The sequence below is a fragment of the Gemmatimonadota bacterium genome (genome assembly GCA_041390125.1).
GTDB lineage: Bacteria > Gemmatimonadota > Gemmatimonadetes > Longimicrobiales > Gaopeijiaceae > JAGQIF01.
In genome coordinates this window covers 113722-171392 of the sequence record JAWKQN010000012.1, presented here as the reverse complement: position 1 = coordinate 171392, position 57671 = coordinate 113722, and the positions used below count along the sequence as shown (strand labels likewise).

The 57671-nt window shown below is 71.2% G+C and carries 52 protein-coding genes (1 of these 52 running past the window's edge); 23 read left to right on the top strand and 29 right to left on the bottom strand.

All coding sequences use genetic code 11. The annotated features are described in order from the left end of the window. Positions 1 to 488: the final stretch of a serine hydrolase gene (locus tag R3E98_14560; protein MEZ4424628.1), read on the top strand. It extends 982 nt beyond the left edge of the window; the window shows 488 of its 1470 coding nt (coding positions 983–1470); its start codon lies off the left edge, out of view; its stop codon occupies positions 486 to 488. Beyond that, entirely contained in the window at positions 488 to 841 is a 354-nt protein-coding gene (locus R3E98_14555; protein ID MEZ4424627.1) for a tRNA-binding protein, read from the top strand. Before R3E98_14560 ends, R3E98_14555 begins: the two co-directional genes overlap by 1 nt. Before the next feature lie 17 nt (positions 842 to 858). Here the strand turns inward: R3E98_14555 and R3E98_14550 are convergent, their stop codons facing one another. After that, entirely contained in the window at positions 859 to 2916 is a 2058-nt protein-coding gene (locus R3E98_14550) for a S9 family peptidase (GenBank protein MEZ4424626.1), read from the bottom strand. Positions 2917 to 3136: 220 nt separating this feature from the next. On the opposite strand from R3E98_14550, the gene R3E98_14545 reads away from it, so the two are divergent. Both R3E98_14545 and R3E98_14540 read left to right on the top strand, forming a co-directional pair. After that, positions 3137 to 3760 (top strand): lytic transglycosylase domain-containing protein, encoded by a 624-nt coding sequence (locus R3E98_14545; protein ID MEZ4424625.1) that lies wholly within the window; start codon positions 3137 to 3139, stop codon positions 3758 to 3760. Positions 3761 to 3831: 71 nt separating this feature from the next. Next, positions 3832 to 4269, top strand: a complete 438-nt coding sequence (locus R3E98_14540; protein MEZ4424624.1) for a DUF5658 family protein — start codon at positions 3832 to 3834, stop codon at positions 4267 to 4269. Between the two features lie 24 nt (positions 4270 to 4293). Here R3E98_14540 and R3E98_14535 read toward each other — a convergent pair whose 3' ends face one another. The 4 genes from R3E98_14535 to R3E98_14520 all read right to left on the bottom strand — a co-directional run bounded on the left by R3E98_14535 (position 4294) and on the right by R3E98_14520 (position 8431). Continuing rightward, positions 4294 to 5184: a M55 family metallopeptidase gene (locus R3E98_14535; GenBank protein MEZ4424623.1), complete on the bottom strand. Its 891-nt coding sequence runs from the start codon at positions 5182 to 5184 to the stop codon at positions 4294 to 4296. A gap of 121 nt (positions 5185 to 5305) precedes the next feature. Continuing rightward, on the bottom strand, positions 5306 to 6148 hold the full coding sequence (locus R3E98_14530) for a prolipoprotein diacylglyceryl transferase (protein ID MEZ4424622.1): 843 nt from the start codon (positions 6146 to 6148) through the stop codon (positions 5306 to 5308). A 21-nt stretch (positions 6149 to 6169) separates the two neighbouring features. After that, on the bottom strand, positions 6170 to 7150 hold the full coding sequence (locus tag R3E98_14525) for a DUF3187 family protein (protein ID MEZ4424621.1): 981 nt from the start codon (positions 7148 to 7150) through the stop codon (positions 6170 to 6172). Between the two features lie 108 nt (positions 7151 to 7258). Then, a complete protein-coding gene (locus R3E98_14520; protein ID MEZ4424620.1) occupies positions 7259 to 8431 on the bottom strand; it encodes a hypothetical protein in 1173 nt (390 codons plus the stop codon). A 200-nt stretch (positions 8432 to 8631) separates the two neighbouring features. Here R3E98_14520 and R3E98_14515 point away from each other — a divergent pair, with 200 nt between their 5' ends. Beyond that, a complete protein-coding gene (locus R3E98_14515) occupies positions 8632 to 10053 on the top strand; it encodes a glycosyltransferase family 4 protein (GenBank protein MEZ4424619.1) in 1422 nt (473 codons plus the stop codon). 23 nt (positions 10054 to 10076) lie between these two features. Here R3E98_14515 and R3E98_14510 read toward each other — a convergent pair whose 3' ends face one another. Further along, positions 10077 to 11138 carry a DUF1028 domain-containing protein gene (locus R3E98_14510; GenBank protein MEZ4424618.1) on the bottom strand — a complete coding sequence of 354 codons (1062 nt, stop codon included), beginning with the start codon at positions 11136 to 11138 and terminating at the stop codon, positions 10077 to 10079. A 168-nt stretch (positions 11139 to 11306) separates the two neighbouring features. Here R3E98_14510 and R3E98_14505 point away from each other — a divergent pair, with 168 nt between their 5' ends. Then, positions 11307 to 11849, top strand: coding sequence for a thioredoxin family protein (locus R3E98_14505; GenBank protein ID MEZ4424617.1), 543 nt, complete (start codon positions 11307 to 11309; stop codon positions 11847 to 11849). A 45-nt stretch (positions 11850 to 11894) separates the two neighbouring features. On the opposite strand, the gene R3E98_14500 is transcribed toward R3E98_14505, so the two are convergent. Then, on the bottom strand, positions 11895 to 13859 hold the full coding sequence (locus R3E98_14500; protein MEZ4424616.1) for a cation:proton antiporter: 1965 nt from the start codon (positions 13857 to 13859) through the stop codon (positions 11895 to 11897). A 146-nt stretch (positions 13860 to 14005) separates the two neighbouring features. After that, the gene (locus R3E98_14495; protein ID MEZ4424615.1) at positions 14006 to 17185 is read right to left on the bottom strand and encodes a glycosyl hydrolase; all 3180 of its coding nucleotides are present in this window, start codon (positions 17183 to 17185) and stop codon (positions 14006 to 14008) included. A 221-nt stretch (positions 17186 to 17406) separates the two neighbouring features. Here R3E98_14495 and R3E98_14490 point away from each other — a divergent pair, with 221 nt between their 5' ends. The 4 genes from R3E98_14490 to R3E98_14475 all read left to right on the top strand — a co-directional run bounded on the left by R3E98_14490 (position 17407) and on the right by R3E98_14475 (position 20711). Beyond that, positions 17407 to 18168: a hypothetical protein gene (locus R3E98_14490; GenBank protein MEZ4424614.1), complete on the top strand. Its 762-nt coding sequence runs from the start codon at positions 17407 to 17409 to the stop codon at positions 18166 to 18168. Between the two features lie 122 nt (positions 18169 to 18290). Next, on the top strand, positions 18291 to 18803 hold the full coding sequence (locus tag R3E98_14485) for a hypothetical protein (protein ID MEZ4424613.1): 513 nt from the start codon (positions 18291 to 18293) through the stop codon (positions 18801 to 18803). Between the two features lie 91 nt (positions 18804 to 18894). Then, positions 18895 to 19416 carry a hypothetical protein gene (locus R3E98_14480; GenBank protein ID MEZ4424612.1) on the top strand — a complete coding sequence of 174 codons (522 nt, stop codon included), beginning with the start codon at positions 18895 to 18897 and terminating at the stop codon, positions 19414 to 19416. Positions 19417 to 19646: 230 nt separating this feature from the next. Beyond that, positions 19647 to 20711: a hypothetical protein gene (locus R3E98_14475; GenBank protein MEZ4424611.1), complete on the top strand. Its 1065-nt coding sequence runs from the start codon at positions 19647 to 19649 to the stop codon at positions 20709 to 20711. Between the two features lie 23 nt (positions 20712 to 20734). Here R3E98_14475 and R3E98_14470 read toward each other — a convergent pair whose 3' ends face one another. From R3E98_14470 to R3E98_14460, 3 genes are all read right to left on the bottom strand, one after another. Then, a complete protein-coding gene (locus R3E98_14470; GenBank protein ID MEZ4424610.1) occupies positions 20735 to 21568 on the bottom strand; it encodes a DUF4111 domain-containing protein in 834 nt (277 codons plus the stop codon). A gap of 49 nt (positions 21569 to 21617) precedes the next feature. Next, complete coding sequence (locus tag R3E98_14465; protein MEZ4424609.1) at positions 21618 to 22796, bottom strand: glycosyl hydrolase family 28-related protein; 1179 nt, start codon at positions 22794 to 22796, stop codon at positions 21618 to 21620. A 63-nt stretch (positions 22797 to 22859) separates the two neighbouring features. Continuing rightward, the gene (locus R3E98_14460; protein ID MEZ4424608.1) at positions 22860 to 23243 is read right to left on the bottom strand and encodes a helix-turn-helix domain-containing protein; all 384 of its coding nucleotides are present in this window, start codon (positions 23241 to 23243) and stop codon (positions 22860 to 22862) included. Positions 23244 to 23355: 112 nt separating this feature from the next. Here R3E98_14460 and R3E98_14455 point away from each other — a divergent pair, with 112 nt between their 5' ends. Both R3E98_14455 and R3E98_14450 read left to right on the top strand, forming a co-directional pair. Then, the gene (locus R3E98_14455) at positions 23356 to 24093 is read left to right on the top strand and encodes a type 1 glutamine amidotransferase domain-containing protein (GenBank protein MEZ4424607.1); all 738 of its coding nucleotides are present in this window, start codon (positions 23356 to 23358) and stop codon (positions 24091 to 24093) included. Between the two features lie 77 nt (positions 24094 to 24170). Continuing rightward, positions 24171 to 24782, top strand: a complete 612-nt coding sequence (locus tag R3E98_14450; protein MEZ4424606.1) for an NAD(P)-binding domain-containing protein — start codon at positions 24171 to 24173, stop codon at positions 24780 to 24782. A gap of 53 nt (positions 24783 to 24835) precedes the next feature. Here R3E98_14450 and R3E98_14445 read toward each other — a convergent pair whose 3' ends face one another. From R3E98_14445 to R3E98_14420, 6 genes are all read right to left on the bottom strand, one after another. Next, positions 24836 to 25444, bottom strand: a complete 609-nt coding sequence (locus tag R3E98_14445; protein ID MEZ4424605.1) for an acyltransferase — start codon at positions 25442 to 25444, stop codon at positions 24836 to 24838. After that, entirely contained in the window at positions 25441 to 25674 is a 234-nt protein-coding gene (locus R3E98_14440; GenBank protein MEZ4424604.1) for an acyl carrier protein, read from the bottom strand. The genes R3E98_14445 and R3E98_14440 overlap by 4 nt, the downstream gene beginning before the upstream one ends. Beyond that, positions 25671 to 27488, bottom strand: coding sequence for an HAD-IIIC family phosphatase (locus R3E98_14435; GenBank protein MEZ4424603.1), 1818 nt, complete (start codon positions 27486 to 27488; stop codon positions 25671 to 25673). The genes R3E98_14440 and R3E98_14435 overlap by 4 nt, the downstream gene beginning before the upstream one ends. Positions 27489 to 27500: 12 nt before the next feature. Next, complete coding sequence (locus tag R3E98_14430) at positions 27501 to 28418, bottom strand: class I SAM-dependent methyltransferase (protein ID MEZ4424602.1); 918 nt, start codon at positions 28416 to 28418, stop codon at positions 27501 to 27503. 16 nt (positions 28419 to 28434) lie between these two features. Then, the gene (locus R3E98_14425) at positions 28435 to 28848 is read right to left on the bottom strand and encodes a MaoC/PaaZ C-terminal domain-containing protein (protein ID MEZ4424601.1); all 414 of its coding nucleotides are present in this window, start codon (positions 28846 to 28848) and stop codon (positions 28435 to 28437) included. Positions 28849 to 29107: 259 nt separating this feature from the next. Then, positions 29108 to 29938 carry a DUF2231 domain-containing protein gene (locus R3E98_14420; protein MEZ4424600.1) on the bottom strand — a complete coding sequence of 277 codons (831 nt, stop codon included), beginning with the start codon at positions 29936 to 29938 and terminating at the stop codon, positions 29108 to 29110. 249 nt (positions 29939 to 30187) lie between these two features. On the opposite strand from R3E98_14420, the gene R3E98_14415 reads away from it, so the two are divergent. The 8 genes from R3E98_14415 (at position 30188) to R3E98_14380 (ending at position 38154) form a co-directional block, all read left to right on the top strand. Beyond that, positions 30188 to 31675: a peptide MFS transporter gene (locus R3E98_14415; GenBank protein ID MEZ4424599.1), complete on the top strand. Its 1488-nt coding sequence runs from the start codon at positions 30188 to 30190 to the stop codon at positions 31673 to 31675. A 7-nt stretch (positions 31676 to 31682) separates the two neighbouring features. Continuing rightward, positions 31683 to 32141 carry a hypothetical protein gene (locus R3E98_14410; GenBank protein MEZ4424598.1) on the top strand — a complete coding sequence of 153 codons (459 nt, stop codon included), beginning with the start codon at positions 31683 to 31685 and terminating at the stop codon, positions 32139 to 32141. A 19-nt stretch (positions 32142 to 32160) separates the two neighbouring features. Next, a complete protein-coding gene (locus R3E98_14405) occupies positions 32161 to 32568 on the top strand; it encodes a DUF2177 family protein (protein MEZ4424597.1) in 408 nt (135 codons plus the stop codon). A 7-nt stretch (positions 32569 to 32575) separates the two neighbouring features. Next, positions 32576 to 33874, top strand: coding sequence for an APC family permease (locus tag R3E98_14400; protein ID MEZ4424596.1), 1299 nt, complete (start codon positions 32576 to 32578; stop codon positions 33872 to 33874). 118 nt (positions 33875 to 33992) lie between these two features. Next, entirely contained in the window at positions 33993 to 34700 is a 708-nt protein-coding gene (locus R3E98_14395; GenBank protein ID MEZ4424595.1) for a hypothetical protein, read from the top strand. A gap of 123 nt (positions 34701 to 34823) precedes the next feature. Next, positions 34824 to 36644, top strand: coding sequence for an ABC transporter ATP-binding protein (locus R3E98_14390; GenBank protein ID MEZ4424594.1), 1821 nt, complete (start codon positions 34824 to 34826; stop codon positions 36642 to 36644). Positions 36645 to 36763: 119 nt separating this feature from the next. Further along, positions 36764 to 36943 (top strand): hypothetical protein, encoded by a 180-nt coding sequence (locus R3E98_14385; GenBank protein ID MEZ4424593.1) that lies wholly within the window; start codon positions 36764 to 36766, stop codon positions 36941 to 36943. Continuing rightward, on the top strand, positions 36934 to 38154 hold the full coding sequence (locus R3E98_14380; GenBank protein MEZ4424592.1) for a hypothetical protein: 1221 nt from the start codon (positions 36934 to 36936) through the stop codon (positions 38152 to 38154). The genes R3E98_14385 and R3E98_14380 overlap by 10 nt, the downstream gene beginning before the upstream one ends. Here the strand turns inward: R3E98_14380 and R3E98_14375 are convergent. The 8 genes from R3E98_14375 to R3E98_14340 all read right to left on the bottom strand — a co-directional run bounded on the left by R3E98_14375 (position 38120) and on the right by R3E98_14340 (position 47570). Then, positions 38120 to 38836, bottom strand: a complete 717-nt coding sequence (locus R3E98_14375; protein ID MEZ4424591.1) for a YciI family protein — start codon at positions 38834 to 38836, stop codon at positions 38120 to 38122. The two genes, R3E98_14380 and R3E98_14375, sit on opposite strands and share 35 nt — an antisense overlap. Next, on the bottom strand, positions 38833 to 39396 hold the full coding sequence (locus tag R3E98_14370; GenBank protein ID MEZ4424590.1) for an RNA polymerase sigma factor: 564 nt from the start codon (positions 39394 to 39396) through the stop codon (positions 38833 to 38835). The genes R3E98_14375 and R3E98_14370 overlap by 4 nt, the downstream gene beginning before the upstream one ends. Beyond that, positions 39393 to 40040 carry a hypothetical protein gene (locus tag R3E98_14365; protein ID MEZ4424589.1) on the bottom strand — a complete coding sequence of 216 codons (648 nt, stop codon included), beginning with the start codon at positions 40038 to 40040 and terminating at the stop codon, positions 39393 to 39395. The genes R3E98_14370 and R3E98_14365 overlap by 4 nt, the downstream gene beginning before the upstream one ends. Positions 40041 to 40198: 158 nt before the next feature. Beyond that, the gene (locus R3E98_14360) at positions 40199 to 41548 is read right to left on the bottom strand and encodes a RagB/SusD family nutrient uptake outer membrane protein (protein ID MEZ4424588.1); all 1350 of its coding nucleotides are present in this window, start codon (positions 41546 to 41548) and stop codon (positions 40199 to 40201) included. Positions 41549 to 41574: 26 nt separating this feature from the next. After that, positions 41575 to 44640, bottom strand: a complete 3066-nt coding sequence (locus tag R3E98_14355) for a SusC/RagA family TonB-linked outer membrane protein (protein MEZ4424587.1) — start codon at positions 44638 to 44640, stop codon at positions 41575 to 41577. A gap of 363 nt (positions 44641 to 45003) precedes the next feature. Further along, on the bottom strand, positions 45004 to 46080 hold the full coding sequence (locus R3E98_14350; protein ID MEZ4424586.1) for a site-2 protease family protein: 1077 nt from the start codon (positions 46078 to 46080) through the stop codon (positions 45004 to 45006). A 138-nt stretch (positions 46081 to 46218) separates the two neighbouring features. Continuing rightward, positions 46219 to 47097, bottom strand: coding sequence for a DUF4350 domain-containing protein (locus R3E98_14345; protein ID MEZ4424585.1), 879 nt, complete (start codon positions 47095 to 47097; stop codon positions 46219 to 46221). Positions 47098 to 47174: 77 nt separating this feature from the next. After that, positions 47175 to 47570 (bottom strand): hypothetical protein, encoded by a 396-nt coding sequence (locus tag R3E98_14340; GenBank protein MEZ4424584.1) that lies wholly within the window; start codon positions 47568 to 47570, stop codon positions 47175 to 47177. A 228-nt stretch (positions 47571 to 47798) separates the two neighbouring features. Here R3E98_14340 and R3E98_14335 point away from each other — a divergent pair, with 228 nt between their 5' ends. Next, positions 47799 to 49094: an amidohydrolase family protein gene (locus tag R3E98_14335; GenBank protein MEZ4424583.1), complete on the top strand. Its 1296-nt coding sequence runs from the start codon at positions 47799 to 47801 to the stop codon at positions 49092 to 49094. A gap of 6 nt (positions 49095 to 49100) precedes the next feature. Here R3E98_14335 and R3E98_14330 read toward each other — a convergent pair whose 3' ends face one another. From R3E98_14330 to R3E98_14320, 3 genes are all read right to left on the bottom strand, one after another. After that, positions 49101 to 51542: an ABC transporter permease gene (locus R3E98_14330; protein MEZ4424582.1), complete on the bottom strand. Its 2442-nt coding sequence runs from the start codon at positions 51540 to 51542 to the stop codon at positions 49101 to 49103. A 153-nt stretch (positions 51543 to 51695) separates the two neighbouring features. Then, entirely contained in the window at positions 51696 to 53468 is a 1773-nt protein-coding gene (locus R3E98_14325; protein ID MEZ4424581.1) for a sulfatase, read from the bottom strand. A gap of 34 nt (positions 53469 to 53502) precedes the next feature. Continuing rightward, positions 53503 to 54279 carry a sulfotransferase family 2 domain-containing protein gene (locus tag R3E98_14320; protein MEZ4424580.1) on the bottom strand — a complete coding sequence of 259 codons (777 nt, stop codon included), beginning with the start codon at positions 54277 to 54279 and terminating at the stop codon, positions 53503 to 53505. Positions 54280 to 54565: 286 nt separating this feature from the next. Between R3E98_14320 and R3E98_14315 the strand changes: the two genes are divergently transcribed. Continuing rightward, positions 54566 to 55156: a hypothetical protein gene (locus R3E98_14315; GenBank protein MEZ4424579.1), complete on the top strand. Its 591-nt coding sequence runs from the start codon at positions 54566 to 54568 to the stop codon at positions 55154 to 55156. A gap of 189 nt (positions 55157 to 55345) precedes the next feature. Here R3E98_14315 and R3E98_14310 read toward each other — a convergent pair whose 3' ends face one another. Next, positions 55346 to 55999, bottom strand: coding sequence for a hypothetical protein (locus R3E98_14310; protein MEZ4424578.1), 654 nt, complete (start codon positions 55997 to 55999; stop codon positions 55346 to 55348). Between the two features lie 290 nt (positions 56000 to 56289). On the opposite strand from R3E98_14310, the gene R3E98_14305 reads away from it, so the two are divergent. Further along, positions 56290 to 57585: an amidohydrolase family protein gene (locus tag R3E98_14305; protein MEZ4424577.1), complete on the top strand. Its 1296-nt coding sequence runs from the start codon at positions 56290 to 56292 to the stop codon at positions 57583 to 57585. Positions 57586 to 57671: the final 86 nt, after the last annotated feature.

Sequence of the window (57671 nt, the reverse complement as noted above, 5' to 3'; positions counted from 1 at the left end):
AGCGCACGTTCGTCGGGCACGGGGGAAGCTGCCCCGGGTTCCGCAGCCAGCTCACCATGCAGAACGACGATCGCATCGCGACCGTGTTCATGGCGAACGCGATGGTGAACGCAGGGACCTACACCAACGGCATGTACGACCTGGTGGCCGAGGCGATCCGGACAGCGGCCGCGGGGGAAGGCGAGGAAGCACCGAGCGCCGAGTCGGAGCCGACGCTCGATCTGACGCCGTATGTCGGCACCTATTCGGCCCAGCCCTGGGGCTCGGAGACCGCCGTGGTGCGGTGGAAGGGCGGCCTGGCGTTCCTGTCCCTGCCGACCGACCAACCGCTGCGCGCGTTGACGCGCCTGCGCCACGACGCCGGCGACACGTTCTACCGGATCCGCGACGACGGCGAACGCGGGGAGGACGTGATCTTCCACCGCGACGGCCAGGGCCGCGTCACCCACTACACCGTGTTCGGCAACCGCTCCGCGAGGATCCGCTGATGCAACCCGCTCCCATCAAGCCGACGATCACGTTCGACGACTTCCAGAAGCTCGACATCCGCGTCGGCACCATCGCGGAGGTGACCGAGGTCGAGGGCTCCGCGAAGCTGCTCCGGCTCCGCGTGGACTTCGGGGATCACACCCGCATCATCCTCTCGGGGATGAAGAAGGAGCGTCCCGACCTCAAGGCGCTCGAAGGCGTCCAGACCCTGTTCGTGGTCAACCTCGAGCCCCGTCCCATGGCCGGGGAGGTCTCCGAGGGCATGCTGTTCGATCTCGGACACGCAGATGGCGTCACGCCGCGCTTCGCCGTCCCCGAAGGCCCCATCCCGGACGGGTCCCGCGCCGGCTGAGCCGGCGCGGGGACGGCTCATGCGTCCTGACCGTCCTCGCTCACCGCACGCGCGGGCGTAGGAACCTCCTCCCACGTGTAGTCGCGTTCGCGCACCCAACGCTCGAACCAGTCCAGCTCCACGTTCGCCTTGAACAGACGATGGCGGAGCTCCTGCCATCCGTGGCCTTCGCGGGGAGCCACGTACAGGTGCGTGGGCACATCGTTGCTCTTGAGGCCGCGGTACATCTCCACGGATTGGGGCATGGGCACGCGGGCATCCTCCTCCCCGACCAGGAACAGCGTCGGAGTGGTGACGTTGGCCACGTCCTTGAGCGGCGAATCCTCCCAGTAGCGCTCCACCGGCGCGTCCTTCTGCCAGGGCGTGCCACCGAACCACGGCGTCCGGTAGGTGCGGACGTCCGATTGCGCATACATGGACACCCAGTTCGCGGCACCCGCGCCGGAGGATGCGGCACGGAAGCGGTCGGTGACGGTGATGATCTTGTTGGTCATGTGGCCACCGGCGCTCCAACCCATCTTGGCCATGCGCTCGCCATCCACCAGACCCTCCGCGATGAGGTGGTCGACGCCCGCCATCACGTCCAGGTGGGCCTGGTCGAAGTAGTGCCCCACCATGTTGCGGAGGAAGTCGTCTCCGTATCCGGTGCTCCCGCGATAGTTGGGCTTGAAGACGAAGTAGCCGAGCGCGGTCAGCTTGTGTGTGTAGTTGTGCGCGTTGCCGAAGCCGAACTTGTCGGACGCGGCCGGCCCGCCGTGGGTCTGCACCACCAGGGGATAGCGCTGCCCCTCCCGCCACTCGAGCGGATAGAAGAGCAGCCCCTCCACCTCGACCCCGTCCTCGCCGGTCCAGGTGATGGCCTCCTGCCGTGGAAGGGCGAAGCGGGTGGCGAGATCGTCGAAGACGTGCGTGACCTGTCGAGGGGTCGGCGTCGCGCGCCCTCCGGTGTCCAGGACCCAGAGATCGCCGTTGTTCGTGGCGGTGTTCAGTCCGAACACGTGGCGGTCCACGGCCGGGGCGTAGTCCCACGACCCCAGGGTATGGTCACCCCTGGTGACCTGCGTCCAACGACCGTCGGAAACGCCGACGCGGAACAGCTCGGTGCGCACGCCGGTGTTGGCCACGAACCAGATGCTGGCCCCGTCCGCCGACCAGGTGGCGTCGGTGACCTCGTAGGGGAGGTCGGGCATCAGCACCCGGGGGGTGCCCCCCTGCGCCGGGACGAGGAAGATCTTGTCGTTGTAGTAGGTCTCGAGCCGCTCGTTGGAGTCGGACCGGAAGAGCACGGTTCTGCCGTCCGGCGACAGCTCCGCGCCCGCTTCGGTGACGTCGTTGTCGGTCAGGCGCGTCGAAGCGCCGCTGGCCACGTCCAACACCCACACGTCGGCTTCGTCGGCGTTGTCGTAGAGCGGCGAAGGCGCGCGATGCAGGACGACGCGCGACCCGTCGCGCGACAGCGCATACCCGATGATGGAGCCGTCCCCGTCGGTCATGCGCTCGGGGGCCCCGCCGTCCACCGGCACCCGCCACAGGTGCCGCTCCTCGTAGTTCTCGTCGTACGCGTAGACGTCGTCGAGCTCGTCCAGTCGCTCCTGCAGCTCGTCCGTGCGGGGATCGGGCGCCAGGAACCAGACCCAGCGGCCATCGGGCGACCAGCGGGGATCGGCCGGGGCCGTGGGATGATCCGTCAGCGGCCAGGCCTCGCCGCCGCGCGCGCCGATGAGCCAGATCTCCTGGCCCTCGCGCCCGGGGCGCTCGGCCAGGAAGGCGAGCGTAGCGCCGTCCGGCGACCAGCGCGGGCTCGTCTCGCCCTTCTCCCCGTTGGTGAGCTGTACGGCCTCGCCACCCGCGACGGGCACCCACCAGACGTGCTGCACCGTTTCGTTGCGCTCCCAGTCCGCCTCGCTGCGTACGAACGCGATCCGCGCTCCATCCGGCGCGAGATCCGCGTCGCCCAGGGAGGACAACTCGATCAGGTCCACGACGGTCATGGGTCGAGGCGCAGTCTGGGCCTGCAGGGCACCCGGAGCCGTGCCCAGCACGGCAGCGAGCAGGGAAACGGCGCGGCGGAGCATGGCGTGAACCTCTCTCGGGCGGGTCCGTGGAGCGTGCGGCGTCCGGGTGCAATAGAAGGCCCGCCGATCCGCCGCCGCCAGGGCTTCGCGCCGTTCCTACGGCATCGTGCGTCCGCATCTACGTCGTCCGGCCTGTCCGCCGCGGGCGGGCGACGTCGCCCTCCAGGATGGCAGGGAGGCGCCTCCGCCTCCGGCCCTACCCCGACGGGAGCGACCCCCCGTGCGCAACGCGACGCTTCTCCTGGTTCCGGCCCTGTTGCTCGCGGCGACCCGGCCCCCACCGGATGTCTCCCCTGCGGGAGCGCAGCCCGAACGCTCGGAGCTCCATGAGCGTGTGGAGCGTCTCCGATCCGGGATCGAGCGCGCGGACTCCGTCTATCGAGCCGAGGTGGAGCCGCTCACCACGATGCTCGCGACGTTCTCGGACGATTCCGCGTTCGTGCGCACGCTGGCGCTGGCCCTGGTGGGCGCCGGACGCGACGCCGGACTCGATCCCCGCCTCCTGACGGCCGTCCTGTTGGTGGAGAATCCGTGGTTGGACCCTGCCGCCCGGAGCCCGGTCGGGGCGGTCGGCCTGCTGCAGGTGATGCCGTTCCACGCCGGGCGCTGGGGCTGCCCGGGTTCCGATCTGGAGGACATCGCCACCAACCTGTGCCACGGCGCCCGCCTGCTGCGGACCCTCGTCGACCGCTCCGGCGGGGACATGGAGCGGGCGCTTCTGCGCTACAACGGATGTGTGCGCGGACGCAACACATCCGACTGCCACCTCTACCCCGCCAAGGTGTATGCCCGGGCAGGCGAAGTCCTTGTCCGACGGTGGTTGGACGTGTCATCCTCGCCCTGAGTCGGCTCCTGGCATACGCCCTGCCCATCGAGCCGGACCAGCATCCCGATCCGACCCGTCAGGAGAGGCCCATGGAGCGTCGACGCGCGGACCGCCGACAGGCCCACGTCCTGTTCTCCGATTGGCGTTGGGCGCTCAAAGGCCGACGCAGGAACGGGCGTCGCGTCGGCGACGCCGCCGCGACCGGTCTCGACTGGCACCATCCGTGGTTCCTGGTGGTGACGATCGTCGTGATGGCGCTCAGCACCCTGGACGCGATCTTCACGCTGGAGCTGATCGCCCGCGGTGTCGTGCGCGAGGCCAACCCCGTGATGCGCGCGCTCATGGAGCTCGACATCCAGCTCTTCGCGAACTTCAAGGTCCTGCTGACCGGGTTTGCGCTGCTCATCCTCGTGGCCTGCAACCAGAGCTCCGTGCTGCGCTTCGTGCCGGTGCGGGGCATCCTCCACGGGATCCTGCTGTTCTACACGGCGCTCATCGGCTACGAGGTCGCGCTCCTGTCGCTGTGACCCCAGCCTCCGGGACGTGCCCGCTCAGGGCGCCAGTCCCGGCTGGTAGTGCGAGATGAACTGCAGGAAGCGGGAGATCTCCACCATGGAGTCCGCCTGCATGCGGATGGTGTGCGCGTCGACCAGCTCCACGAAGGGCAGGTAGGCCAGCACCTGCGCCTGCTGGTAGTGCTTGAAGGCCACCTCCAGCTGGAGGGGACCCTCCAGCCGGTAGGCGCGCCGCGCAGCGTGGGCGCGCACCCCCGCTTCCACCGCCGCCCGGATGCGCTCGCGCCCGACCGCCGGCATGACGGTCACGGCCGAGTGGAAGCCGAGCGCCTGCTTGACGACGGCCCCGTCGATCGTGCCGAGCAGGCGCTCGGCTTCGGCCACGATGGCGTCGTCGCCGGAGATCGCCACGACGGGCACACCGAAGTGGCCGGCGACGGCGGCGTTCAGACCGGCCTCGGGCATCTCGATGCCGTTCAGCCGCACCGCCGTGAGGTTGGCGCTGGATAGCGTATGCGCCCTCACGCCTTCGGGATTGGTGGTGCTGGCGTGGTAGCCGATGAAGACCGCGGCGTCGAACGTCGAGTCGATGCCTTCCATCATGCCGAGCGGACGCGGCCAGGCGCGCACCAGCAGCACGTCCTCCGGCAACCGCTCGATGAGGAGGTTCTGGCCGTTGCCGTGGGAGTCCGCCACCACGATCTCGGTGGCGCCCGCGGCCCGCGCGCCCTCGATGGCGGCGTTGACCTCGTCCGTCATGAACTCGCGGAAGCGTCCGTACTCGAAGCCGCCGGGTCCGAGCTGCTCTCCCGTGACGACCCCCGTGATCCCCTCGAGGTCGGCGGAGATGTGGACCTTGAGGCCCTGGGCGGATACGGGGGCGGCGGCGAGCAGGAGTGCGGCCGCGGCCAGCGGGAGACGGATCATGGGGACGCTCCGGTGGAGGACGTGGATGCACCCGAGCATCCGGCGTGGGGGGAGCCGGCGCAACCCGGGGCGCGGCGGACCGGACCCGCCGCGGGCCGGGCCGTGTCGCCCGCCCGCCCGCTCAGCGTCGCGCCGGCGCGCCCCGGAGCCGTGTCACCATCCAGAGCGAGAGCGCGAGCAGCACCACCGAGATGACCTGCGCCTGCGAGAATACGCCGAACAGGAAGCGATCCCCCTTCAGCCGCACGATCTCGAGCAGGAAGCGATTGACGGCGTAGAGCCCCAGCCAGGCGCCGAAGACCCACCCCGGCTTGTGCGGGACGTGGCGCAGACGGAGCAGGACCAGCAGGATCAGGAAGGAGGTGCCGATCTCGTAGAGCTGCGTGGGATGCACCGGGATCACGTCGCCGAAGCGGGCGATCAGCTCCGGATCCACGTCGACGCCATAGCGGTCCCGCAACACGCCCACGGTGGTCGGAGGTGCACCTTCGGGGAACGCCACACCGACCCAGGAGCCGGTCGGGCGCCCGTAGTCGTCGCCCGCCATGAAGCACCCGAACCGACCCACCGCGATGCCGACGGGGAGGCCCAGCGCGATGGCGTCGAACGTCTTCCCCACGTCCATCCCGTGCCGGCGCATGTAGACCCACACCATCGCGCTGGCCAGGATGAAGCCGCCGTACCAGGTGAAGCCCGTCCCGGACAACAGCGCGCCGGCGCCCCCCGCCAGCATGCCCGGGTTGGTCAGCACGAAGTAGAGCTTGCCCCCCACGATCCCGCCGATGAGCGCCCAGAAGACCAGGTCGCTCATCCGTTCTCCATCCTCTCCCAGCCGATCCAGCTCGCGCCGCGCCACGATCCCCGCGGCGATGAAGGAGAGGAAGAGCAGGATGCCGAAGGACTGCACCTCGGCGCCGCCGATGAGCGGCAAACCGTCGGGAAAGCGGAACAACACGGGTCGCACGGAATCCTCCGGTGGCGGCGGCTACGGCCAGGCGCGCCAGAGCTGCAGGTGAACGGTGAAGTCCACGGATGGACCGTTGGGGGGCACGTCCTCCACGAATCCGAGCGCCCACCGCCACGCCCGGCGCTGTCCGGCGACGGCGACCGTGAGCAGCGACGGCAGGTCGTCCAGCTCGTCGATGCCCGTGTCTCCCAGATAGGGGGTCGACAGCGCCCACTGCGCCAGCAGCGAAGTGGGCCCGAACGTCCGCTCCGTCGCCAGCGCCAGGTACGTCGCGGCGCGGTGGGCCCAGGGACGCGCCCATTCCGGTGCGTTGACCGTGGTCACCCCCGCCATGCCGTGCAGGTGCCACCGGGTCCAGGAGCGCCGCGCCAGCACCTCGAGCGCCGCGTCCGCCCGGCCCGTGCCGGTACCGTCCTGACCGAGGGGCAGCTCGGTCGTGGCGCGCACCGACAGCGCTCCCCGGTCGCTGCGGCGCGCTCCCCATTTCACGAACACCTGCGGATCCTCGAACGAGATCGTGCGCCGGGGCGCGCGATAGACGAGATCGCCCCGACGGTCGCGCAGCTCCACGCCGTACTGGTTCTGTCGCACCCGTTCGCGATCGCCGTTGGGAAGGCCGAATGCGTCGTGGAGCCCCTCGACCAGCGGATCGAGGAACCCGCCCCATGACGCCTGCACGGACATGCGGCCGCCGATCTCCCAGGCCGACCCCAGGGCGTGCCGGAGGGTCCACGTGCTCGTCAGGCGTTCGAGATCGAAGTACTGCTCGGCCGCGTCGCTCTCGCCCCACTCGAAGATGTTCGAGTAGGCGTGGGTCACGTCCAGGCGCAGCGCCCCGGCCGGAAGCACGTCCGCCGTCTCGAGCACGGGGACATAGAAGAGCTCATAGAAGGGATTGCGCTCGCTCACGCCCAGGGGTCCGACGAACGGCTCCTGGGCCGCGAGGGGGACGGACCCCAGGAGCGGGGCCACGAGCGCGGCGACGGCGAGGCGGTGCACCCCACAAGATAGGGCGCACCGCCCCGCGGTCGAGACGCGTGGGTCCGGGCGGGCGGTGGACCTGCCCGCGGGTCGCGGACCGGTCGGCCCCCGCAGAGCGCGGACCGGCTACCCCTCGAGCCGGTAGCGCTCCAGGTACTGCAGGTCCATGTCGTCGACGTGCACCACGTAGGCCGTGCCGTCCCCGAACCCGATGAGTCGCCGGTCCGGCTCCAGCTCCACCTCGCCCAGAGGCCGGCCGTTCGCATCGACGATCGCGTACAGGGGGGCCTCGCCCGCCTCGCGGTGCAGCCGCACCCACACGCGTCCCTGGGGGTCCACCTGGATGTCGCCGGGCTCGAAGGCCGGCTTGGTCTCCGGCCACGTGTAGTCGTCGATCGCGCTACGGCTGCCCCCGCCGCGCGCAAAGCTGGTCCGGACGCTGCCGTTGTCCATCTCCACGGAGATGCCCACACCGCCGCCGCGCTGCGCGGCCGTTTCGACCCACTCGCGCTTCTCCGCCGTCCCGATGCGGACCGGCTGGTAGCGCACGGGGGGCCCCGTCACCGGCCCCGCGCCCGCGCCGACCCACTCCACGTGCCAGGTCGAGCCGGAGCGCACGAAGGCGACCCGGCCGTCCCGGGCGACCGCCCACCCGTCGGCGGCGGCCAGCGGGATCTGCCGGATCTGTCGCTGCTGGTTGTTGGGCCCGCCGGAGACGCGGTCCTCGCGGTCGGGGAGGGCCACCTCGCCCACCACCTCGACGGCGCCGGTGGTCAGATCCCAGCGCTTGACCTGCGCGTGGGTGGGCAGCTGCCCACCGGGCGACATCCCCATCGCCTGGTAGTAGACGCGGCCCTCGCCATCCACGGCGGCGGGGAGGCGCGGCTCGAAGTTCCCGCCCGGGCCGGGGCTCCCCGTGGCCAGCGGATGGGTCCGCCCGAACGAGAGATCGGGACCGAGCTCGGTCAGACGCGCGTTCCCGAGGTCGACCAGCAGGGTGCGTCCTCCCGGCAGCGCGTGGACCGCGTCCGGTTGCCGGTACTCCTCCGGCCCCTGGCCTTCGCGCCCGATGGCTTCGCTGCGACCGGAGGCGAAATCGACGACCTGCAGGGTCTTCGACAGGGGGTCGGCCACGAGCACCCGCCCGTCCGGCAGCTCGCGGGCGCGGTTGACCAGTCCGAAGCCCTCGGCGAAGCGGGCCTCGCGCACCAGGCGGGGAACCGCCTGTCCGCTGGCCTCCACCCCGGTCACCGCGAGCGCCACACCGGACAGGATCGCCGCCCTCGTCACCATCCTCATGCTGAGCCTCCTGGAGAGTCGACTGTGCCGGCTTCCGATGCGTCCGCCGCGCCCGGGGGTTGTCCGCCGCCGGGCCCCCCCGGCCTCTGCCGGACCCGGGCCTTTCAACGGCGCAGGACTTGCACTTAGCTTCGAGCTACCCCCGTGACAACACCGTGGTCACCCTGAGCACCCGAGCGCCAGAGAGGCGGAACGGTCGCGTGATCGACACCGAACGGGGCAACCCACCGACATTGGAGTTGGCCGCGCCTGGCGCATGGGCCGGCCCCAGCGGTGGGCGGTCCGCCCAGGAGGCGGCGGGCGCGCGACTGCGTGTCCTCCTCCTCGCACATGCCTATCCCCCGTTTCCGGCCTCGGGATCGATGCGGGCCGAGAAGATCGCCCAGGCCCTGGTGGCCCGCGGCCACCACGTCACGGTGCTCACGGCGCCTGCCGTCGAGGGGGAGCGGGGCATGCGGCTGCGGACGGCCGACCTGGACGTTCGCGCCATCCGCTACCCCCGGAGCCCCCGCTTCCTGTGGATCCGGCTCCGGACCCGGCTGGGGCGCGCCGGGAACGGCGAGCATGACCTCGGCCCGGCCGTGCGCGGCACGCCGCCGGAGAAGCGTCAGGGTCGGGGACCGCGGCACCTGGGACGATCGCTGCTCTTCCTGCCGGACGACGAGCAGGGGTTCGGGCTCGCTGCGGCCGTCCACGGCCTCGCGCTGGGCCGGCATGCCTTCGACGTCCTCTACAGCACGGCTCCGCCCTTCTCGAGCCACCTGGCCGCCTGGGTCCTCCACCGCCTGACCGGGGTGCCCTGGATCGCGGAGTTCCGCGATCCGTGGACCAACAACCCGGTCAACCTCAAGCCGCGCACGGAGTGGACCGACCGGATGGAGCGCCGGATGGAGGCGCTGGTGGTCCGTTCCGCGGACCGCGTCGTCGTGGGCACCCGCCGCCTGCTGGAGGAGATGGCCGAACGGTACGGACCCGCCAGCGCGTCGAGGCTCCTCCTCGTGCGCAACGGCATCGACCAGATCGCGGAGGGCGCGACGTCGCCGCGACGCCGACCCTGCCTGCTCCACCTGGGGACGCTGTACGGCTCGCGCTCGGCGCAGGCGCTCCTGGAGGGCCTGGGGCGCGTGGTCGCGCGTGAGACCGAGCCTTCCGCACTGCGGGTCCGCTTCGTCGGCGTGGGGTCGGAGCGGCACCAGGAGGATCTGCGGCAGGTCGCCCGTGGCCTGGGCGTGGCGGGCGAGACGTCCTTCGAGCCCTGGCAGGCGCGGGAGGAGGCGCTACGCACGCTCGCCGACGCGGACTTCCCCATCCTGCTGGCGCTCGGTCAACCCGCGCAGGTCCCGAACAAGCTCTACGAGTATCTGGGCACCCGGAAGCCGATCATCGCGCTGGTGGACGACGAGGGGGAGTCGGCCCGTCTCCTCCGTCGCGCCGGTGGGCACATCCTCCTGACGGAGGACACCCCCGAAGCCTGGGCCACCGCGCTGGGAGCCGCGCTCGAGCGCGCCCGGGGGCCCGAGGTCGCGGTGGGCTCTCCCGAGGTGCTCCGGCTGTGGAGCACGGAGCGGCAGTTCGACCGGCTCGTCGACGCGGTCGAGGGGAAGCGCGTCGACTCCGAATAGGACCCGCCCCGCGTCGGAACGGGTCAGCGTCGGACCGCCGTCACCTCCAGCAGGCGCTCCCGTACGGCGTCCGCGCGCCCGCGCGCTTCGAGCGCGGCCCACAGCGCCTCCACCGCCGGTCCGTCCACCAGTCCGGCCGGCGATCCCGATGCCGCGGTGTTGAGTCCCGCGTCGGCCCGGAAGCGCTCCACCGCCGCGACGGCCGCTTCGTCGTAGAGGCGTCCCGCGTCGTCCAGCTCGGGCGCCGCCCCCTGCAGGTACCCGAGCTCGTGCAGCATCACCTTCAGCTGCCAGATGTCGTTGCCGCTGACCTGCTCCAGCACCCGGAACCCCAAGGTCTGGCTGATGGTGTCGTAGATCCGGCGCAGCTCGCCGACCGGCTCGGGGTGCTCACACACGTTGATGTGCGCCGTGACGCCGTCACTGCGGCGTGACCGCCCCGGCCGGGGATCGGCCACGATCACCGCCGCCGACTGCTTGCGGCCCACGCGTGCGTCCCCGCCCTGGGCGTGTCCGGCGGCCAGGGCTTCGATGAGGCGATCGGCCAGGTGGCGTGGGCTCCCCGCGCTGGCCTCGAACGTGCGCGCCACGGCCTCCAGCACCTCGGGGCCGACGAGCAGGTTGCCCTGCGTGGCGTAGTTGGGGCCGGAGCGGTGTCCCTTCCAGTCGTTGGCGCCCGAGCCGGTGTGCTGGGCGGTGCGCCCCTGGAGATCCACCACACCGACCTGGCGGCGGTCGCGCCCTTCGTCGCCCGCCACCGCCCGCGTCAGCGCCTCTTCCGGGCTGAGTCCCTGCGCCAGCAGATCCAGCAGCTCGTTCCCGTATTCGGTCCTCGTGTTGGCCTGCGTGGCCACGGCCCCGACCCCCGCCCGCACCCAGGGCACGCCGTTGCCCACGCACGGCACGCGCGTCGTGACCGCCACCCCGCTCTCTCCGGTGCGGGGATCGACCGCGGCGATCGAGAACGTGGAGAACACGGGGTCCGGTCCACTCCCCCAGAGCACGGGCTCCTGGGCGACCAGCGAGGTCGGCACCGGGAGCGCGGTCAACACGAGCGGAAGCAACGAGGCGTGACGTCGACGCATGGACGGGAGCGGATTGGAGGGGCGATGGGCCCGGATCGAACCGGCCGGGCGCCAACATAGCGCCGCGTCCGCGCTCGCGCCCCTGCGGGCCGGGGGGGAACCTGGCCGCCTGCTTCGTGGTTGGGGAACCGGGTTTCCTTCACCCTGGAGCAGGAGCCGAGCGGTACCGTGGAACGCGTGGTCGCAAAGAGCCTGGACGAGTGGTTCGAGCTCGCCCGCCCCTTCGAGGAGTTCCTGGACGCGACGGTCAAGAACCGTCAGCTCTGGCACGACATCCACGCCCGCGTGCGGCTGCCGGAGAGCCTGGCGGAGGCGCCGGCCCGACCCGATCTGCGGCTGCTCGCGATCGCGGAGGACTGGTGCGGGGATGCGGTGAACACGCTACCGGTCGTGGCCCGGATGGCCGACCGCCTGGGCATGGAGCTGCGGGTGCTGGGACGGGACGCCTGGCCGGAGCTGATGGACCGCTACCTGACGGACGGACGCAGCCGGTCCATCCCGGTCGTCATCGTGCTGGACGGGGCCGGGCGCGAGCTGGGCTGGTGGGGCCCGCGCCCGCGCCCGCTGCAGACCTGGGTCCTCGGCGACGGCCAGCGTCGCATGCCGGACGAACGGCGCCGCGAGCAGCGCCGCTGGTACGTGCTCGATCGGGGTCGCACCACGATCGCGGAGCTGACGTCCATCTGGGACGGTGCGGACACGCAGCCATAGGGCGGAGGGGACCGGGCGCCGCGCGTGGAGGACGCCCGCGCGGGGTTACGCGTCCACCGATGCCGGATCGAGCAACGCCAGCGCGGCCTGGATCTGCTCGTGGCTTCCCAGCAGGAACAGGATGTCGTCCGCTGCGAAGACCCACTCCACGGACGGGTTGGCGTGCGCCTTCCCGTCCCGCACCACCGAGACCACCGTGGCGCCGGCGCGGCTGCGCAACTGCAGCGCGCCGAGACTCTGGCCCAGCGCCGGGCTCTCGGGCGGAAGCGCCACCGTGTCCGTGGTTCCGGCCGCGAGCGCGCGTGCGAGACGATCCGTCAGCCCCACCTCGCCCTCCACGCGCCGGAGCATCTCGTAGGCATCGGCGCGCAGGAGACGGGCCTCGGCGCGGATGACGTTGCCCGGGACGTGCAGACGGCGGAGCAGCCGGGTGACGATCTCGATGGAGGTCTCGAACTCCTCCGCGACCACTTCGTCGGCCCCGGCGCGGGTAAGCTCCTGGATCTCCGTGACCCGGGACGCGCGTGCGATCACGACGACGCCGGGGTTGAGCCGCCGTGCCGTCCGCACCGCCAGCACGGACGCCACGGGATCCGACAGCGCGAAGACCGCCACGTCCACCGTGCGGATGCCCGCGTGCAGGAGGGCGTCCGCGCGGGTCACGTCGCCGAACACCACGTGGGTGTGCTCGCCCGCAGCCCGCGCGGCGGTGCGGCCGTCCAGATCCACGACCACCGTGGGCACGGAGGCCGAGCGCAATACGCGCAGGAGGTTCTGGTTGTTGAGCCCGTAGCCGCCGAGCAGGACGCGGGCGCGCGGAGCTTCCGCCTCCCCGCTCGACTCGCCGCCCCCGGAACCCGGGTCCCAGCGCGCCGCCACGGTGTGGATGACGAGCGGGGAGAGCAGCATGGTGAGCACCGCGGCCGGCACCAGCAGCGCGTAGGGCCCCGCCCCCAGCCCCGAGACGGCACCCGCCCCCAACAACACGAACGCGAACTCTCCCACCTGGGCGAGCGTGGCGGCGCTCAGGACGCGCGCCCTGCCCTTCAGGCCCAGCAGGGCGACGCTGACCGCCACCAGCGCGCCCTTTCCAGCGATGGCCAGCACCGCCAACCCCAGGACCGCGGGCGCGTTCTCCCAGGCCAGCAGCGGATCGAGGAGCATCCCCACCGAGATGAAGAACAGGCTCGTGAAGACGTCCCGGAACGGGCCCGTCTCGCTCAGGACGTGATGATGGTACTCGGAGTCGGCGATCAGCAGGCCGGCGAGGAACGCCCCGAGGGCAGGAGAGAAGCCCAGCGCGCCCGTGAGCAACGCCCCGCCGAGACAGGCGAACAGCGCCAGCAACAGGAAGAGCTCACGGATCCCGGATTCGACGATCTGACGCAGGAGCAGCGGCACCAGGGTCCGCCCCACCAGGAACGCCACGCCGACGATGCCCAACCCCGTCGCGATGCGCAGCAGGGCGTTCCCGCCGGCATCGGCGTCGGAGACGCCACCCAGGACCGGCACCACCAGCAGCAGCGGCACGAACACCAGGTCCTGGAACAGCAGGATGCCCAGGGCCGCCCGACCATGGGACGCCTGCAGCTCGCCCCGATCGGACAGGACCTTGAGGGCGATCGCGGTGCTGCTCATGGCCACGGCCATCGCGGCCACTGCGGCCGGTCCGGGGGGCAGCCCCAACGCCCAGGCGATGCCCCATCCGGCCGCCGACGTGAGGACGAACTGGAGCGTGCCGCCCACCACCAGGTAGCGGCCCACCTGCCGCAAGCGCGGGAGGGAGAGCTCGAGCGCCACCACGAACAACAGGAAGACGACGCCCAGCTCGGCGAACGACTCGACCTGCTCGGCGTCGGGGATGAGCCCCAGGCCCGCGGGTCCCACCAGTGTGCCCGTGAGCAGGAAGCCCGCGACGGGCGGGAGGCCGAGCCGGCGGCTCAGCAACAGGACCAGGAGGGCCGATCCGAAGAGGACGACCACCGTGGCCAGGATCGAAGTCTCGTGCATGCGGTCCCGGTCAGGAGGTGTCGGGACAATCTCGCCCCGGCGGCCATCGACGCGCGAGGGCCGAGCCCCCCGGCCCCGGCGCGGAGCGCACCGGGACGCGCCCGGGAGCTACGGCCGTCCCCCGACGACCGCAGCTCCCGCGAGCGTCACTCCTCCGAGACGACGGCCGGCAGACCGCGCTGCCGCAGCAACGCGTTGAGCGCCTCCAGCCCGCCCTGCACCAGGGCGCGGTACCGCTCGGCGGCCTCCTCCAGACGCCCCTGCAGCACCTCGTGCACCTCGCGCTGCGGCACGGTGGGTCTGAAGTCGGCGCTGGAGTACCCGACGTCCTGGGCGAGGGCGCTATAGCGTCCGTAGAGCTTCATCGGATTGCGGAACGCATCCTCGCGCGCTCCGGTCAGGTAGATGTCGAAGAGCCGCGACTCGACCTCGATGGCCGCGCGCTCCGCGCGTTCGGCCTCATCGATCAGCGCGCGCGCCGTGGTGTCGGACGCGAAGCGGGTCTGGACGTCGTCGAGCTGCTTCCGCGTCCACTCCAGGTCGTTGATCATCGTGACGATGCGGTCGATCTCGTCCCTGAGGACCAGCGACATGGCCACCTGCTCCTCCAGGTCCGCCAGAGAGGCGGTGGAGTGCGGGTCCTTGAGCAGCGTCAGCGGGCCGGAGCTCTCCTGCTCCCCCGCCCGGACGTGCACGGTATACGTACCGGGCACCGCCCGGGGACCGAGCTGACCCCGCACCAGGTCCAGGTCCCACGTGCGCAGGGGACGCCAGCCGTCCGGACCCAGGGGCACCCACTCCATGCCCGGCGGCGGCGTGCGCAGCTGGGGCGTCTTCGTGGGCTCGTGCCGCAGGTCCCACCAGACCCGGTTCACGCCCGGCCGTACGGTGGTGCGCAGCGTGCGGATCGTGTCGCCGCCGGGACCCACGATCGTCAGGGTCGCCCGACCGCGCATGCCCTCCCCCGCCCAGAAGTTGAGGTCGGCCCCGCCCGCAGGATTGCGGCCCGTGACGAACGAGCTCTCCGACTTGATGCCCTGGATCGGGTTGAAGCGGTAGGCGTCGCGCAGCGTGAAGAGCGCGAGCGAGCGGTCGCCCACGCGGTCCAGCGATCGCAGCGGCTCGATGCCGTCGAGGATGTAGAAACCGCGGCCGTAGGTTCCGACGACGAGATCGTCGAAGCGCTCCTGAACCGTGAGCCAGTACACCGGTGCGGGCGGCATGTCGTTGCGCAGCCGGTTCCAGGTGCTGCCGTCGTCGAGGGAGAACCAGACGGCGTTGTCCGTCCCGGCGTAGAGCATCCCCTGCCGTTTCGGGTCCTCGCGCACCACGTGCACGAAGGAATGCGGAGACGCCGGGATGCCCGAGGAGATCGAACGCCAGCTCCGCCCGAAGTCCTCGGTCTTGTAGAGGTGGGGCGTGAAGTCGGCCTGCTGGTGGTTGTCCACGGCGACGTAGGCCGTCCCTTCCGCGTAGCGCGACGGCTCGATGCTGGAGATCGTGGCCCACTGCGGCAGACCCGGGACGTTCTGTCCCACCTCCGTCCACGTGCCTCCGCCGTCGCGCGAGACGTGGATCAGCCCGTCGTTGGAGCCCACCCACAGCAGGCCTTCCGTGCGCGGCGACTCCGCGATGGAGAAGAGCGTGGCGCCGTCGAAGGTCATCAGGTTGTCGATGGCCACGCCACCCGAGCTCTGCTGATGGCTCTTGTCGTTGCGCGTCAGGTCGGGGCTGATGATCTCCCAACTCTCACCGCCGTCGGTGGTACGATGCACATGCTGGCTCCCGACGTAGACCGTCTCGCGCTCGGTATGGGGCGAGATCCACATCGGAAAGGTCCAGTGCCACCGGAACTTCAGGTCCGCGGGTGCCCACCCGTATGCCGCCTCCGGCCACACCCGCACGCTGCGCACCTGACCGGTGCGTCGGTCGTAGCGCTCGAGTCCACCATCGTAGCAGCCGGACCAGACCACATCCGGGTCGGACGGGACCGGGATCGAGAAGCCGGACTCGCAGCCTCCCACGTTCTCCCACAGGCCCAGCGGGATCGCGCCCTGACGGCTGTTGGACGGCCCGCGGTAGGACCACCCGTCCTGTCGGTTGCCGTAGACGTTGTACGGGATCCGGTCGTCGACGTGCACGTGGTACATCTGCGCGATCGGCAGCACGATCCGCTCGAAGGACCGGCCGCGGTTCAGGCTGATCGTGAGCCCGCCATCGTCCGCGACCATGATGCGGTCGGGATCGGTGGGATCGATCCAGACGTCGTGGGTATCGCCCCCGCCCCGCGGCGCGTTCTCCACCAGGGACTTCCCACCGTCGATCGACAGGCTGAAGCGCACGGACGTGAAGTAGATGCGGTCCGGGTCCTGCGGATCCACGCCGAAACGCGTGTAGTAGGGCGCCCGCTCGTTGATCGTGTGGTTGCGCAGCACCAGCTCCCACGTCTCCCCCGCGTCGTTGGAGCGGTAGAAGCCGGGGCTGGCCTCTTCGGTCAGCACGTACACACGCCGCGGGTCCGACGGCGCGACCGCGACCGCCACCTTGCCGATGTGCTGGTCCGCGTCCGCGGGCAAGCCCGTTCCCTGGTGGTCGAGGCGTTGCCAGGTCTCCCCCCCGTCCCTGGAGCGCCAGACCCCGCTGTCGGGCCCGCCCGAGTCGAGGCCCCACGTGTCGATCTGCACGTCCCAGAAGGAGGCGTACAGCGTCCGGGGATCGACGGGATCGACGTCGAGGTCGATGCAGCCGGCGTCCTCGCTCACGAACAGCACCTGTTGCCAGGTCTCTCCACCATCGGTCGTGCGGTAGACGCCGCGCTCGGGCTGCGGCCCGTAGGCGTGACCGAGAGCGCACACCCAGGCCGTCTCGGGGTCGTCCGGGTGGACCCGGATGCGTCCGATGCGGCCCGTCCGTTCCAGCCCGACGTGCCGCCAGGTGGCGCCGGCGTCGTTCGAACGGTAGACGCCGTCCCCCATCGCGTGGGCGGGCCGGATCACGAAGGTCTCCCCGGTCCCCAGCCAGACCACGTTCGGCTCGCTCGGCGCCAACGCCAGCGCCGAGACGGACGAGACGTCGACGTCGTCGAAGATCGGCCGCCAGCTCACGCCGGCGTCCTCGGTCTTCCAGGCGCCGCCCGAGGCCGCGCCGACGTAGACCACATCCGGGTTCCCGGGCTCGCCCACCACCGCGATGGCCCGGTTGCCATCGGGCCCGATGAAACGCCAGGACAGGGCTGCGTAGTGCTCCGGCGGGATCTGCTGGGCGGCCAACGGACCGGCGCAGAGCAGGGCGCATGCGGCGAGAAGGCGGATGGGGCGGCTGGACACGGCTGGAGACCTCCGGGATCGGCGACGTGCGAGGGCTACCAAGGTCGGCCGGTGAGCGGTGGGGGGCCAGGGCCCGCCGCTGGCCCGGGGGCCGGTCCAGTCGGGCGATCCGCGCGCCCGGCGGTCGCAGCGGAGCCCACGCCCCCCGCTGGCACGCTCCTCGCGACGGGGACCGGCGGGCCGGGATTGGCCTCGCTCTCCTTCTGCTCTACCTTCGCGCCATGAAGCGAAAGACCTGGATCTCCTGGCACCGGTGGGCCGCCGGGATCGGCGGTGCCCTCCTGATCTCTCTCAGCATCACCGGCCTGTGGTACCCGCTGCAGAACTACGTCCCTGCACTCCGGGGGCTGGTGCCCGAGCAGCCGGTCGCGGAGGTGCTCGACGTCGGGCGTGTGGCCTTCTCGCCCCTGGACGCGGCCCAGCTCGCGACCCGGGACATGGCGGAGGGCACCGACGTGCGCTCCATCCTGCTCACGGTGATGGGCGGATACCCCGTCTACGACGTGCGCACGTCCAATGGCCGGCGCATCCTACGCGCCGACACGGGAGACCGGTTGGAGCTGACGCGCGAGGAGGCGGAAGCGCTGGTCCGCGCCCGCTACGGGTTGGAGGGCCGGGAGCTCGTCTATGAACGCCTGCAAAGCCGCACGCTCGCCTATTGGGGCGACGTGGGCTTCCCGGCCCACGTCTTCCACGAGCCTTCGCGCCCGTCGACCGTGTACGCCGTCTCGCCTACGGACGGGCGCCTGGACGCCGCCACCCGGATGTCGAGGATCAGCCAGTTCCTGATGCGCGCCCACGTCTTCTGGCCCATCGAGGAGTTCTCGCACCGCCAGGTGCAGCGCGCCGTCCTCTTCGGATCCGGCCTGTTCTGTCTGGTGCTCGGCATCAGCGGGTACTTCCTGCTGTTCCCGCTGCGCTTCGGGCGCAAGAAGGCGGGCTCCCGCGCGCGCTCCCGGACCGGGACGGGTACCGCCGCCTAGGCCGCTCGCACATCCGGGCCGGCCCGCGCCCGGGGCAGGTCGCACGGACGGTGATCGCATCGGCCGGCGTTTCCTGCGTAGGGGGAAGAGTGTCCGTCCCCTCCAGGAGCGCGAGGTGCACCTTGATCCGGAAGACCATCCCCCTGTGGGCCACGCTGGCCCTGGCCGGCTGCGCAGTCGGCCGATCCGAAGGGCTCACGCTCGTGGCCGCCTCCCCGCAGCTCGAGCTCGGGGCCAGCAGCGCCAACGCGATCCGCACCGACCGGAGCGGGCCGCGGGCGCCCGTTCCGGACCTTCTGGTCGGAACCCTCTTCAATCCCGCGCTGAGCCTTTCCGTGGGCGGGATGCAGGGCATCCGGGTCCTGGACGGGAGTGCATCCCTGCTGTTCCCGCTCCCGGTCGAAGGGGACCTGGTGCCCTATGCGGGCGGCGGACCCGGGCTGCGCCGGTTCACGCGCGACGGCGCCGACGCCCAGAACAACCCATACCTGGGTCTGAAGGCCGGCGTGCGCTATGACGGGCTGGGCCGCTTCCGACCGGCGGTCGAGGCGGGCTACGGGCTCGGCTCCGAGTGGAGCTTCCCCTTCCTGTCGGCGATGCTGCAGGTCGACCCCTCGACCCTCCTGGGGCGCTGATGGCGTCGGGGCAGCGGGGCCTGACCGTTTCCCCGTCGGTTTCCGGCGTCGGGACGTGAACCCAACCGTCCCTTCCCACCCGAGGTATCCCATGATCCGCAAGTCGCTGCCCCTGGTCCTCGCATCCCTGATGCTGAGCGGATGCATGACGGGACGATCCGAAGGGTACGACTTCCTCGGCGCGTCCCTCCTGTTCGGCCTGCTCAGTGAGAGCGCCGTGACGCGCGACGTGCGCGCGGACCCTGCCGGTCCGCCACTTCCTCTCCCCCTCCTTCCGGAGGGCACGGTCCTCAACCCCGCCGTGAGCGTCTCCATCGGCGGGATGCAGGGCACCCGCGTGCTCGACGGGAGCGCGTCGCTGCTCTTCCCGCTTCCGGTCGAAGGAGACCTGGTGCCCTATGCGGGCGGCGGACCCGGGCTGCGCCGGTTCACACGCGACGGCGCCGACGCCCGGAACAACCCGTATCTGGGTCTGAAGGCCGGCGTGCGCTATGACGGGCTGGGGCGCGTCCGGCCGGCGGTCGAGGCGGGATACGGCGTGGGCTCCGAATGGAACTTCTCGTTCCTGTCGGCGATGCTGCAGGTCGACCCGGCCGGGCTCTTCGGCAACTGAGGCGTCCGGGGCACCCCCGCGGAGCGCACGGCACCGTCGCGCGCTCCGCGGGGGCCGGTTGCGGGGACGCCGGCAACGGGCGCAGGATGCGGCGGCATCCAACTCCGATGCCGTCGTCCTCTCCTCTCCCGCGCCCCGAGGTCAACGTGACCACCAGGCGGACCTTCCTTTCCGCGAGCGCCCTCGCGGGGCTCGGCCTCCTCGGCGATCCCCTCGGCGCTCGATCCTCCATGACAGACGAACGGGCCGGTGCGAGCCCGCACCCGCTTCGCATCCTCATCCTGGGCGGCACGGGCTTCCTGGGCCCGCACACGATCGCCTATGCCCTGGGGCGGGGGCATTCGGTCACCACGTTCACCCGCGGGCGCACGGATCCTTCCGTGCACCGCGGCCTCTTCCGGGACGTCGAGCAGCTGACCGGGGATCGCGAGAGCGATCTCTCGTCCCTGCGCGGGCGACAGTGGGACGCGGTGATCGACAACTCGGGACAGCGCGCCGCCTGGACGCGCGCCTCCGCGGAGCTGCTGCGCGACTCCGTGGACCTCTACCTGTACACGTCGTCGACCGGGGTCTACTACCCGTACCTCGGCCGCGATATCGCCGAGGACACCGCGCTGGTGCTCGAGGTCCCGGGCGGCATCGACGAAGAGGCGGGCGGGGAGTACCGCTACGGCGTCATGAAGGCGAACTCGGAGCTCGAAGCCCGCCGGGTGTTCGGGGACGAGCGCACGATCGTCGTGCGGCCGACCTACATCATGGGGCCCGGGGACCGCACCGATCGCTTCACCTACTGGCCGGTGCGGTTGGCCCGCGGTGGAGAGGTGTTGGTCCCGGGCCGACCCGACGATCCGGTCCAGTACATCGACGTGCGCGACGTGTCCGAATGGATGGTCCGGCTCATCGAGAACCGGTCCGCGGGCACCTTCAACGCTGTAGGTCCGGCGTCGCCGACGGGGATGCACGCGTTCGTGCATGGCGCGCACGCGGCCTTCTCGTCACCGGCCACGTTCGTGGCGGTCGACGACTACGCGTTCCTCACGGAGCACGGCGTGCCGTACGCCATCCCGTGGATCATGCCGGTCGGCAACAACGCCGGCTCGGCCCGCGTCGACAACCGCCGCGCACTCGCCCACGGCCTCACGTACCGACCGCTGGCCGAAAGTGTCCGGGATATCCACGACTGGTGGGAGTCGGGTGCGGTGCCGGAGGAGCGCCAGGAGCGCATGGTCGCCGGCGAACGCTCGCTCATCGCCCGGGAGGCGGAGATCCTGGCGGCGTGGCACCGGCGCGGCTGACCCGGCGCCGACACGCATAGGCGTCAGGAGCCGCGCCACTCCGGCCAGAGGGACCGGATGTGGTCGCGAAACGCCAGGAGCGCCGCGCGGTCCCACCTCCGTCCGCCGGTGCGCCGATCGCCCACGGGGACCGGCGCGGCGTCACGATACGCGTCGAGGGCGTCCAGGACGGTGGGGCGCAGGGGGGCGGGCAGCACCCCGAGAGCCCACACACCGGCCTCGTCCTTGGTGGGGACCCAGCGTTCCGAGGCGCGGTTCCAGAGCCAGAGCGCCCGACACGCGTTGAGCACGCCGTAGAAGGGGCTTTCCAGCAGGTGCTCGTCCTCGAGGATCCATCGCAGGTCGGCGCCGACGGACGCCATGAAGTCGGCACGTCCGACCGCCCCGAAGACGGCTGCGATCGGCGGTCCCGACAGGCACACGCCGAACTCGTGCAACGCGCGGATGTGGGCGACGAGATCGGCATCGGTCCGCCGCGCACCGTAGTCGAGGTGACCGCCGAGGATCGCGTCGACGAGCTCGTCCCCGAAGTGCGCTTCGTACGGGAGGTCCAGCACGGGTCGGGCGGCGGCCGCGGCGGTCACCACGGAGCACTCCAGGCTTCCCACCAGCGGCCGTTCCCGGGTCAACGCCACGCAGGTCCGGGCGAAGGCCTCCCGCCGGTCGGCGGCCAACGGGCCGTCCGACACGAACAGCATGTCCACGTCGCTCTTGGGTGGATGGAACGAACCACTCGCCAGCGAGCCATGCAGGTAGGTGCCGACATGCTGCTCCCCGAGCACGGCGGAGAGGTGCCGTACGATCTGCCGGACCCAGCGGCGCACGTCCTCGTCACACTCCGGCCACCCTTGCCCCATCCCGCGGTCTCTCCATCGGCTCGGCCACGCGGAGACGCCTCCCCATTCCTCAGGGCGTCTGCGACACTCCCCGGGCGGTGCGGTCGATCCGCACCGATTCCTCACGCGCCCCCTGCACCTGGTTCCCCCGCAGGCGGACGTCGTCCGCCTGCCGGACCACGATCCCCACCGGCATGCGGGCACGCCCCGCCCGACGGTCGAGGATGCGGTTGCCGATCACGTCGACGCGGCGCGAGCGCGGACGCGGCGCCGAGGAGCCGCTCACGACGATCCCGGCCAGCGCATCGGAACGCGCGTCGGCCCCCACGGGATCGATCACCTCGTTCCGGGCCAGAACGGCGTCTTCGACGCCGACCACACCCAGCCCGATCGTGACGGACTCGAGCACCCGATTGCGCTCGATCCTCAAGTCGAGGACCCGTGCACCCGGCTCGTTCACTTCGGCCCAGATGCCCCGGACACAGCGCTCGAAGAGGCAGTCCCGGACCGTCGCGCCCGTGCACGTCACCATGGGGGAGCGCGAGTTGAACGTCACGCCCTGTCCCTCCACCCCACCCAGCCCGTCGTCGATGGCGCGGAAGGTGGAGCGTTCGATCACCACGTTGCGCCACCCGCGTTCGCCGCGAGGACCGGTGTAGCCATCCTGCCCGGCCGGGGGCGCGTGCACCTGGACGCCGTCGTTGCGCAGGCGCTCGAAGTGACAGTCGACGATCTCCACGTCGCGGCAGGCGTAGAGCTTGAGACCCTCCTCGATCCCGTCGACGAAGCGACAGGCGTCGAAGCGCAGCCCGTCGGCCCGGGCCAGGAAGAACGCGGAGACCGTGTCGCCCGGCCGCGCGGCCGCGGCCGAGAGCTCGAAGGCCAGGGCGCGGACGGTCAGCCCGTCGGACGCCCCGTCGGAGCGCGCATCGAAGAACAGGTGCTCGGTGTTGGTGCCACCGAAGCGACCCGTCGGGGCTTTGCGGAGCAGCGCATCCGCATCTCCGGCGAGGGTCAGGCCCGCGTGGCCATGCCGACCCAGGTCGACGGCGTCGATCAGGTAGGCCGCCGGACCCGGGAACCAGAGAGTGTCTCCTTCCGCCGCCGCGCCCAGCGCGCGGATCACGGCAGCGGTGTCGTCGACCGCCCCGTCGCCGCGCGCGCCGAAGTCCCGGACGTCGATCACGCCGGCGCGCGACCTGCGCATCCGCAGACCCGGCAGCACCAGCGGTGCCGCGAGCAGGCGCACGGCGGCCCTCCGTCTCATCCGACGACCGATGGTTCGAGCTTCGCTGAGATCGATGGTCCCACGTCAGCCTCCGCTGTCCCTCTCCGCTTGCACACCGGGACCGGTCGCTGGATCCGTGCGCGCCGTCCGGTAGGCGTCCCCCCAGGCGCGCAGCGCCCGGATGGCCGGCAGCGCCGAGCGGCCCAGGTCGGTGATGGCGTAGTCCACGTGCGGAGGGATCACCGGATGCACCGTCCGCGTGACCAGACCGTCCCGCTCGAGCTCCCGGAGCTGACGCGCCAGCATGCGGTCGGTGACCCGCTTCAGACTCCGGCGCAGTTCATTGAAGCGCCAGGTGCGGTCCTGCAGCCGCCACAGGATGGGCATCTTCCACTTCCCCCCCACCACGTGCAGGGCCAACTCCACGGGGTTGTTGAAGCTGGACCCGTCGTGCTCGAACCCGGGCATGGGCCACTCCACTATCCTGGATGACAGTACCTGTCCTGGATGTAGATACTGCCGATCCTGACGGAGGGCCGCTAGCGTGGAGTTCCACGCGATCCCGCTCTGGAGGCGACCCATGTCCGACCGGTCCCACGGCTCTCCCGGCCGCCGCATCCTCATGGTGGCGGCGAATCCCGCCACGTCCCCCACCACGGGGTGGCCCGTGGGCTTCTGGTGGGCCGAGCTCGTCCATCCCTGGTGGACCTTCCACGAGGCAGGCTACTCCATCGAGATCCGCAGCCCCGACGGTGGGGCCCTCGCAGCGGACGCCTTCAGCGACCCCGAACACGAGAGCGGCTATGCGGCCGACGATCTGCTGAGCCTGGGCTTCAAGCGGTCCGAGCGGCATACCGCCCTCCTGGCGGATACCGCCTCCATCCACGACGTCGACGTCGATGCCTTCGACGCGCTGTTCCTCGTGGGCGGCCAATCGCCGATGGTGACCTTCCGGGGAAACGAGGACGTCGCCGGTCTCGTGGTGCGCTTCTTCGAAGCCGCCAAGCCCACGGCGCTGGTCTGTCACGCCACCTGCGTGCTGTTGGACGCGCGCCTGACGTCGGGAGACCTGCTGGTGCGGGGACGGTCCTGGACGGGATTCGCCAACGGCGAGGAGGAGGTCGCCGACCACGCCGTAGGCCGTCGCCTCCAACCCTTCTGGATCGAGACGGAGGCGCGGGCGCTGTCGGACACGAACTTCATCGTAGACCAGCCCTTCCGTCCGTTCGCCGTACGGGACGGATGGCTGATCACCGGCCAGCAGCAGAACTCGGGGAGCGCCGCCGCTCGACTGGTGATCGAAGCCCTGGGCCGCTGAGTCCCCCCCGCCGATCGGCGTGCGCGTGCGCGACGCCGACCGGTCCCTCGCCACCACCCTCGACCTGGAGAACCATCATGCACGTCACCTTGCTCGGGGCCGGCTCCGTCGGGTCGGCCATGGGCCGCCGCCTCGCGGCCGTGGGCGTCCCGGTCCGCTACGGCCTGCGCGACATCCCTTCGCCGGCCGACCTTCCCGGCCCCGCCTCGGACCCTCGCAGCGCCGCTGCCGGGGCGGATCTGGTCCTCGTGGCGGTGCCGGCCGACGCGGCCGTGGAGGCCCTCTCGGCCGCCGCCCCGGCCGCCGGGACCGTCGTGGTCGACCTGACGAATCCGCTCCGGTGGGACCAGGGCCCGGTCTGGGCGCCACCCGCAGGCGGCTCGGTCGCGGCCCGCCTGGCCGAGGCGTTTCCCCACCTGCGCGTGCTCAAGGGGTTCAACCACTTCGGGGCGGAGATCCAGGCCGACCCCGCGTTCGAACCGGCGCGGCCGCTGGCGCTCTTCGCGGGGGACGACGCCGAGGCCAAGCAGGTGGCGCTGGGTCTGGCCGAGCGCATGGGATTCGAGGCCCTGGACGCCGGTCCCCTGCGCAACGCGGCCCTGCTGGAGGCGCTGGCGGTGACCTGGATCCACCTGGCCACCGTGGGCGGCGCCGGGCGGGAGATCGCCTTCCAGCTTCTGCGGCGCTGACGAGGTCCCGGCTCCGGGCTGCAGCGGCGAACGCCGGGCTTCCCCCCGACCCGCTAGCGCTCCGGCGCGGGCGGAGCGGCCTTGCGCTGCGCCAGCAACAGCTCGCGCATGACCTGCGGATAGGGACGCGCCGGCACGCCGATCACCCAACCCCCTTCCGGCACGTCCATCACGACGTTCGAGTTCGCGGCGATCACCGCGTTGTCCCCGACGGTGATGCCGGCCTTGAGAAAGGTGGCCGCGCCCACGAACACGTTGACACCGATGACGATCGGCTTGGTGCGGTGTCCCGAGTTCCCGAGCGGGTCGCGGTCCACGATGGAATGCTCCTGGGCCAGGATCACCGCGTTGGGCCCCACCCCGGAGTTGGCGCCGATGGACAGGCCGCCCAACGCGTCCAGGAGGACGTTGCGCCCGAAGGAGACGCCTTTTCCGAGCTCGAGGTTGTAGGCGTTGGCGAACGTGCAGCCCCGGCTGATCCAGCAGAAGCCATCGATGCGCTTCGCGCACGCCTTGAGGAAGAAGTAGCGCAGGTAGACGCCACTGAACCCGGGGAGGCTCCGGACCATCCACCAGAGGTACTCCTCGGCGACACGGACGAAGAGCTGCTTGAGCGAGAGGCTCCGCAGCGTCCGTCCGACGTCGAGACCGGCCGCCTTCACCTGGCCGCGACCAGCTCGCCTACCTTGTCGTAGATCTTGCCGACGTCGAGCATCGAGACGATGTCGTCGTCGGAGAACTGCACGCCCAGCTCCTCCTCCAGCGCGAGGATCAGGTTCATGTGCTGGAGCGAATCCCAGGCCTCCACGGTCTCCGGCCCCGTGCTCTCGGTGATCTCCTCCTCGGGGATCCCGAGCACGCTGCTGACGACTCGCCGAACGGTCTCCTTCATCCGCGTCTCTCTCCGTGTTCGGTTCCGACCCGGTCCGCGACCGGGACGTCGGTGTGTACCGCCTTGAACTGCCCGAACGCGCGGGGCTCCCAGCCGTCCAGCCGGAACACCCACCGTTCGACCTCTCCGTCCCTCTCCTCGGGTTGGAAGTCCCGCTCCGGGAAGAAGCGGGCCACCATCCGGTTCTTGGGCGTCGGGCGGTACTCGCCGACCACCTCCGACGCGCCCCGCACCCGGGCCAGGGCCAGGCACTGCTCCAGGAACAGGTCCTCCACGTTGCGACCGAGCACCCGGCAGGACATGAGAAGGCTGTCCAGCCGCGCCCGATCCCCTTCGTAGCGCAGGAGCGCCACACCCACCAGTCCCGTATCCCCGAACCGGTCCCGCAGCCGCAGGCTCAGCACGTCGGCGTCGGGCCCGCTCTGCGCGGCCTGGATGTCCGCCTCGGAGTATCGGATGGTGGTCAGGTTGAACTGGTTGGTCTTCTGCGTGAGCTGGGCCACCCGGGGCGTGGAGAGCGCGTCGGCGAACCGCACCTCCACCTCCATCTCCAGGGACGCGAGATACGCGGAAAGGTCCGTGATCTCGCTCTGCAGGCGTCGACGGCCGGCTTCGGCGCGATACATGGCATTCCGCTGCCGATCCTCGTCCGCCACGGTCAAGGTGTCGAAGAGCCCGCAGGCGGCGAGCCGATCCCGCTTGTGCACCGCTTCTGCGACGGGCAGGTGCAGCACCTCCACGTCGGGCACCATCTCCCGGACGAGGTTCACCTCGAACTCGGAGTCGTCCACGAAGACCATGTGGTCGAGCCCGATGTTCAGCTCGGCGGCGAGCTCACGCAGATTCGAGGCCTTGTCCTGCCAGTTGATGCGCCAGGCGGCGACATCGTCCCGACGCAACACCATGTCGGGATGCCGATCGAAGACCTCCCACACGTCCTCTTCGTTGTTCTTGCTGCACAGCGCGACGATGATGCCCCGCCGCGCCAGGCTCACGATCTCGCGCTGGAACTCCTGGTACGGGGATCCGGGGTGGACGGATCCGAGCTTGATCCCGGCCAGGCCGTCTTCTCCGATGATCCCGCCCCACAGCGTGTTGTCGCAATCGAGGACCAGACACTTCTTGTTCCGGCCGCGCAGCGCCCGGACGTACTTCATGTCCTCGAGCGCGATCTCCTTCAGCGCTTCCCGCGTGTACGGCGCCCGTCCGATGTGCCAGTACCGGGCGTCGTAGAAGGCCTTCCCGCCGATGCGGCCGCGGCAAAGGTCCAGATCCACGAAGTACGCGTTGGCATGCTCCGCCAGGGCGTCGCGGACGGCGAGGTTGAGACGGGCCACCGTGGCGACCTGGCCCTCCGCCTGATGTGCATCCACGATGCCGTACGCGGGGTGGAGCGGGGTCTCGAAGCCGTGCCACAGGATCAGCGCGCGGGTCTGCCGCCGGATCCCGGCCAGCACCGCACGGACCTGGTCTTCGATGCGGCCGCGCTCGGCGGCCACCTCTTCGCTGCCGAGACCGGTGAAGCCGGAGGCCAGCGCGGGGGAGATCCCTTCCAGGCGCAGGTGGACCAGGACGCACCCGGTGTCCGCCCCGAGCAGATGGGGAGCGCCGCCCACCGCCTCCTGGACGATGTTGTCGAACTCCCCGAACGAGACGTCCACCCGCAGACCGGCCTCCGCGCCCAACCACTGCAGGTAGGGCTCGATCGGCTCGGTCACGACGTTGCGGAGCACGGTGACCGGAAAGGCCACCAGCCCGGAACGGTCGCGGGACTTGAGATCCTGTTGGATCTCGGCGTAGGACTTCTCGAGCATGAGGACGATGCGTCAGGAGACGATGAAGGCCGCGACCTTGGGGACGATCTCCTCGGGCGGCGCCTCGTAGCCCTTCTCCTCGACGTACTCGTGCACGGTGAAGCCCGCCTTCTCCAACTGGGCGATGACCTCTTCCGGCTCCCAGTACAGGTAGATGTGGTCGGCGTTGGGCGCGGTCAGCGCGGCGGTGACGAAGCCGGTTCCTCCCTCGCGGAGCATCAACCGCAGGTGGTCCAGGAACGTCTGCGGATCCGAGAGGTGCTCCAGCACCTCGATGCACTGCACCACGGGCAGCGGCTCGAGGCCGGCCCCGATGATGTTGGTGTCGCTGGACGTGAACTGGTCGCCGAAGCCCCAGCCGCGCACCTGGTCGAGCGTGAATTCGCGCGAATACGGGCTGATGTCGATCCCCGTGCCGTGCCAGGCGGGGTCGTGGCGCGGGATCTGGACCGTGAAGAAGCCCGTGCCCGTGCCCACCTCGTAGAAGCGCTTGTCCTCCTGCGCGTCCAGAAGGGGGAGGAACTTCTCCTTGTAGAACTGGAACTGCCGGTAGTGGTGCCGCCACAGGAAGTGCGACACCAGGATGCCCGGCAGATACAGGTTCATCATGTAGTCGCGGTTCATGTAGACCCGCTCCTTGGCCTCGTCGTACGTCTGCGGCTCGTACTCCCGCTTCTGCTTGAAGAGCCGCTCGAGGCGCATGAAGTCGATGGCGAACTTCGTGTAGCCCTTCACGGCGTACACGTAGCGCTCCTCGTCCAGCCCGAAGAGGTTGCGGAGGTGGAGATCGAACTCCTCCCGCCAGGGCTGCCCGAACTCCTCCTCGACCGCGTCGAAGGTCTTCCGGAACATGAAGGCGTTCTTGTACAGCAGGCTCTTGAACAGCTCGAAGGCCTCCAGGCTCATCACCGCTCCTTGCTGATCGCTCACGTCGTCCGCTCCTCGCTTACTTGAAGACGCAGTTGGCTTTGCCCTTCACGCACACCGTACCGTCGCTCTTGACGATCCTCAGATCGAGGAGCACGGAGCGCAGGGGCCGGATCACGCGGGTCACCGTGGCCGTGTACGTCACGGTGTCCCCCTTGTAGACGGGCTCGTGGAAGTTCAGCTCCATGGACCCGATGACCGTCCGCTCGCCCGGCAGCTCCATGCCCAGGATGCGGCTGAACGGCGTCGAGAGCAGGAAGCCGTGCACCACCAGGTCCTCGAACCCCATGCCTGCCGAATGGGAGGCGTCGGTGTGGATGCCGGCGCTGTCCCTCGTGAACGCGATGAAGGTCTCCATCAGCGCCCGATCGAAGGTGCGCTGCTCCGTATAGTCGGCGCCCACCTCGACGTCGTCGATGCGTTCGATGGCCACGTCGGCCCTGCTCCTCGGGTTCGGGGTCCGCCAGGACGGGGGAGTGGGTCCGCCAGCCAGGGGAAGCTCGCCCTGACATGCGGAGGCGTCCACGCCTTCCGGCCACGGGGGTGTTGCGGTTCTCCGACAGGATGAGGGGCGGGGACCGCGCCGCACCACCACCAATGGCGTCCGCAGGCCCCCGGACCCGGCCACCCGGCGTCCGCGCCGTTCGCAGAAGCAGGGCCCGTGCCCGCTCGGGCCGGGCCCGGCGTGACCCCTAGGCTCCGAGTGCCTCCAGGCGCCGCTGGAGCTGGGCACTGGTCGGGAATTCCTCCAGGAGTCCCTGCAGCAGCGCCCGCGCCCCCGCCGTGTCTCCCTGCGCCACCAGCGCGTCGGCGCGCACGTACGCGGCCCGCAGGCGGAGCGGGCCTTCCCGGGTGCCGGGGATGCGGTCCAGCAGGGCCAGGGCGGCCGCCGGGTCTTCCCGGTCGGTGAGCAGGGACTGGGCGTGGAGGATCTGCACCTCCCCGTCCTCCGGCCAGCGGTCCGCCATCACGGCGATGAGCTCGGCGGCCGCCGTCCCGCGGCCCTGCTCGCGATCCACCATGGCCTGGTGATAGAGACCGGCCCGGAGCAGGCGGCCCACGTCCTCGGTGTCGCCGGTGCGCGTGCCCACGCCTCCGGCGTACGAGTAGACCAGCTCGCCTCCGTGCTCTCCGGTCTCGTACAGGAAGAACAGCCCCACCAGGCCCACCGCCGCCGAGGCCAGCAGGAGGCCCCGGCTCTCGCGGCGCTTCCTCAGCGCGAGCGCCAGGAGCTCCAGACCGGCCACGGCCAGGAAGATCGTGCGGGTGCGCTCGCCCAGCTCTTCGTGCTCGACGACCGCCGGACGGGCGCCGGGGATGCGCTCGGCCGGTCCGTGGGCGTCGGCTCCCGACTTGACGGCCACCACGGCGGCCCCGGTCCCGGCCAGGATGAGGAGCAGCGCCGCCGTGCCGGTGAACCGCCAGCGGCCGAACAGGGACGCCACACGAAGCAGCACGCCGGCGTACAGGAGTCCGATGACGAAGTGGACGACGATGGGGTGGATCGCTCCGAGATCGGGCATGGCGGTGGGGCTCCGGCGTGGGGGTCCAGCGGTCGCAGGAGTCTGCCGTCCGGGCCTCGGTGCGTCCAGTGTAACGGAGGTCACCGGTGGGGCGGCCTCGCGCGCCGCACCACCCGAGCCGACCGGGCCGGCTGGAAAACCGACCGCCCCCGCCCTACTCTGCTGCGACGTTGCCCTGTCCGGAGTGGGCCGACGGCGGAGCGCCCCCTCCGCGCGGAGCACCGCGGACGACCCGGGACGGAGATCCCCATGACGCAGACACATCCGGTCCCGACGGACGTCGAGGCCCAGTTCTTCGGACACCCTCGGGGCTTGGCCACGCTCTTCTTCACCGAGATGTGGGAGCGCTTCTCCTACTACGGGCTGCGTGGCTTGCTGGTCCTGTTCCTGACCGCCGCGGTGGCGGACGGCGGCATGGCCATGTCCGACAGCACCGCCGGCGCCATCCTGGGACTCTACACCGCGTCCGTGTACCTGCTGGCCCTGCCGGGCGGCTGGATCGCGGACCGCCTGCTCGGGCAGCGCTCGGCCGTCTTCTGGGGCGGTGTCGTCATCGCGGCGGGCCACTTCACGATGGCCATGGGGAGCGCCACCCTCTTCTTCGTGGGGCTCTGCCTCGTGGCCCTCGGCACCGGGCTGCTCAAGCCCAACGTCAGCGCCATGGTCGGCGACCTGTACGCCGATCGCGGCGCCCGACGCGACGCGGGCTTCTCGATCTTCTACATGGGGATCAACCTGGGTGCCTTCCTGGGCCCCATCATCTGCGGCTACCTGGGCGAGAGCATCAACTGGCACCTGGGCTTCGGCGCCGCCGGCGTCGGGATGATCATCGGGCTGATCCAGTACCGCTTCGGCGATCGCTACCTGGGCACGGCGGGTCTACCGGACACCGGCGACGCCGGCGCCCGCTCCAGGGCCGCGCGCGGGCTGATCCTGGGGACGGCGCTGTGTGTCGTGGTCGCCGGGTTGCTCTGGCTGCTGGACACGAACGGGACGCTCTCGCTCAGCATCGAGGCGATCGCAGGAGGCACCGGGGTGACGATCGTGTCGATCGCGGTCCTCTACTTCGCCTACCTGATGGCCATGGGCGGCCTCGATGCCGACGAGAAGAAGCGCGTCACCTACATCTTCATCCTGTTCGTGGGCGCAGCCATGTTCTGGGCCGGGTTCGAGCAGGCGGCCTCGACGCTCAATCTCTTCGCGGAGCGTCTGACGGACCGCACCTTCGGCTCCTGGGAGATGCCCACCAGCTGGCTGCAGTCCGTGAACTCGCTGTTCATCATCCTGCTCGCACCGGTCGTCGGGTCCCTGTGGGTGGCGCTCGACCGGCGCAATCCCTCCATCCCCGTGAAGTTCGGCGCGGGCCTGGCGCTGCTGGGCGTCGGGTTCTTCGTCCTGGCCTGGGGGGCGAGCTTCGCCACGCCCGACAACCCGGTGAGCCCCATGTGGCTCGTCGTGACCTACTTCTTCCACACCGTGGGCGAGCTGGCGCTGAGCCCGGTCGGGCTCTCCAGCGTCACCAAGCTGTCGCCGCATCGACTCGTAGGGCAGATGATGGGGGTGTGGTTCATGGGCACGTCACTCGGCAACCTGATCGCGGGGATGGCAGCCGGACAGCTCGAGGCCATGTCGCCTCCCGCGCTCTTCATGGCGGTGGGTGGCATCGCCTGCGGAGCCGGCCTCGTGTTCTTCCTCTTCAGCCGACCGATCCGGGCGCTGGGGCCCGACGTGCGTTGAGCCGCCCGTGGATCCGCTCTTCCGTAAGCTGAACCTGAAGGACCACGACCCGATCGTGGTCCTGGACGCACCCGCCAGCTTCGAGGCCCAGCTGGATGCGCTCCGCGGCGTGCACGTGCTGCGCGCCTTCCCATCGGACGACCCGGTCGAGTTCGTGATCGCGTTCGCGACCCGACTGCGTCAGGTGGAGGCGCTCGCCGCCGCGCTCGCGGACGGCGTGCGCGGCGACGCGATCGTCTGGGTCGCCTGGCCCAAGAAGACGTCGCGCCGCTTCACGTGCGAGTTCGACCGCGACACCGGCTTCAGCGCCCTCGGCACCGCGGGATTCGAAGGCGTGCGGGCAGTCGCCATCGACGAGGACTGGAGCGCGCTCCGCTTCCGCCGCACGAGCTTCATCGCCCGTCTGACGCGCGATCCCTCGCGGGCCCTGAGCGACGAGGGTCGGAAGCGGACCGGCGGCCAATGAGCGCCGCGCGGCACCCCTCGTGACCGCGGGGAGACTGGTCGCCGTCTACGGCGCCATGCTGGTGGCGTTCCTGGCGCTCGACCTGCTCTGGTTGGGGGTGGTCGCGCGCGACCTGTACCGGCGTCACCTGGGCAGCCTCATGCGCGCCGACGTCCACTGGGGCGCCGCCCTCGCCTTCTACCTGATCTACCTCACCGGTGTGCTCGTCCTCGCCGTCCTGCCGGCGGTGGAGGCCGGAACGTGGACCCGGGCGCTGGGGCTGGGGGCCCTGTTGGGTCTGGTCGCGTACGCGGCCTGGGACCTCACCAACCTGGCGGTGCTGGACCGCTTCCCCGCGGCCATCGTGCCCGTGGACCTGGCCTGGGGCACGTTCCTCACGGCGGTCGTGGCGCTCGCAGGCTACGGCACCGCGCGTCTGCTCGGGTGAAGCGCGCGTGAGCCCGTCCTCCACCGGTCCCACCCCCACCGCCGAAGGCCTCGTGCGGGTGATCCGCAAGTGGGACCTGGTGGGGATCGCCATCAACACCGTCATCGGCGCAGGCATCTTCGGCCTGCCGGCCGTGGCGTACGCCCGCACCGGGGTCTACAGCCTCGCCGCCTTCGCGGGGTGCGCGCTGCTGGTGCTGCTCATCGTGTTGTGCTTCGCCGAGGTGAGCAGCCGCTTCGGCGAGACCGGCGGTCCCTACCTCTACGCCCGCACGGCGTTCGGGCCCCTGGTGGGGTTCGAGGTGGGGTGGATGATGTGGATCGCGCGGGTGGCCTCGCTGGCGGCCAACTGCAACCTGTTCGCGTCGTACCTCACGTTCTTCCTGCCCGGCGCCGACACCGGCGTCTTCCGCGTCGCGGTGGTCGCGACGCTGGTGGGCGGGCTGACCGCGGTCAACCTGCGGGGCGTGCGGGGCACCGCGGTGGCCAGCAACGTGTTCACGGTGGCCAAGCTGGCTCCGCTCGCGCTGTTCGTGGTCGTGGGCCTCTTCTTCCTGGAGCCGACCCGCTACACGCCCGGGCCGGCGCCCACCCTGGACGCGTTCTCCGCCACGGTCCTGCTCCTGCTGTACGCCTTCGCCGGGTTCGAGACGATGGTGATCGCCGGGGGCGAGGCCCGCGACCCCGCCCGCGACCTGCCCCGGGCCCTGCTCCTGGCGATCGGCGTCGTGACCACGGTCTACGTGCTCGTCCAGGTGGTGGCGATCGGCACCCTGCCCGGGCTGGCGGACGCGAGCCGGCCGCTGACCGACGCCACAGCGCGCTTCCTGGGCCCGGTGGGCGCGGTGATCATCACGGCTGGCGCGCTCGTGTCGATCCTCGGCAATCTCAACGTGACGTTGATGATGGCGCCCCGACTCCTGTTCGCGAAGGCGCGCCGGGCCGAGCTGCCGCGCTGGCTGGCCTCCACCCATCCGCGCTTCCATACCCCGGACACCGCGCTGTACCTGTCTTCCGCCGTGGTCCTGCTGCTGGCCCTGTCGGGTTCGTTCGTGTATGCCGCCACCGTCAGCGTGATCGCCCGCCTGCTCTCCTACGCGTCCACCTGTGCCGCGCTCCCCGTCCTCCGGCGGCGCACGGACGTGGGCGCAGCCGGCTTCGTGGTGCCGGCGGGGGGCCTGGTCGCCGTGGCGTCGCTGGGGCTGGTCTTCTGGCTGGTCACAGCGGCGACCCGTGCGCAGCTGCTCGGTGCGGGCGTGGCGGCGGCCCTGGGCCTCCTGCTCTACGGGGCGTCGCGGCGCCGCTGAGGCCGCGTCCGGTCCGGCCAGCGGACGCACACTCCGGACCCGGCCGACCGGCGGATGGCTGCTTCCGCGGCCGGCGGGGTATCTTCCGGTCCAGGCCACCTTCACCGGAGATCGAGGCATGCATCCCACCCGCTCCTTCGCACCCTTCGCCGCAGCGCTGTTCCTGACGTTCGGCGCCGGCGCCCTCTCCGCCCAATCCGAGGAGGTCCGTCGTGTCGATGGCGGCGGGATCTCGGTGGACGGCTGGACCGGCCGGATCGACGCGTCCGAGGCGCAGCAGGGACAGACCCTGGAGAACGCGCGGCTCGCCCGCGACGGCGACGCACTCCATGTCACCACCGGACCCGCCGTCGCATACTGGAATCCGTCGAACACGGCGAACGGCAGCTACACGGTCAGCGCGACGTTCACCGAGCCGCAGTACATGAACCTGAACAACCATCCCCATCCCTACGGCGTTTTCGTGGGCGGCAACGCCATGGGCACCGACCGGCAGACCTACCTGTACTGCGCAGCCTACGGCAACGGCTCCTTCATCGTGCGCGGATTCGGGCCCGAGCCGTTCCAGATGAACGGTCGGCGCGCCCAGCCCCACGACGCCGTGCACAAGGCCTCCGGTGCCGGAGAGGCCGTGACGCAGCAGATCGCCATCTCCGTCACGAACGACCAGGTCAGCTGCAGCATCAACGGCACCACCGTGGCGACCTATCCCAAGGCAGACGTGCTGGGCGCGGGGAAGCTGTCGTCCACCGACGGCGTCTACGGCATCCGCTTCGGCCACAACACCGAGGCGACAGTGCGCGGCCTCTCCATGCGCGCCAACTGAGCTCGCTCCCGGCTGTGAGCGGTCACCGGCGCGAGCCGGTGACCGCCCGCCGCCCGCTCCGCATCCCACGTGCCTTCTCCGCGTAGTCCCGGCGGTCCCCGTCGGGGGCCGCGCGCCCGCCCGATCGACGAGCCGCTGCCCCCGCTGCGGGAACGCCTGCGTGCGCTCAAGCTCGTGCCGCCCTTCCTGCGGCTCGTGTGGGAGACGGAACCCCGATATGCCGCAGCCGTGGTCGTGCTGCGCATCCTGCAGGGCTTCGGACCGGTCACGCTGTTCTGGGTGTCGAAGCTCATCTTCGACGTCCTGCAGGAGGTGCTGGCGGGCCGCGCCTCCATCGCCGACGCCTGGCCCCGGCTCCTGGCCCTGATCGGGCTGGAACTCGGGGTGGCCCTGCTGCTCGAGGTGCTCCAGCGCGCCACCTCGCTCGTGGAGAGCCTCCTCGCGGACCTGTTCGGCAACCGGCTGTCCGTGCGCCTCATGCGACACGCGGCCGCGCTCGATCTGGAGCACTTCGAGGATCCCGATTTCTACGACCATCTCGAGCGCGCGCGCCGGCAGACCGTCGGGCGCATCGCGCTGCTGACGTTGCTCCTGGGGACCGCGCAGAGCCTGCTCACCATCGGGACGCTGCTCGGGGCGCTCCTGGGCTTCAGCCCCTGGCTGCTGGCGCTGCTGGGCGTCGCGGTGCTTCCCGCGTTTCTGGGTGAGACGCATTTCGCCGGTCTGGCGTATTCCCTGCTCTATCGCTGGACGCCCGAGCGGCGGCAGCTCGACTACCTCCGCTACGTGGCGTCGAGCGACGTGACGGCGAAGGAGGTCAAGCTGTTCGGGCTCGCCGATCACCTCGTGGAACGCTACGCCGAGCTCGCCGACCGCTTCTACGAGGCCAATCGCGCCCTCGCGCTCCGCCGCTCCGCGGTGGGCGCCGGGCTGGCCGCGGTGTCGACCGGCGCGTTCTACGGTGCCTTCGGCTTCCTGGCCTGGCGGACCCTGGTGGGAGCGATCAGCCTGGGCGACCTGACCTTCGCGGCCAACTCGTTCCGACGCACCCGCGATCTGATGGCCACCGTGTTGGGCAATGCCGCCAGCATCTACGAGCAGAGCCTGTTCCTGGGCGATCTCTTCACATTCCTCGACATGAAGCCGCGGGTGGTGGCGCGCAACGGCGGCCGTCCGGTCCCGGCCGTCATCCGCGAGGGCTTCCGGTTCGAAGGGGTGGGCTTCCGCTACCCGGACGCCGAGCGCTGGGCGCTGCGCGACGCCACCTTCACCCTCGGACCGGGCGAGCGCATCGCTCTCGTCGGCGAGAACGGCGCCGGCAAGACCACGCTGGTCAAGCTCCTCGCCCGTCTGTACGACCCGTCCGAAGGGCGGATCCTGCTCGACGGGATCGACCTGCGCGAGTACGACGTGGAATCGCTGCGCCGCGCCATCGGGGTCATCTTCCAGGACTACGTGCGCTACGACATGCCGGTCCGCGAGAACATCGCCGTGGGCGACATCGTGCGCATCGAGGATGCGGCGGGCATCGAGAGCGCCGCGTACAAGAGCCTGGCCGCACCGGTGATCGCACGCCTGGAGCGGGGCTACGAGCACATGCTGGGACGGCGGTTCGAGGGAGGAGCCAACCTCTCGGGCGGGGAGTGGCAGAAGGTGGCGCTGGCCCGCGCCTACCTGCGCGACGCGCAGGTGCTGATCCTGGACGAGCCCACCGCGGCCCTGGACGCGCGCGCGGAGTACGAGGTGTTCCGCCGCTTCGCCGAGCTGACCGAAGGACGCATGGCGGTGCTCATCAGCCACCGGTTCTCCACCGTGCGCATGGCGGACCGGATCCTCGTGCTCGAAGGTGGACGCATCGTGGAGGACGGGTCCCACGATGCCCTCGTGGCGGCCGGCGGACGCTATGCCGAGCTCTTCACGCTGCAGGCGGCCGGATACCGCTAGAGGCAGCGCGACACCGAGAGGCGCCCACGATCCGTAAACGGTCGGGCCGCCTCGTGACGTTCTTCGACGCTGGCGCCCGGCAGCGGAAGGCGCCGCATCCTCAGGACGGGGAACGGACGATGAACGAAGAGCGCGCACGAACGATCCGGCGTTGGGCCCTGGGGCTGACCGTGGCCGTCAACCTCGTCATCGCGGTGCCGGCGGCCGCGGCCCTGCGCACGTCCGTGTGTTGGGACCCCTGGGAGGGTGCGCTGCTGGGGTGCTGCGGCAACTGCATCGCCTTCTGCGGGTGCGACTGAGACGTCCCTGGTCGCGGTCGTCCCTGCTCGGACGCGGCGTCCTCTGCGCCGGCCTGGCGACCCTCGCCTGTCAGGCCGAAGCGGCCCACGACCTCGACCGCGCGCTCGGTCTGGACGGGGACCGGGTCCTCGCACACCCGCCGCCCTCGTCCGAGCTGGACTGGACGGACCTGCGCACGGGCTTCGCCGGCCGCGACACGCTTCTCCTCCAGCCCCGCTCCCTCTGCTTCCTCCGGGACCGGCTGCTCGTGGCGGACGGAGCCGGGCCGCGGATCGAGTGGTTCGATCTCGACGGCGAGCATCACCGCACCCTCGGCCGCGCGGGCGAGGCGCCCGGCGAGTTCCGGGGTCTGGGCTCCCTGCGCTGCCGCGAAGACGGCGCTGCGTTCATGGCCGTCGACGCGCCCCAGCATCGCATCCAGTGGTTCGACTCCGCCGGTCGCCACCTCCGCTCCATCCCCACGCCGCCGATCCCCGCCGGATTCCCCTACCAGGGCGAGTTCGCTCTCGCGCAGGACGGTCACTGGGTGGACTCCTGGCTGGCGGTACCGGTCGGGCCGGTCCTGGACCACGAGAGCGATTGGGAGGGCGTGGCGCTCGCCCGCATCTGGGACGGGGAGGGCACCCTCGTCTCCGAGGCGGGCCGCCCGGTGCCGTACGCCGATCCGACCCTGCGTCGGATCCTCAACCAGGTCAGCCCCGAGTTCGTGGGAGACACGCTCTGGCTCCTGACGCACGCGAGCGCCACCCTCGCCGCCTATGACCTGCAGGGGCAGCGGCTCGGCGATCCGGTCGCGCTCCCCCTCTACCATCGGGGCATCGACCCGGTGGTGATGGTGGAGTCCGTGCGTGGCGCCCCCGTGGTCGCTTCACGCGCAGCCTATCAGCCCAACCTGACGGGACTGGCCGCCCTGGAGGGCGGGCGCTTCGCGGTGCTGCGCTACCGCGATTGGCGGGACGTGCGACGGCACACCGAGCAGGGGGAGTCCAGGGACTTCTGGCCTCGTTCCTTCGTCGAGGTCGTGGATCGTAGCGGCCGCGTGCTGTCCAGCCATCCCCTGCCCGGCCGGGCCCGGGTCCTGGCGTCCGACCGCCGTCACCGTGTGGCGGTGATCGTCGAGCACGAGGACACCGAGGCACGCACGGTCCTGATGGCCGAGCTTCCACTCCTGGACGTCATTCCGCCCAGTCATCCATCCCGGGCACGGTGACGAATCCCCCCCCCACGCGGCGGACCGCGACCGTTCCGCCGTAGCGCACGTGCGGGCACGCGCGCGCCAGCGCCACAGCCTCTTCGTAGCTCTCCACCCGCACCGCGAACATCCCCACCGGGAAGCCGGGGTCGTCGAGCGTGCCCGGATCCAGCTCGCGTTGCACGCTCCGCGCATCGACGCGGGCACCGGGCTCCCAGCGCAGGTCACCGGCCGCGACCAGCACACCCGCACGCGCCAGCGCATCCGTCCACGCCCAGTACTCGCGCGCCCGCCGGCGGGTCTCGGCCGCGTCGACCGCGCCGGCGTCGGGCCAGCGGCCTTGCAGCAACAGCACGAAGCTGGGCTGCGGAGAGGCCGGCTGCCCCGCGGCGACGACGTCCGTCGGGACGCGCCCGCCCGACCAGCGCACCGTGATCGGCACTGCCAGCACGGCCGTGGCCGCCACCGCGCCGGCCACCCACCAGGGCGAGACCCGCACGGCGGGGCGCTGCTCGGGAGGGGAGCGCTCCGCCGTGGCCTCCGCCCAGCTCTGCACCGCCTCGAGCCCGGCGGCCGCCTGGCGGAGACGCGCCGCCAGCGCGGGCTCGGCCTCGAGCCGGGCGAGCAGCGCCGCACGCTCCTCGTCGGCGAGCCGGCCCTCGAGGAAGTCCAGCAGTCGTTGCTCGTCCGCTCCGCTCACCGCACCACCTCCAGATGTGCTGTGGGTCCCAACTCCTCGCCCAGGCGGACCAGGGCGCGGAACACCCGTGACGCCACGGTCCCCTGCGGGACACCCGTGCGGCGCGCGATCTCCGCGTAGGGCAGCTCCGCGAGGAAGCGCAGCCGGACCGCCTCGGCCTGCTCGGCAGGGAGGCGGTCGATGGCGGCACGCACCGCCGCGCGGGCGCGCTCCACGTCGACGCCGGCCCCGGGCTCCTGCTCCACCGCCAGGGCCCGACCCGCCGACGGGTGCGTGAGGGGCACCACCTCGCGTCGACGCCGACGGCGGAGGTGATCCCGACACAGATTGAGCGCCACCCGGTACAGCCAGGTGGCGAGCTCCGCGTCGCCGCGGAATCCGGGCAAGGCCACCTGCAACCGGAGGAGCGCCTCCTGGGCCACGTCCTCCGCCGCTTCGCGGTCTCCCAGGATCTGCTGCGCCACCCGCACCACCGCAGGACGGTGCTCCGCCACCAGGGTCGCCAGTGCCGTCGTATCGCCCTCCACGGCCCGCCGCACCAGGTCGGGCTCGGCGCTCACCGCCGCGGCACCACCATGTCGGCCGGATCGACGAACTCGTCCATCAGGATCACGACCGTCGACAGCGGGTGGTTCTCGTAGGGACCGACGAAGGGGAACTCGGGGCGGCGCAGGTCACCACCGATGGAGGCGTTGGTGGCCCAGGGCACGTACAGCATGAAGTGCGGCCGGAAGTTGCCCCCTTGCGGCCCGACGCGCTGTCCCTTGGACAGCATGTAGGCGTGCGCCGGGCCACTCGGAATGGGCAGGCTGCCCTCCTTCCAGGCCTGGTCCATGCGCGCGCTGACCTCCTCTCCGCCGAGCCCCTGCGCCTGCAGCTCCGCCTCCATGCGGAACGCGGGCAGCACGCTGGCAACCGCATCCGGATTCAAACAGTGGGGTGCGAGCTGGATGCGGTTGGTGGCATTGCGTACGACCAGGCAGGCCCAGCCGTTGCTTCCCGCGACGGCCTTCTCGAAGCCGCGCGCGCCCATCACCCAGAGCTCCGCCTCGCGGGAGATCGAAGGCGGTCCCGCGCTCAGGGCCAGCCGCAGCTCGTCGTCCCGGGAGAGCTCCGGATAGCCCGGTCCCTGGGCCAGGAGTGGCACGGCGCTCCCCACTGCGGCCACCAGGGCCGCGAGCGTCCCTGCACGTCGTGTCGTCATGCCGCGCATCGTCATCGTCGATCGTCTCCATCCCGGGTCCATGTGTGGCATCCGTGGATTGGACGATCGAAACCGCGCCTTTTTTCCGCGGGGGCAGACGAAGGCCCGGCGGGATCGCATCCCGCCGGGCCAGGGTCACCGAGGTGGGTCCGGGTGGATCAGGGCTGTTCCACCGTCGGCACCGGGAAGCAGGTCCAGTCCTCGTATTCACGCAACGGCGCGCCGGTGTCGGGATCGAGCAGCTGCCCGTCCGGATGGATGGACCCCGGCTCGCCGAGGAACGGGACATTGAACGCCGTTCCCCTCCACCGCAGGTGGTCGTGCAGGCGGTGCCCACCCTCCGAGAAGAACTCGCGCCGCCGCTCCTCGATGACCTGACGGATCATCGCCTCCTCCGTCGGTACGTCGGCGGCCTCCACCTCCGGCAGGCCCACCCGGTCGTGCAGGACGTTCAGGAGGGTGCGCGCCTGCTCCAGCTCGCCCGTGCGCGCGTACGCTTCCGCCATGAACAGCTGGGCTTCGCGCCACGATGCCATGACGGTCGGCGCCGCGAACGAATTGATCTTGTCGTGACGGTAGTGCCGGGTGAAGAAGTCGAAGCCCAGCGTGCCGTCCCACTCCACGTGGACCCGGGGGTCCGGTACACCCTTCCACTCCAGCGCCCGGTAGTTGGGGGCCACCGTGGCGTGCTTCTGCGAGTTGGGATCGCTCGCCAGACCGTTGATGGCCGCGTAGTGGCGATTCTGCCGGTCTCCCGGCGTCGCGTCCCGGGTGGCCACGAACGTGAAGCCCTCCGGGACCTGGGCGGCGTCCGCGAGCACGCCCGCGAAGTCCCCCTGCGTCAGACGCACGCGGGCACGGCCCACGAGTGCCAGATTGCGCAGGTCCGTCAGTCCGGCCTGCTCGGCCAGCTGGAGCGCCTCCGTGAGCTTGCCTTCCGCGAGCGCCGCCAGCGCCACGGGTGTGAGGGTCTGGTCTCCGCCGTCGATCGGTGAGCCGCAGAACCCTTCGCTCAACGCGATGATCGGCCACGCTCCGTAGGTGCGGATGCGGGCCAGCAGCGCGGTCTTGTCGGGCACGTCCGCATCGGCGAAGGCGGAGATGCGCGCGAAGTTGGTCTCGGCCTGGACCCGCGCCCCGTGGAGCGGCGTGAACAGGCCGTAGTTGGTTCCGCACCCACCCGTGGCCATCGCCTGGAAGGTGGGCGGCACGTCGCGGAGGCCCCAACGCGCCATGGTGGAGTTGCCCGAGCTCGCGATCCACTCGTCCGAGTGGTGCGCAGCCGCGGCCACGTAGTTGTCCCACGCGCACTCGACGTCCGCGACCACCGAGCTCGCGAGCGTCTGCGCGAGGCGTGGGTCTTCGAGGGACGCTTCGACGACCCGACCCGGAAGGTCCACTTCCAGGAGGTCGTCCAGGCTGCAGCCGCCGAACGCGGTCATGCCGCTCAGCGCCAGGGCCCACCCCAGGACACGGGGCGCCCGGCGTCCTGCACGTTGCGATCGCATACCGACTCCTCGTTGCAGGCGGGGCATCAGAAGGTCACCCGGGCGGTGAACATGAGCCGCCGGATCGGCGGCCAGGCTTCCTGGACGTAGGCGTGCAGGCCGCCCGGATCGGACGCGGAGGCGCCCGTGTCACGCTGCTCGGGATCGCGGATGGGATAGCCGAACACCTCGTCGGTGGCCTGCCACAGCGTGGCGAGGTTGTGCCCCGACAGGGTGAGGGTCAGCCGCTCGGCACCGATGCCGGCCGCGACCGACTCGGGGACGGTGTAGCTGGCGGACACCCGCCGCAGCTTGGCGAAGCTCGCGTCCATCAGCCCGGCCTGGTTGATCCCGTCCGACCCGATGGCTTCGTAGCCCAGCAGGATGGGATCGTCGCGCTCCTGGATCTCGCGCGTCACCTTGAAGAAGAGGTGCGCACCCGCGGCCGTCCCGTTGATCATGGTGTGCCCACCCTGGTAGTCCACCTGCGCGAAGAGCTGCAGACGCTCCCAGAGCGTGAGCGTGGACGACAGTGTCGCCTCCCGGGTGGGGATGGGCGAACCCCGGTAGAGGTAGGGCGCGTCCGCGCACGGAACGGCCGATCCGCCGCCCCGCGACAGGTTGGGCGTCCCCGGGATCACGGCACCCCCTTCGCACATCACGTTCACGCCGCGGGCCGCGGCGCCGGTGCCCTGGATGTCGGCGGAAACGACCTTCTTGAGGAAGATCGAGCCGAGCGGAAAGCCCTCCGCGTAGTACTGGCCGGACCATCCGGTCGTGGGGTTGGCACCGTTCAGGATCTGGGGCGGCAGGCCGCCCATGCTCACGATCTCGTTGTCGTTGGTGGAGACGTTGAGCGCGAGGTCCAGCCCCCAGTTCGTGCCCTGGAACGCGGAGCTGTTGAGCGCCAGCTCCACGCCGCGGTTGCTGATCTCGCCGATGTTCTGGAACTGGATGCCGGGGAATCCCACCGAGGGCCGCACGGGCACCTGGATGATGGCATCCTTGCGCGCCTGGTCGTAGTACGTGAACTGGATGTCCAGGCGACGGTCGAAGAGGCTGGCGTCGAAGCCCAGCTCCAGCTCCTCGCCCACCTCGGGCTCCAGATCCGGATTGCCGATGTTCTCAGGGCGCACGGTGGACGCGCCGTTGGGACCCACGGCGGGCTGGTAGGTCCTGAGCGCCGCGAACACGTCCGGTTGCTGACCGGCGCGACCCCACGCGGCGCGCAGCTTGAGATCCGCGATCCAGTCGGAGTCCTCCAGGAACGACTCCTCGGAGATGACCCAGCTGGCGCTGAACTTCGGGTACACCACGAAATCGAAGTTCTGCCCGAACGCGGAGTTGTCGTCGCCGCGTACGGCCGCCGTCAGGAACAACCGGTTCTGCCAGGAGAACTGCTCCTGGAGATACGCGCCGGCGGTCTTGTTCTCCACGAACCCTTCGGCGGCGTCCTTCTGCGAGCCGGCGCTCACGGTCTCCAGGGTCGAGACCGCGAAGATGTTGCCGGCCGCGTAGATCCAATCCTCCTGCTTCTGGTAGTACTGCAGCCCTCCGGACGTGGCCAGCGTGACGCTCTCGTTGGGGCTCACCGTGGCCGTCGCCGAGTATTCGGCCGTGATGTACTGCGTCGTCTGCCGCAGCGCCGACTTCGATCCGCGCGGCTGGAAGTGGCCGGGCCCCTGGATGGGCCGGTAGAGCTGCGTGTTGTTGGTCTCCGTCCAGTCGCCGCCCCAAGCCAGGCGATGCGTGAACCAGCTCGTGGGACGATGCGTCGCCTGCAGGTTGTACGTCTGGCGGCTCACCGACTGGAAGCCTTCCACCGAGTCGGCCAGGACCTCGGGGAGGTAGCCGATATACCCACGCTGCGGACCGTCCACCGGGTTGTTGGCCCCCGACCCCGCCTCACAACCTCCGAAGCAGGACCACAGGATCGCGGTGGTGACCGGCTGGTTGGCCGACGCGGAGGAGAGCTTGGAGCGGACGCCGCTCAGTCCGAAGTGGAAGTCCAGGTCTTCGCGCGGCGTCCAGTCCAGGTTGGCGCGGCCGTTCAGCCGGTTCTGCCAGTTGTAGTCGACCACGCCCTCGTCGCGATCCCAGTCACCCGAGAAGTAGTAGCGCAGGCTCTCCGTCCCGCCGCTGACGTTGGCGGAGTACCCCTGGGGCAGACCGGTCTGGAACCAGTCGTACCCGTACCGGACCCGGTCCTCGCGCAGGACGTTGAACTCGGTGACCTCCCCGGCGGTACACGTCCCCGACGTCCCGGCGCATCGGAACCATGTCGCGGGGAAGTACGTCTCGGGGCTCGGCAGCCAGTTCGCGCCCTGATTCACTGTCAACGTGAAGCGCGGCGCGCCCTGCGCGCCCTTCTTGGTGATGATGTTGATCACCCCGTTGGACGCCTCGGTCCCGTAGAGCGTCGCGGCGGCGGGTCCCTTGATGATCTCGATGGACTCGATGTCCTCGGGGCTGAAGTCGTTGAGGCGGGAGGGGGGAACGCTGTTGTCGACGCCCACGCCTCCGATGCCTCCGCCGCCGTCCGCGTTGTTGCCGTTGACGCGCACGCCGTCCACGTAGAGCAGTGGCTGCGAGTTCAGGGAGATCGAGCTGGCGCCGCGGATCCGGATGTTGGCGCCGCCCCCGATCTCGCCGCCGCCCACCCCGATCTGCACGCCGGCCGCCTGTCCGCTCAGGAGCGACTCCACGTCGGAGGGCGGAGCGATCTCGGTGAGCTCGTCCGCACGCACGGTGGCGACGGTGTTGCCGAGGGAGCGCGCCTGCTGCGCACCGGCGACGCCCGTCACGACGATGGCGTCGAGGAGCACCGCGGCGGTTTCCATGGGGATGACGACGTCCACGGTGCCGGTCGTCACCTGCTGCCGAACGGTGCGATAGCCGAGCATCGTCACCTCGAGGGTGACGCTCGCGGGTTGCACGCCCACGATCAGGAAGCGGCCGTTCGCCTGCGTGAGGCCGCCCTGTCCGGTCTCGGCGATGCGGATCTGCGCGCCGGCGAGGGGCTGGTTGGTCTCGGCGTCGATGATGCGGCCACCGATCTGGTTCTGGGCCGAGAGTGGTGCGGCGAGGGCCATGCTCGCGAGAGCAACGGCCATCAGGCGTCGCGCGGCCCTGGCGCCCGTTCCGCCGCCCCCGGGCGGCCGCACGGACGGGGAGGATGAACCATGGAAGCTCATCGGATACCTCCGGTCTGCGTGTGGGAGACGACAGCCGTCCGGCCGGCCCGATCACCGGAGCCGGTCCATTCGCGACGGAGGGGGGAGGCGGGAACCCGTTGAGACCTCGCGGACCTGCGTCCGGCGAGGGTTCCGTCGTTCAAGCTGTCTCGATGTCGTTCGATATACGAACGGGCGGGTCCGGGTGCAACGCGGGGTGCCCCCGTGAGGCATCCCGGGAGGAAGTCGACACGCCCGGACGCGCTCCGCGCCCGGTCCGGTCGCGAGCGGGACCCCGCCGCGTCAGCGGTTGAGCGCGGCCCGGATCTGGACCAGCTCGCTGGCGTTGGTCTCGGTGAGGATCCCGCGCAGACGACCGGCTTCTCCCACCAGCACCAGCGGCGCGTCGGAGGCCCGCAGGCGCTCGAGCGCCTGCTCGATGCGCTCGTCCGGATCCACCCAGGGCACCCCGCGCAGCATGGCGGCGGCCACCGGGACACCCGTCCCGGCGTGGCTGAGCGTGCGCAGGAGGTGGGCACGCGTCAGCACCCCTACGACCTGGCCGCCGTCGACGACCGGGAAGTCCTCCTGGGAGCCCGCCAGCACGCGCTCCACCGCGACCGACAGCGGAGCGCTGGCCTGCAACACCTCGAACTCGGTGATCATGCCGTCGCGCACGGGCACGCCGGAGAGGATGGCGCGCACCTCCACCGCGCTGGCCTCCTGCGCGGCCCCGATCCACACGAAGAGGGCGATGAACGCCAGGAAGGGATTGTACACCAGGCCGATCAGACCGAAGAGGAGGGCCAGGCCCTGTCCCAGGGTGGCCGCGACGCGGGTCGCGCGCGGCAGGCCCATCTGGAAGGCCAGCAGCGCGCGCAGGACGCGTCCGCCGTCCATGGGGAAGGCCGGGATGAGGTTGAACAGCACCAGGGCGACGTTCACGACCAGCAGACGCTCCAGCAGACTGCCCTGGGCGACGCCCATGGAGCCCATCGGGCGGAGCGCACCCGCCCACGTCAGCCCGGCCCAGAGCACGAGCGCGATCGCGACGTTGACGAGCGGGCCGGCGATGGCGACCCACAGCTCCTGTTGCGGTTTGTCCGGCATGCGCTCCAGGCGCGCCAGACCGCCGATGGGCAGCAGCGTGATGTCGCGGGTGACGATCCCGAAGCGGCGCGCCGCGAGCGCGTGTCCGAACTCGTGCAACACCACGCAGAGGAAGACCGCGAGCACGAAGACGACCCCGTCCACGACTGCGGCCAGCGTGCCGCCGTCGCGCCAGTGGATCCAGGCGATCCAGCCCAGGAGCAGCAGGAAGGTGGCGTGGACCTGCACGGGGATCCCGGCGATCCGCGCGATGCGGACCGACCACGCCATGCGGCGCTCGGCGACGGGTGCGGGGGACCGGGCGGCTGCGGGCTCGGCCATGGCCATCTCGAAGAGGGGATACCTGCGCTCTCCCTCGCTACCCCGCTCCGCGGCAATTCTTCCCCGACCCGAGCAGGGTCGGCGTTCCTAGCCGGTCAGGCCCGACAGCCAGTGCAGCACGTTGAGGAGGAGCTGCTTGTTGCGCGCGGCGTCCGGGTGGTTCATGCCCATGGGAAAGCGGTTCGGACCCGCCAATTGGGCGGAGAAGGCCGCGGCCTCCCCGAACAGGACCGCCCGTCCCTGCCCCACCTCCAGCGCGACCGCGTGCGGCCAGGACGGGGACGGCACCCGCGGCGTCCGCTCGTCCAGCGTGCCCGCGCCCGCGTCCACCGGCAGGAGCGTCACCGCGTCCGCCCCGTAGCGCAGCAGGGTGTCCGCGGGGGCCACGAGCTGGAACGCCTGACCGGTGAAGGTGCGGATGGAATCGACCCGCTCGGAGGCGTGGCGGCCGTCGGTGATGGGGTGCGGGCGCAAGGTGCCGTCGGCGCGGGTGAAGCGGTCGCCGGGAATGCCACTCCCGTCGCGCGGCCCGAACGTGTAGCCGTTGGTGAAGCGGACGCCGAAGGCGGCGGCGAGCGACGCGGCGGCTCCGGCGGCCGGCATGTGGTCGGCGATGAGGAAGAGCGCGCCGCCCTGCTCGACCCACTGCCGCACGGTGGCGACCTCCGCCTCGGTGAAGACCGGGGCCGTGGGCAGCGCCCAGCTCGCTCCGCCCTCCATGCCGGGGTTGGCGATGACGAGCACGTCCACCCCCGCGAGCGCCTCGGCATCCAGGCTCCGCGTCCCCGACCCGATCCGGTAGCCATCCGCCCGCAGCACGGCGGCGAACGCCCCGTAGCGCCCGTCGGCGGTGTGGAAGTTCTGATGGGCCGCGTCCACCAGCACGCGGGGCCCGGTCCCGGACGGGAACGCCGGCGACGCGACCGTCGCGTCGAAGTCGGGGTCGGGGATCTGCTGCGCAGCCACGGGTGCGCACACCGCAGCCGCGCACAGCAGCCCCAGGGCCGCCCCGGACGGCCCGGCCGGCCGCGCCGGCCGCATGGCTACAGGAGACCCGGCAGTCGCATCGAGATCCGCTCCGCCCCGGCGGCCTTGAGCGCGTCGAACACCTCGATCATGCGCGCGTAGTCGGTCGGATCCTCGGCCTCGACCACCGCCACGATCTCCTTGCCGTCGGCCACGGCGCGGGCCCAGAGCGCCTGGACGTCCTGGGCGCGCACCAGGTGTACGACGCGCGCATCGCCCACCCCCCGCACCTCCACCAGCCCGTCGGAGCGGACCAGGAACTCGAGGGGTTCGCCCACCGCGACGGTCGACACGCCGCGGGCCGCCGTCGCCGGGGCCGCGGACAGGGAGGACCCCGCGGGTCCGAGGGCCAACAGGGCGGTGGCGAGCAGAACGGACCGGCGTGCGGCGCCGGCCCTGGCGGTGTACGGCATGGGGATCCTCCGTGCGGTCGAGGCTCTCCCGATGATACGCGGCCACCCCGGTCCGGGTTTCGGGTGCACCACCCGGTGCGCTCCTCCCCCCGCGGGGCAGACGCGGCCACCCGGCCGCGGCCGGTCCCTTGCCCGTCGGTGGCCGCCCGCGGGGCCACACGCGCCGCCGCCTTTCGGTCGCACCCGGGCACCTCCAGCTTGGGACCTTCCCCACCGCCCGGAGATCCCATGTCCCGCGCCGTCCTCCTCCTGTCCCTCTGGCTCGTCCCGGGCTCCGCGCTCGCGGCCCAGACGGTCGCGCTGCGCGCCGCCCGCCTCTTCGACGGCCGCACCGACGCGCTGATCACGCCGGGCGTGGTACTCGTCGAAGCCGGTCGCATCCGGGCCGTCGGGTCCGACGTGGTGATCCCGTCCGGCGCCCAGGTCATCGACCTCGGGGACGCCACCCTCCTGCCCGGTCTGATCGACCTCCACACGCACCTGACCAGCACCGACGGCGTCTCCTGGGAGGAGGAGCTGCTCACCACCACGCCGGGGGAGGCCGCCCTCTACGGCGCGCGCAACGCGCTGCGCACGCTGCAAGCGGGCTTCACCACCGTCCGCGACATGGGCCCCACCTGGCCCTACGTGGACGTGGACCTCAAGCGCGCGATCGACGCGGGTGTCGTCGAGGGACCCCGGATGGTGGTGGCCGGCAACTACGTCTCCGCAACCGGCGGGGCCGGGGACGCCCGTCAGTTCTCCATCTACGTGGACGTGCCGCTCGTACAGAACCTGGCCGACGGCCCCGACGAGATCCGTAGAGCCGTGCGCACGAACCAGAAGCACGGCGCCGACTTCACCAAGATCCTCGCCACCGGCGCAGTGCTCTCCAGCGGGATCGAGCCCGGCGCCCAACAGTACTCGGACGAGGAGATCCGGACCGCCGTGGTGGAGACGGCCCGCTGGGGCCGCATGGTGGCCGCCCACGCGCACGGCGCCGAGGGCATCAAGGCGGCCATCCGCGCCGGCGTACGCACCGTCGACCACGGCTCGTACCTCGACGACGAGGCCATCGCGCTTCTGCAAGGAAGCGGGCGGCGCACGTTCTACGTGCCTACGCTGGCGACCGGGGACTTCATCGGGGCCGCCGCCGACAGCGCCAACCTCGAAGGGCACGTGGCGCGTAGCCGGGCCATCGAGGAGATCAAGGATCGAGCGTTCCGCCGCGCGCTGGACGCCGATCTGCCGATCGGGTTCGGCACCGACGCCGGCGTGATCCCGCACGGCCGCAACGGCTACGAGCTCGTGGCCCGCGTCCAGCAGGGGGAGCGTCCGGCCGATGCGCTGCGCTCGGCGACGGCGCTGAACGCCGAGATCCTGGGCTGGCAGGATCGGATCGGCACGCTGGAGGAGGGCAAGCTCGCCGACGTCATCGCCGTACCGGGGGATCCGCTGCGGGACATCGGCGTCATCGAGCGCGTGCGCTTCGTGATGAAGGGCGGCGTCGTGGTCTGGTGGGAGGCGAATGGCGCGACCCGGTAGGACCGCTCAATCCTGTCGCAGGACGATGCCCGGGTCGATCCGCGTCGCGCGGCGAGCCGGGATCCAGGCCGCCGCGCCGGCGACCGCCAGCAGGAAGAGCGAGAACGCCGCGAACGTGCCCAGGTGCATCGGGTCGACCTCGTAGAGGACGGTCCCCAGGAGTCGTGTGAACACCACGGCGGCCGCCAGCCCCAGTCCCACGCCCAACGCGGCGAGGCGCAGCCCCTGCCCCGAGATGGTCGTGACCACGCGCCCGGCGCTGGCGCCGAGCGCCATGCGGATCCCGATCTCGCGGAAGCTCTGGGCCACGATGTACGACATCAGCCCGAAGAGACCGATGGCGGAGAGGCCCAACGCCACCGCAGCGAAGACGCCGAGCAGCGTGCCGAGCGCGCGCGGCCCCGACATCGCCTGGTCCACCACGGTCTCCATGGTCTGCACCTCGGCCAGTGGGACCTCGGGGTCGAGGGCCGAGAGCTCGCGGCGGACGGCGTCCGTCAGGAGCGTGGGATCGCCGCTCGTGGCCGCGACGAGCTTGAGCGTGCCCGTCCAGTTGCCGTTGGTCTGCTCGAACGGCACGTAGATCGTGATGCGGGCGGCGTTCTCCAGCTCGTAGTGGCGAACGTTCTTCACCACGCCGACCACGGTCCTGAAGATCCGCTCGGTCTCGCCGGCGTCGTCGGTCGTGGACTCGAACGTCACCCGCCGGCCGATGGCGCTCTCCCCGGGCCAGAACCGCTCGGCCATGGTCTCGTCGATGATGGCCACCCGGTCGCCGCCGTCGCGGTCCTGGGCTTCGAAGCCGCGACCCGCGAGCAGCGGGATCTGAAACACGTCGAAATGCTCGGGGGTGACCATGTAGTACAGAACCGACTGGACGTTGTCCTGCGTGTATTCGACGCCCTCCGGATAGATCCCCTGCTCCCAGGAGCTGCCCTCCAGCGGGAGGATCTGGGTGAGGGACGCCCGCTCCACACCCGGCAACGCAGCGACCCGACGGTGCAACTCGCGGAAGAAGGGCCAGGCCGCGTCGCGTCCGTCGTAGCGCGCGCGCGGGAGCGGGACCTCGGCCGTGAACAGGTTGTCCTCCGCGAACCCCTTGTCCACGTGACGCAGCTGGCGGATGCTCTGGATCATCAGGCCGGCGCCGATCAACAGCACCAGCGACAGGGCTACCTCCGCGACCACCAACGCCGAGCGCAGCGCGTTGCGGTTGCGCCCCGAGCCTCCGCCGCGGGAGCCTTCCTTGAGCTCGCCCACCAGATCCGTCCGGGACGCGCGCAGGGTGGGCGCGATGCCGAACACGACGCCCGCGACCAGCGTGGCCACGGCGGTGAAGATCAGCACGGTGGGATCGAGCCCGATGCGGGCCGTGAGCGCCGAGGGCAGTGAGTCGGCGACGACCGGCACCAAGGCCCGGATGCCGAGCCAGGCCACGCCCAGCCCCACCACGCCGCCCAGCGCCGCGAGGACCATGCTCTCCGTGAGGAACTGACGCATGACCCGCCCGCGACCGGCGCCCAGCGAAGAGCGCAGCGCCACCTCGCGCCGCCGCGCCTCACCCCGCGCGAGCGTCAGGCTGGCCACGTTGGCACACGCGATCAGGAGCACGAATCCCACCGCGCCCATCATCAGCCACAGGTTGCGGCGGATGTCGCCGACGTAGTAGTCGACCAGGGGCTCCAGGACCGGGCGCGCCACGCGTTGGCCTTCGGTCTCTTCGATCTCGCGTACGATGCGGTCGAGATCCTGCTGGGCGGCCTCTATCGTGACGCCATCGCGCAGACGCCCGATCCCGAAGGCACCCTGGGAGCATCCGCGCTGATCCCAGCACAGCTGCGCCTGGTAGAACCCCATGGGCAGATAGATCTCGGTGTTGGCGTCGGGGAAGCGGAAGGACGGGGGCATGACGCCGACGACCGTGAAGGGCTGGTCGTCCAGGAGGAGCGTCTCTCCGAGCGCGCGCTCACCGCCGAAATGGCGCTGCCAGAAGCCATGGGTGATGACCGCGACCGCCGGCGCTCCCGCGAAGGTCTCGTCCGCCGGGATGACGCGGCCCTGGGCCGGCGACACGCCCAGGGTCTCGAAGAAATCGCCCAGGATCCAGCGCGTCCGCACCACCTCGGCGCGATCCCCGCCGGTCAGCGTGCGCGAACGACCGGAGCTGGACGCGAAGGACGCGAACGTGCGGTTGCGGTCCCGCCAATCGACCAGGTTGGGGATCGAAAGGCTGATGGAGAAGCCGGTGGGCGCGACCACGTCGGGCACCAGCAGCCGGGACGGCTCGTGCACCGGGATGGGTTCGATGAGCACCGCGTCGACGACGCTGAAGATCGCGGAGTTGGCGCCGATCCCGATCGCGATGGTAAGCACCGCCACGAGGGTGAACCCGGGGCGACGGCGCAGGGACCGGAACGCGAAGCGGAGATCCTGCCGGAACCCATCCATGGGACCTCGGGGAGCACGGGGCGTAGGGTGCGTCACCGGGTTGGATGGAGACCGACCGATCAGGGTTTGAATGCCGATCGGTGCGAGGGCGGATCCGGCAGCACGGCCGCGGACCCAGAGAAGGCCCACGGCAGGGCCCGACCGCTCCGCGCCTCAGCGACGAAGCGCGGGCAGGAACGTGCCGAGCTCGGTACGCAGCCGGGTCAGGTGCGGGAGCGCCTCGGGTTCGGTGGCGCGGTCCAGCTCGCCGGTCGAGTCCGGCGCGAACCGGTACAGCTCCTCCGTGTCGTCCCCGTTCAGGATGAACTGCCAGCCTCCTCCGAGCACGGAGCGCACGGGTCCACGGCTGATCGGATCGGTGGGCGGGTTGTTGCGGCCCTCCTCCACCTCCGCGAGCAGCGTCTCGGGCGCGGCCGGATCCGCAGTCCAGTATCGGGCCAGCGAACGGCCGGGAAACGCGGGCTCGAAGTCGAGTCCGGCGACGTCGGTCACGGTGGCCGGGACGTCCCGCAGGCTCACGGGGGTGGCGACGCGCCGTCCGGCGGGAACGCCGGCCGGATAGCGGATCAGCAGGGGAACGTGCAACACGTTGCGGTAGAGGCTGGACGCATGGCCGTGCAGACCGTGCTCACCGAAGAGCTCCCCGTGGTCGGAGGTGACGATCACCACGGTGTTCTCCAGGAGGCCGCGCTCTTCGAGCCCGTCGAGGAGGCGTCCCAGCCGGTCGTCCTGATAGGCGATGGCCGCTTCGTACTCCCCTTCCCAGTCCGCAGGGAAGCGCTCACGGAACTCGGGAGGCGACCAGTAGCCCGCGTGCGCATCGAAGTAGTTGAGGAACCCGAAGAAGGGCCGCCCCTCCAGCGAGTCCACCCAGTCGAGGAACTCGGCGTTCAGCTCGTCCGAGTGCTTCCGGTCGCTGTCCCGCTTCTGCGCCACCCACCAGTTGAAGGCGCGCGCGGCGCGCCACAGCTCGGGGAGGGAGCGGGCCCGGATCATCCGCTCGCCGCTCGGCGTCTGGGTGAAGGCGGACGAGCGCAGGACCTGATCCCAGCTCACCACGTAGTCGCGGTAGGTCTCGAATCCCCGTCCGAGCCCCGAGTCGTGCGCCGTGTAGTGATGGTTGGCCACGAACCCACCGGTGGCGTGTCCCATCGTGCGGAACACCTCGGCCAACGTGGTCCGGCGGGCGTCGAGTCGCTCGTACCAGCTCGACGACACCTCGTGCGGGAAGTAGCCGGTGAACAGCGACGAGTGTCCGGGCAGCGTCCACGGCGAGGTGGAGTAGGCCTCGTCGAACACCGTGCTCTCGGCCGCCAGACGCTCCAGCACCGGCGTGGTGGGGCGCGTGTGGCCATAGAGGCTCAGGCTGGCGGAGCGCACCGTGTCCCACACCACCAGGAGCACGTTGGGCGCCCGACCGCCCCGCGCCGCCACCGGCCCTTCGAAGCCGCTGGAGGCCGTACGGAAGCGCACCGCACCGACCGCGCCCGCGAGGGCCGCCGCGACCCCGAGCACCAGCACGCCGACGGCGAGCGCCCGGCCGGCGCGTGCGGGACGCTCGCGCGCAAAGCGTGCTGCCTGCACACCCACCCCGGCCGCCAGGATGGCAGCGGCGATGCGACTGATCTGACCCACCGGCAGGAGCAGGCAGCCGACGCCGAACGCGACGCCAGCGAACGCGGCGAGGGGCGACCGGACCAGACGAGGCAGCAGGAAGGCGCCGACCGCGAGGACCAGACCCAGCGCGCCGAAGACCAGCAGGTACGCCACCGGCGCCATCCAGAGCACGTGCCGGCTCACGAAGACGACCTGGCCGAACACCTCGTGCTTGATCCACAGCACGAGCGCTTCGACGAATCCGGTCGCGATCCCCAGCAGAAGCAGGATCGCGAGCACCGTGCGCGCGTTGCCGAAGCGCTCCTTCACTCCGCTGTCCTCCTCCCCGGACGCGCCGGTGCGGTCATCGGGCGACGGCCCGCTCCAGGCTCTCGGCGTCACGCGTGCGCCAGTGTTCGTAGAGCTCCAGGTCACGCGGGTTGTCGGCGTGGAGCCGTGCCTCCAGGGCCGCGTCCAGCTCCAGACGCTTGGTGAAGTCGCGGCCGGTCACCAGGCGGCGCTCCATCCGCGCCTCGATGCCCATGCGCTCCAGCAGCAGCGGTGCGGCCTGGTTCATGGCATCGGTGGTTCCCACGTACCAGAAACGTTCCAGGGCCCGGTTCAACCGCGCCAGAGCGCCGCGGGTGGCGCGGCCGCGCAGAGGATACTGCAGATACCGCTGGGCCTGGGCCAACCGACGGCCGAGCGGCGTAGGCAGCACGCGCTTGGACAGGAAGCGCGTCACCACGTCGCGCTCCTGCTTCCGATACCAGTCGTCGAACTCGATCGGCGTCTTGCCCACGTTCGAGTAGAACTCGTGCATCTCGAAGTTGTAGGCGGAGACCAGACGGGCCGCGGGATTGCGCAGGAAGGTGAAGTAGCGTGGCGTGCGGCCGGGGACCAGCCGGTGGATGGTGACGTCGATGTCGTGTCCCGCGATCACCCGGGCCTTCCGGCGCTCCGCCTCCGAGCGTTCGGCGAAGGGAGGCAGGCCCAGGGACTGTCCGTGTCGCAGCCCCGCTGTGTCGAGATGGATGAACTCCGTGCCCATCTCGAGTCCATGCTCGAACGCATGGTTCAGGGAGGTGCCTCCCGTCTTGGGGACGTGGACGAGGACGAACACCTCGGGCGTGTCGGACATGGATCCCTGTGTCGTGGAGGCGAAGAGCGCGCGAGCAGCGGCCGGCGTTTGGAGGCTGCGGAGGCAAGAGACGGGCCCCCGCGCGCCATCCGTCGGGGCCGCTCCAGAGCGGGCGATCGCCGCATCCCGCTCCGCCGCAGATGTCGGGAAGTGTGGTCCCGATGCCACGCCGTGGACAAGGCCCGCCACGATCCCCGGCACCGTGCCCACCCCCATCGGGTACAGGGATCCACCCCCCGACGGGGGCGCGGAGGCGCGCCACCGGAACCTCGGCCGGGAGACGGGCATGACGACGCGCAGCACGTTGACGCTGGTGATCCTCGTGAGCGGATGCGCGCGTGAGGCTCCGCAGACGTCTCCGGAGGGCGAGCCCGCGGCCTCCGTCGATTCCGCGACGTCGCCCGCCGGCCCGGCGGTGGACAGCGCGCCCGCGTCGTGGACGCTCTCGCCGCAGGCCTTCGGCCCGCTTCCCCTGGGGGTGCCGCTCCAGGACGCGGAGGGCGTGCTGGGCGAGCCGCTCACGCCCGCCTACGCCCTGAACGAGACGTGTGACTACGTCCGGCCCTCCGCCTTCCCACCGGGCGTGGCCGCGATGGTGGTCGGGGACACGCTCGTACGGGTGGACGTGGACAGCACCGGCGTGCACACGGACACGGGCTTCGGCGTGGGCGACACCGAGGCCGCGCTGGTCGCCCACTACGGGACACAGGCCGACGTGACGCCCCACAAGTACACCGGGCCGGAGGGTCACTACGTCACCGTGACCGATCCGGGGGATCCCAACCGCCTCCTGATCTTCGAGACGGACGGCGCGCGCGTGGTCCGCTTCTACGCCGGTGTGCTCCCCGCCGTGCGCTGGATCGAGGGCTGCTCCTGACGCTGCACACGGGGCGCGCTGCCGACCCCACGGATCGAACGCACCCGGCGCCCCGCACGGGGAATGCAGTTCGTCACGAAGTCCGGATGCACGAACGGACACCCCGAGGGGTGCCCGTTCGGCTCAGGAGGTCCCCTTCCGCAGAAGAGGCTGGTGATCGCCGGCCCGCTCGCGCGGACCGACGAAGCTCTACAACCCGATGGAGAACCCGAGGCTCACCACGGGATAGAAGCGGAAGCGCTCGAGCTCGCGCTCGGCGTCCGCGATCTCCGCGTCGAGATTGGCCTGGAAGGTCGGCTCCCCCGACAGGATGCCGTCGGTGGTGACATCCAGCGTGGGCTTTCCCTGGAAGGCCACGCCCAGGTCCAGCACCAGTCCGAAGCCGCCCACCGGGCTGCCGAATCCGATCCCGGCGTACGGCGCGGTCTCGCGCGTGACGATGGTCCCGATCACGCGGCCGATCTGACCCGGCTCGTACAGGACGCCGTTGATCTCGACGTCGTTCAGCGGCACGCCGACGACCTCGATGTTGGAGCCGAACTTCACGACGCCGCCCACCAGGCGCAGCGTGCGACCGAACGGGTAGAAGTCGACGAACGCGGACAGGTTGGGCGACGACATGCTCGCCGTCACCTCCACGTCGTCCACCGTGTGCGACGGCTCCCAGGGCTGAACCGAGACACGGCCCCGAACACCCAGGACCGGGGCCACCATGAGCGAGACGTCGCCGCCCACGCCGAGCGTGCTGGCGTTGACGCCGAGGCCCACCTGGGCGGTGGCGGGAAGCGCGGAGGCGGCCAGCAGGGCCAGCGCCAGGAGTGCGGTGCGTGCGGGTCGGGACATGGTTCCCTCTCATGGATCGACCCCGGCCGTCCCGGAGCCCTGCCGAGCGCAGAGCAACATGCGAGCCAGGGGTGGGCGTGCGGCACCAGGCGTTCAACCTGTTGACGGACAAAGGGTTGACGTTTCCTTCCCCGACCGCCTCCATCCCCTCCGGACGGCATTTCGTGCCAGGGGGGTGGCCACGCGGAGGGTCACGGGCCGTCCTCGGCCGCCCCACCCGGACCCGCTTGACCCGCCGCCGCGGAGACCCGATCCTGCGCCCGTCCGCCACCCGCCTCCCGGGGACTCCCATGGATCGCCTCCGCCGTCTCGCCCCCCTCCTCCTCGTGCTTTCGGCCTGTGGGCCGGACGCTCCACCGGCCCCGCCGCTGACCGACGCGGACGGGCCGCTGCGCGCGCTCCAGCACGGCCGCATCTGGACCGGCACGGGCGCGCCGCTCCTCGAGGACGGGACCGTGCTCGTCCGCGGCGGCCGCATCGTCGCGGTGGGTCCCGCGGCCTCCGTGGAGGTGCCCGCCGACGCCGAGACGGTGGACCTGGAGGGTCGGTGGGTGGTGCCGGGGTTCATCAATGCCCACGGTCACGTGGGGGACGTCCTGGGCCTGGAGGGCGGCCACTACACCCGCGAGAACCTGCTGCGGCAGCTCGAGCTGTACGCCTGGTATGGTGTGACCACGGTGGTCAGCCTCGGCGGAGACGGAGACGCGGGACTGGCCCTACGCGACGCGCAGGACGTCGCGGAGCTGGATCGGGCCCGCCTGTTCGTGGCGGGGCCGGTCGTGGAGGCGGAGACGCCCGAAGCCGCCCGCGACGTCGTGGCCCAGCTCGACCCGATGGGCGTCGACTGGATCAAGATCCGTGTGGACGACAACCTCGGCACCACGCGCAAGATGGAGCCCGAGGTCTACACCGCCGTCATCGACGAGGCGCACGCGCGCGGTCTGCGCGTCGCCGCCCACGTGTTCTATCTGGAGGATGCGCGCGGGCTGTTGCAGGCGGGCGTGGACTTCATCGCGCACTCGGTGCGCGACCGGCTGGTCGATCCGCGCTTCATCGCGCTGATGGTGGAGACGGGGGTGTGCTACACGCCCACGCTCATGCGGGAGGTCTCCACCTTCGCCTACGAGGAGCGACCCGAGTTCTTCGACGATCCGTTCTTCCTGGCCCGCGCGGATACCGCCGTCGTGCGCCAGCTGTCCGCCCCCGAGCGGCAGGCCCAGGTGCGCGCCAGCACGAGCGCCCAACGCTACAAGCAGGCGCTGCAACAGGCGCGCACGAACCTCGTCGTGCTGGCGGGAGCCGGGCTGCCCATCGCCATGGGCACCGATACGGGTCCGGCCGGGCGCTTCCAGGGCTACTTCGAGCACCTGGAGATGGAGCAGATGGCCGCAGCCGGCATGACGGCGGAGGCGGTCCTGCGCTCGGCCACGGTCACGGCCGCCCGCTGCATGGGCCTGGACGACCTGGGCACCGTGGAGGAAGGCCATTGGGCCGACCTGGTCGTGCTCGACGCCGATCCCCTCGCCGACATCACCGCCACCCGACAGGTCCATTCGGTCTGGATCGCGGGGAACCGCGTGCGCTGACGGCCTGCGGGGGCGGACCCCCCGGCAGGCGCCGCTGTCGTCGCCTTGCAGTCCGCCGCCCCCCGTCCGCCGGATCCACGGCCGAG

Coding starts and splice junctions, on each gene's coding strand:
- R3E98_14555 (MEZ4424627.1), top strand. CDS start 488: ATGCAACCCGCTCCCATCAAGCCGACGATCACGTTCGACGACTTCCAG.
- R3E98_14550 (MEZ4424626.1), bottom strand. CDS start 2,916: ATGCTCCGCCGCGCCGTTTCCCTGCTCGCTGCCGTGCTGGGCACGGCT.
- R3E98_14540 (MEZ4424624.1), top strand. CDS start 3,832: ATGGAGCGTCGACGCGCGGACCGCCGACAGGCCCACGTCCTGTTCTCC.
- R3E98_14535 (MEZ4424623.1), bottom strand. CDS start 5,184: ATGATCCGTCTCCCGCTGGCCGCGGCCGCACTCCTGCTCGCCGCCGCC.
- R3E98_14520 (MEZ4424620.1), bottom strand. CDS start 8,431: ATGAGGATGGTGACGAGGGCGGCGATCCTGTCCGGTGTGGCGCTCGCG.
- R3E98_14510 (MEZ4424618.1), bottom strand. CDS start 11,138: ATGCGTCGACGTCACGCCTCGTTGCTTCCGCTCGTGTTGACCGCGCTC.
- R3E98_14500 (MEZ4424616.1), bottom strand. CDS start 13,859: ATGCACGAGACTTCGATCCTGGCCACGGTGGTCGTCCTCTTCGGATCG.
- R3E98_14490 (MEZ4424614.1), top strand. CDS start 17,407: ATGAAGCGAAAGACCTGGATCTCCTGGCACCGGTGGGCCGCCGGGATC.
- R3E98_14480 (MEZ4424612.1), top strand. CDS start 18,895: ATGATCCGCAAGTCGCTGCCCCTGGTCCTCGCATCCCTGATGCTGAGC.
- R3E98_14475 (MEZ4424611.1), top strand. CDS start 19,647: ATGACAGACGAACGGGCCGGTGCGAGCCCGCACCCGCTTCGCATCCTC.
- R3E98_14470 (MEZ4424610.1), bottom strand. CDS start 21,568: ATGGGGCAAGGGTGGCCGGAGTGTGACGAGGACGTGCGCCGCTGGGTC.
- R3E98_14460 (MEZ4424608.1), bottom strand. CDS start 23,243: ATGCCCGGGTTCGAGCACGACGGGTCCAGCTTCAACAACCCCGTGGAG.
- R3E98_14455 (MEZ4424607.1), top strand. CDS start 23,356: ATGTCCGACCGGTCCCACGGCTCTCCCGGCCGCCGCATCCTCATGGTG.
- R3E98_14450 (MEZ4424606.1), top strand. CDS start 24,171: ATGCACGTCACCTTGCTCGGGGCCGGCTCCGTCGGGTCGGCCATGGGC.
- R3E98_14440 (MEZ4424604.1), bottom strand. CDS start 25,674: ATGAAGGAGACCGTTCGGCGAGTCGTCAGCAGCGTGCTCGGGATCCCC.
- R3E98_14435 (MEZ4424603.1), bottom strand. CDS start 27,488: ATGCTCGAGAAGTCCTACGCCGAGATCCAACAGGATCTCAAGTCCCGC.
- R3E98_14420 (MEZ4424600.1), bottom strand. CDS start 29,938: ATGCCCGATCTCGGAGCGATCCACCCCATCGTCGTCCACTTCGTCATC.
- R3E98_14415 (MEZ4424599.1), top strand. CDS start 30,188: ATGACGCAGACACATCCGGTCCCGACGGACGTCGAGGCCCAGTTCTTC.
- R3E98_14395 (MEZ4424595.1), top strand. CDS start 33,993: ATGCATCCCACCCGCTCCTTCGCACCCTTCGCCGCAGCGCTGTTCCTG.
- R3E98_14385 (MEZ4424593.1), top strand. CDS start 36,764: ATGAACGAAGAGCGCGCACGAACGATCCGGCGTTGGGCCCTGGGGCTG.
- R3E98_14365 (MEZ4424589.1), bottom strand. CDS start 40,040: ATGACGACACGACGTGCAGGGACGCTCGCGGCCCTGGTGGCCGCAGTG.
- R3E98_14360 (MEZ4424588.1), bottom strand. CDS start 41,548: ATGCGATCGCAACGTGCAGGACGCCGGGCGCCCCGTGTCCTGGGGTGG.
- R3E98_14355 (MEZ4424587.1), bottom strand. CDS start 44,640: ATGGCCGTTGCTCTCGCGAGCATGGCCCTCGCCGCACCACTCTCGGCC.
- R3E98_14350 (MEZ4424586.1), bottom strand. CDS start 46,080: ATGGCGTGGTCGGTCCGCATCGCGCGGATCGCCGGGATCCCCGTGCAG.
- R3E98_14340 (MEZ4424584.1), bottom strand. CDS start 47,570: ATGCCGTACACCGCCAGGGCCGGCGCCGCACGCCGGTCCGTTCTGCTC.
- R3E98_14335 (MEZ4424583.1), top strand. CDS start 47,799: ATGTCCCGCGCCGTCCTCCTCCTGTCCCTCTGGCTCGTCCCGGGCTCC.
- R3E98_14330 (MEZ4424582.1), bottom strand. CDS start 51,542: ATGGATGGGTTCCGGCAGGATCTCCGCTTCGCGTTCCGGTCCCTGCGC.
- R3E98_14320 (MEZ4424580.1), bottom strand. CDS start 54,279: ATGTCCGACACGCCCGAGGTGTTCGTCCTCGTCCACGTCCCCAAGACG.
- R3E98_14315 (MEZ4424579.1), top strand. CDS start 54,566: ATGACGACGCGCAGCACGTTGACGCTGGTGATCCTCGTGAGCGGATGC.
- R3E98_14310 (MEZ4424578.1), bottom strand. CDS start 55,999: ATGTCCCGACCCGCACGCACCGCACTCCTGGCGCTGGCCCTGCTGGCC.
- R3E98_14305 (MEZ4424577.1), top strand. CDS start 56,290: ATGGATCGCCTCCGCCGTCTCGCCCCCCTCCTCCTCGTGCTTTCGGCC.